The sequence below is a fragment of the Curtobacterium sp. Csp2 genome, from assembly GCF_013347165.1.
Window position 1 is genome coordinate 3,773,375 of record NZ_CP054593.1, and the last position, 43,505, is coordinate 3,816,879.

Below are 43,505 nucleotides of genomic sequence, written 5' to 3' on the forward strand. Positions count from 1 at the left end.
GCGGTCGGCGCGGTCATCGCCCGACGTCGCCCGGACCTGGTGCTCGTGCACGGGGACACCTCGGCCGCCGCGGTGACGGCGCTCGCCGCCCACTACGCGCACGTCGAGGTCGCGCACCTCGAGGCCGGGCTGCGGTCGGCTGACCTGTGGTCGCCGTGGCCGGAGGAGGCGAACCGCCGGGTCATCGGGCAACTCGCCTCGGTCCACTTCGCCCCGACGCAGCGTGCCGCCGACCGCAGCCCGGCCTCGAGGTGCGCGACCTCGACGTGCGCGTAGTGGGCGGCGAGCGCCGTCACCGCGGCGGCCGAGGTGTCCCCGTGCACGAGCACCAGGTCCGGGCGACGTCGGGCGATGACCGCGCCGACCGCCGTCATCGTCCGGGTGGCGAGGGCGGTGAGGTCCTGCCCGGGCACCGCGACGTCGAGCCGCTCGTCCGGGTCGAAGTCGAAGGTCGCGTACACGGGCTCGAGGAGTCCGGCGTGCTGGCCGGTGTCGACGACCGTCGTGTCGATCGAGCGGTCGGCGCGGAGTCGTCGCACGACGGGGGCGACCTTGATGGCCTCCGGACGCGTCCCGAAGACGACCATGACGTGCGGGTTCACCGGTGACCTCCCGGTCCGCTCGGTCGGAGCGACGAGACGTGCCGGGGCTCCTGGTGGGTGGTGCGCCGGACCGGGCCGGTCCGACGCCGTGCGCCGCGGGCGGAACCACTGCGCGGGGTGGCGATCCGCCGGGCGAGGAGCGCGGCGGACAGCGGGATGCTGACGAGGAGGAGCATGTTCAGCAGGTCGGTGACGAGCAGGTGCTTGTAGATCTCCGACGCCCCCTCCGAGAGCATCACGGCCCAGAACTGCGCCCAGGTCGCGACCGCGGTCACGACGACCGTCGCCCCGAAGGCCGCGGCACGGTCGCCGAGCTGCCGCCGCCGGAACGCGAGTCCGAGGCCGAGCGCGAGGGCGACGATCTGCAGCAGGACGATCGCGGACGGCACGGTCCCGAGGAGCGCCGACACGACCACGACGACGGGGAAGCGGTGCTCCTGCTGCCACGGCTCGGCACCGACGTCCGGCGGGTACGCACCGACGTAACCGAGCACCGGCTGCGTCATCGCCTCGAGCCCGCGGTCGGCCATCCCGACCAGTCGCGCCGGGTGCGTCGCGTAGAACAGGGCGATCCGGCCCTGGGAGACCTCCTCGGTGAACCGCGGGAAGTCCGGCCGGTGGACGGCCGCGTTCTCCGACGCCACCGTCGTGCCGCTGCTCGACGCCCAGTCGGCGGGCAGGCCGAACCAGCGGAGGTCGCCCTCGGGGTCCGGGCTGTGCGGGAGCATCTCGACGAAGACCGCGTTGTAGGTGTTGAGCAGTGTGAAGTGCCGCGGCTGGATCGCCGCGTACCCGACGGCGACCCCGGCGAGGGCGACCACGAGCGAAGCCCCGAGGAGACGGGGGACGACGCGGACGCGGGGACGCGGGCGCCCGGCGCGCGGGTCCGGGCGGCCCCGCCGGCGGCGCGCCTGCGCGACCGGGTTGCTCCGCTCCCGGCGCGCCCGCAGCGGACGCCAGAGCAGCGCGAGGGCCGCGGCGGGCAGGAGGGCGACCATCTGGGTCTTCGCGGTGATCGTGAACACCGTCGCGAGCGAGAAGAGCAGCATGCCCAGCCACGTCGGGTCGCCCCGCCGCCACATCGCCAGCAGGCAGACGACCATGGCCAGGACCCCGAGGAAGCACGCGGCCTCGGAGTACGGGGACACGAAGAACCGCGCGAAGACGCCGTCGCCGACGACCGCGACGACGAGGGCCGCGGCGATCAGCCGGAAGAGCGCACGTCCGGGCAGGAACGCCACGAAGAGCGCGACGAGCACCCCGAACACGAGCACGCAGACGATGCCGACGGCGCGGGTGTCGATGCCGGCGCCCCAGCCGAACAGCGGCGTCAGCACGACGGCCGGCCACACGAGCAGCATCTGGGACGACACGTAGGGTTCGCCGGACCCGCCTGCACCGCACGCCTCGCCCGCCCAGCGGTGCGGTACCCACTGCGTGAAGACGTACTGCGTGCTCGCGGCGTAGTCGTACGGGGCGGTGTTCGCGACCCCGAACGCGCACATCAGCCGCTGACCGTCCCCCTGGTCCCCCATCCCGACGACGGTCGGGACGAACAGGTGCAGGAGCAGCACCGCGACGGCGAGGCACCCCGCGACGACGGCCGTGGCCCAGCGGCCCCGCGGGTCCTCGGCCGGCCCACCCGGGGCGATCCACCGCCAGACGAGCAGCAGCCAGGCGCTCGCGGCCCGCCGGGAACCGCGGGTCGTCGGCGCCGACGGGGTGGCGACCGGGGCGGGGGCCGTGTCAACCACGGCTGGTCGGGAGGAACGCTCCCGTGGTGAGTCCGGCACGACTGTCTCCTCCGACGGCGCAGTGCAGTGAGTGGGTCCCGTTGGTCTGCTGCACGGCCACGCCGGTGACGAACGTGGTCGGGTAGTCCCCGACGAAGGGGGAGCACATCCGCTCGACGTCCTGCTGCGTCGGGTCCCCGGTCGTGACGTCGAGCCAGGCGTTCACGTCCTGGCTGCTGTGCGGTGCCGAGCAGGACACGGCCGTCCCGGTCGGCTCCCACGTGCCGTCCGGACGCGCCTGCTGCCGGTAGCACTGCCGGACGTCGGCGGACGAGCGGGTGGGGAGCACGCCCTCGAGCGAGCGGGTCACGGTGCGCGGTCCGCCACCGGTGCCGACGAGCCCGACGGCGCACGTGACCGCGCGGTCGCCGTCCGCCCACTCGGCGGCGGTCGGCCAGTACGCCCAGGTGGCGAGCGGGACGACCCCGTCGCGTTCCGCGGCCCCGACGAACGCCCGCGCCTGCTCGTACCCGCACAGCCGGCTCGTCAGCCGCTGCAGGACCTGCTGCGTCGGACGCTCCCGCTGGTCGGCCGGGGACCCGGTCAGCTCGGTGGTCGCGGACACCTGCAGCGTGTGCTCGTCGTCGCAGTCGACCGCAGGGGCACCCAGGCTGACCGCGGTGACCTCGGCGAGGTAGCGGAGGTCGAAGCACGTGCCGACCGGCGCCGGGGTCGAGGCGGCCGGCGGCTGACGGTCGAGCACCCCGCACCCGGCGGTGGCGCCGATGACCAGGACGGCGGCGGCCGCCCCGACGACGCGTCCGAGCGTGCGGGACGCCGACACTCCGAGCACCCGGCGCATCAGGCCCGCCGCCGTCCGGCGCGACGCACCCCGACGCCGGCGCCCACGCTGGCGCCAGCGCCCACGCCAGCGCTCGCGCCCGCCGCGTGTTCCGTGCCCGCGCGACGGCGCCCACCGTCGGCACGCCGTGCCCCGCCGGCAGCACGACGAACCCCGGGACCGCGCGTCCGGTCCGGCGCGGTCCCCCGGCGCCGACCCCGGACCGACACGACGACCTGCAGCAGCACCGCCCCGGCGAAGCCGAAGATCACGAACAGCGACCCGACGTACTCGTGCACGACGTCGAAGCCCGCCGTGCCCCAGCGCTGCAGCGCCACCGACGACCCGACGTACCGGATGACGTTGCAGGCCACGGCGATCGCCAGCGCCCCGAGGAGCGCGATGGCCGCTCGACGGAACGGCACCGAGCCGAGCAGCATGAGCACGCCGCCCAGCGCGAGCAGCGGCACGAGCAGCACCACGGTCGAGCACATCGGCGTGATCTGGATGCCGTGCACGTCCTGCGTGCCGATGCCGAAGTAGATGACGTCGACGGCCGCGTTCGACCGTCCGTCCGTGAACTGTCCGATCACCCAGGCCGTGACCTCGGCCTCGACCGTGCGGAAGGTCGGCTGGACGACGAGGAGCGCCGCGGCGAGCGCGAGGAGCAGCAGTCCGACGGCGCGGCGGGGGCCGGCGGACGGGACGACGGGGGCGGTCACGGCGTGCGACACGTCAGGCCTCCTTGGCGACGAACAGGTGGTCGGTCTCCGCGTTGCGACGGGTCTTCGCCCAGCCGTTGCGGGAGGTCAGGATGCGGGTGAAGGCCCGCGGCACGCAGACGTAGCTCTGGTACATGTAGATCCAGTAGCCGAGCGCCCACCCGAGCGTGGTGCCGAGCCCCGTCCGCTCCCCGATGTGCCGGCGGTAGATGAGCGGCCACAGCGCGAACGGCGCGATGCCGGTGATGACGACGAGCGGCAGGAGCCACCAGGCCTCGGCGAACCAGGCCCAGAACGAGCCCTCGGAGACCGATCCCTGCGCGACCATCGCGACGAACACGGTCGGCCAGAGCAGGACACCGGCCATCTGTAGGTACGGCTGGACCAGGAAGTAGCTCGCCTCGAGCGCCCCGGCGTTGGTCACGTGCGGCGAGGTGAAGATCCGCAGGAGGTACCGCGCGCACTGCATGCCGCCCTGGCACCACCGCGTGCGCTGCGTGAGCAGGCGCCGGGTGCCGGGGAGCGCCTCCTGCTCGACGTGGGTGTCGTGCAGGTACACGTTCCGGAACCCGGCGAGCATCACGTGCACGCCGAGCTCGTAGTCCTCGAGCAGCGATCCGTGCCACGGCGTCCGCTCCCCCTGGGCGATGGCGTCGAGGGCGCTGAGCCGGGTGAACTGCCCGTTGCCGCCGAGCCCGACGGAGAGCGTCCGGCCGCGCAGGCACTGCATGGCCGCGATGGTGGTGCGGAACTCGATGTCCTGCATCCGGATCAGGTACCGGGACCACCAGCGGCCGAGCCGACCGGGGGCCGCGCCGGCGGGGTCGCGGTCGTCGCGGTTCGACATCCACACCGCGGCCTGGCACGCGCCGGTCGCGGGGTTGCCGAACGCGTGGCGGCCGGCGGCCTGCCGGAGGGCGTTCTCGGCGAGGATCCCGTCCGCGTCGACGACCACGACGACGACCGCGGAACGGTCCGTCCCGGCCGGCAGCCACGCGTCGAGCTGGGCGTAGGCGGCGTTCAACGCGTCGCCCTTGCCGGTGCGCGCGGCCGGACGGCGGCGCTGCACGAGGTGCACGTGCGGATCGACCGCCGCCCGCTCGGCGATGATCGTCGCGGACCGGTCGTCGCTGTCGTCGTCGATGACCCAGACGTGCATCGCCGGGAACCGGGAGCGCATCCGTTCGATGGTCGCGCCGATCACGACCTCCTCGTCGCGGCAGGGCACGAACGCGTGCCACGTGAACGCGTCGGCGTCGCCCTCGCGGTCGGGACGGCGCCGGAGGAACGGCACGAGGATGGCGAGGACGTAGGCCAGGAAGACCACGAGCAGGACGAAGGCGAGGATCTGCGCGGACTCGGTTGCGGTCACGGTGGACGGCTCCAGGGGGTTCGAGGCCCGTGGCACCGCGTCGTGCTGTCGACGCGGTGCCACGGGAGGGGCCGACCGTGGTGAGGGGTCGACCGCAGGTGCCGGACGGGACCTGAGCCCGTCGGCGGGAGGCCGGTGGTCGCCCGAGGGAGGGCGACCACCGGCGGGGACCGCAGGGCACGCGATCGTGCGACGGTTCCCCGTGGGGTGCGACACCGTCCCGACACGGTGCCGCACCCCGAGCGGTGCGGCGGTGGATCCGGTGCGCTACCCGAGCGGGCCGGAACGCTGCTGGCGTCGTCGGTAGAGCGTCCGGATGCCGATGAAGGCCACGATCGCGATGCCCACCGCCAGCAGGAGGAACGGGCCGAAGGTGGTCTGCGACCCGGCGACGACCGCGCCGCCGGTCAGCACCGCGGGTCCGACGATCCCGCTGCCGCTGCCGGTGTACATCAGCGAGCGACCGCGAGGGCCTGACGACGACGGACCACCGTGAGGGCGAACGCCGCGGCGACGAGCAGACCGACACCGCCCGCGATCCCGGCCGAGGCGGGGTTCACGATCGGGACGGCCGCGCGACCGGCGTTCGGACCGACCGTCGCCGAGGCGATGTCGACCGTGGTGAGTGCACCGGCGTTCAGCAGTTCGACGCGGAGCGCCGTCTCCGTGAAGGCACCGTCGGCGCCGTTCGTCTTGACGTTGACGTTGAGCTGCGCGATGCCGTCGATCGCGGTGCCGAGAGCGGGCTGCACGGTGTTCGTGAGACCGGCGAGGAGCCCCGGGATCGCCGGGAGCGTCCCGATGAGCGGGATCGCGTTGACCGTGCTCGTCAGCTTGTTGACCACGGCGGCCGGCACGTACTGCAGCAGGTTGGTCCCGGCCGGCAGCTGGTTGAGGTCGCTCACCCCCGCCGCGGCGAGGATGTCGGCGAGCGTCACCTGGACGGTGCCGTCCGCACTGATCGGGTTCGTCCCGCCCAGGGCGAAGAGCGGCTGGACCGTCGAGCGGAGCGTGGCCAGGACCGGCGAGAGCACCGTCCCGCCGACCGTCAGGTCCAGGGTCGACAGGTTGTACTGCCCGGTCTGGGCGCCGCTGACGTCCTGCCTGGCCGACGCCGCGAGCGCACCGATGCGGGCGTCGAGACTGACCGGCGCGGTGGCCGAGCCGACCCGGATCTGCGCGTTGCTGTTCGCCGCCGGCGCGCCGAGCGTGGACGGCGTGACCGTCACACCGGCACCGAGCAGGCTCGGCGCCTGGCTCACCGCGCCGGAGAACGCCGACGACGACCCGTCCGCGTTCGCCACCGCGTACTGCCCGACCGCGCCGAGCTGGATGATGCCGTTGTTGCCGAACAGGTTCACGCCACCGCTCTGCAGCCCCACGGACTGCAGGGTCGTGGCGTCGAGCGGGGTGTTCGCGACGACGTCCGCCGAACCGTCCGCGTTGACGGCCGATGCACCGCGGAGCGACGCGATCGAGTCGAGGGTGCCGGTGGTGAGCAGCGTGGTCGACACGAGCCGGCCGTTCGCCTGGGAGACCACGGGCGCTGCCTGCGCCGCGGTGGGGATGAGGAGGGTGAGCGCGACTCCGAGAGCGGTCGCCGAGGCGACCCCTGCGGAGGTCGCGGCAAGGGTGTGCCGCGGCATAGGGGAAACTCCATCTGATCTCTGGGTGAGGACCCGCCTGGTGAGAGCGAGCCGTGCGGATCCGCCTGGTGAGGACGGGTCCCGACCCGCTTCCGCTGGTGAGACGGAGCTGAGCCGATCTCGACGCTAGCAGGATGCACAGGGAGAGCACGACCCCCGGTCCGTGCCCCTCTTCGGGGGTCGACGGTCGGGTCCGCTACAGCGCGGCCTGTCCGTCGGCCGCCGCGAGCGCGTTGTCGACCGCTGACCGCACCAACGCACCGAGTACCCGGCCCGGCCGCTCGACGCCGATCCCGGACAGCGTGCCGGCGGACTGGTCGACGATCGCTGTCGAGAACGACACCGCCGCACGCACGGCGTCGGCGTACGCGGGCCGGTCCTGCTCCGCGACGACGAAGGGCTCCGCCCCCATCTCGACGACCAGGGCCTGCGCGATCGGGAGCACGGGCGCCGGCGCGGTGACGGCGCAGTACGCGTCGCGGAGGCGCGTCAGGTCGACGCTCGTGCCCGTGAACGCCATCGCCGGGTGGATCGCGAGCGGGATCGCGCCGGCCGCGAGCGCCGGTGCGAGCACACCGACGCCGTGGTCCGGGCTGGTGTGCACGACGAGCTGCCCGGGCTGCCAGATCCCGGCGTCGGCGAGTCCTCGCACGAGTTCCGCCAGCTGGTCGTCGGGGACCGCGAGCAGGACGAGTTCGCTCCGCTCGACCAGGTCCGGGGTGGCCAGCACGGGGGCACCCGGGAGCATCGCCTCGGCGCGGTCGCGTCCCGCGTCCGACACGGCCGTCACCCCGACCACCGCGTGCTCCGCGTTCGCGAGCGCTGCGCCGAGGACCGGTCCCACCTTCCCCGCGCCGACGACGCCGACCCCGAGTCGTCCCGCCCTCACCGTGCGGCTCCCGGTGTCGGGACGTCGCCCCAGCCGGGAGGCGCGGTGCGGGTCGACGGGACCGTGTCGCCGGACGGGGTGGTCGCGCTGGTGCCCGACGTGGCGGGGCCGCGCCGTGCCTCCCGTTCGCGCCAGCGGTGTGAGGTGTCCGCCGCCGCCGCCTCGACCGCGCGGTGCGCGGTCTCCGACCACAGGCGCTGCGCGTCGCGCGCGTCGAGCGCACCGACGCGCGCCGAGACCGGCCCGTGCACGGTGTGCACGTGTGCCGAGGCGAGTCGCAGCCAGCGCTCGAGGGGCCCCTGCTCGACCTTGACGCTCTGCACGCGGGGCAGCGGCACGATCACGAGCGACCGCCACACCGCACCGAGCCGGAGCAGCACCGCGCCCGGCACGAACCGGTAGCCGTTGCGGCGGAAGGACAGCGGGCGGAGCCACGCGCCCCGTCGGGGCGAATGCACGAAGCCGCCGCGGTCGCCGGTCGTCGTGAGGCTCTCGTCGACGACGTCCACGGCCTCGGACGCGCCCTCGCGGAGTGCCGCGCGGGACGCCGACGGTCCGGCCACTGCCGTGCCGACGAGCCCGGGCAGGATGATGTCGAGGACCTGGCGGACGTCCTCGGCCCGGCCCACCGGCAGCACGATCGACGACGCCTGCTGGTTGTTCGACGCACCGTTCCCGGCGTTCGTCGCCCGGTTGATGCGCACGTCCCACCACCCGAACGGCCGCCACAGCAGGGGTTGCGCCACGCTGACGGCGTGGATGCGTCCCGGCGGGAGCGTCTCGTTCGACGTGGAGACGAGCCCGAAGCCGATCCGGATGCCGTCGCGGGTGTCCGCGATCGTGTACTGCAGCGACCGGGAGAACTTCCGGACGTAGTACCCGCCCGCACCGATGACGGCGGGGAACAGGCCGAACAGGATCCCGTACTCGCCGGTGAGCGCGACGCTGACGATCATCGCGGCGACCGCCAGCAGGATGAACACCGTCGTGCCGGACAGCAGCATCGAGGCGATCAGTCGACCGGGGTGCACCTTCACGACGCGGGTGGCGTGCACGGCGCCCGGGTCGAGCTCGGGCGAGAACAGCTCCTCGACGCGGTCCTGCAGCGGGCCGTACGAGGGGCGCTCCACCGCCGGGTCGTCGTCCTTCGCGCCGGATGCGAGCACGAGGATGCGGGAGCGGAGGTCGTCGGCCGCCCGGGCCCCGAGGTACGCGAGCTGCACGTTCGCGTCGTTGCCGGCCTGGGCGATCTCGAGCTTCGCCGTGCCGACGATCCGCGGGATGATCGGCCGCGAGATGTTGATGCCCTGGATCCGGTCGAGCCGGGCCCGGCGGTTCGTGCGGAAGAGCACGCCCGACCGCACCTCGACGATCTCGCCCGTGACGCGGAACTCGTGCATCCGCCACGACAGGTAGAAGAGCCCGATCAGCACGATCAGCAGCACCACGATCCCGAGCAGCACCCACCCGACGGCGCCGTGCTCCCACACGTAGCGGACCGGGTCGCCGTCGTCCTGGGGACCTGCGCCGGGGATGACGAACTCGAGCAGCTGGTCGCGGAGGTTGTTCAGCACGTACCCGAGCACGACGATGAGCACGATGCCGCCCTTGAGGAGCGGTGTCAGCGGGTGCAGGCGGTGCCACTCGCCGTCGGTCAGGGGCGCTGCGGCGGCGGCGTCGCCCTTCGTGGGCGGTGCCGGTGGCGGTGGTCCGGGTCGGAAGGTCACGGTGCCCCCTACAGCCCGGCGCGACGGGTCTCGGCGAGCTCGACGAGCCGGTCGCGCAGCGCGTCGGCGTCGGCAGCGGGGATGCCCGGGATGCGGACGTTCGTCGAGGCGGCCGCCGTCACGAACTTCAGCTCGCTCAGGCCGAGCACGCGGTCGAGCGGGCCGCGGTTCACGTCGACGAGCTGCATCCGGCCGTACGGCACCGCGGTGAAGCGCTGCCACATCAGGCCGCGGCGGAGCACCAGGTCGTCGTCGCGCAGGGCGTACCCGATCGCACGGACCCGACGGGGCGTGAGGACCGCGGTCACGAGTGCGACCACGGCCACGACGATCGCGATGAGGCTCCACACGGTGCCGGCGGTCTGGCCGAAGCCGTCGTTCAGCACCGCGAACAGCACGCAGCCGGCGGTGAGCACGAGCCCGACGAGCACCGTGCTGACGAGCTCGGTCCAGACGAGCTTCGGCGACACCCGCGTCCACGTGGTCCCGGTCAGGCCGAGGCCCGGCTCGTCGAGTCGTTCCAGCGGCATCACGGCCTCCTGCGGTCGTCGGTCAGTTCGCCGTCGTGCCGCCTCTGGGGAGGTCGTCGTCGTCGTCACCCGGGGGTGGCGCGATGCACATGCGCTCGGCGACGATCGCGCACACCACGAGCACGGCACCGCCCCCGACCGCCACGGCGTTCGGCAGGACCGAGCCTAGCGGCGGCAGCGCGGAACGGGTCAGGACGTACACCAGGAGCCCCGCGCCGAAGCCGCCGAAGAGCGCGCCCGCGATGCTCGACGCCTTCGCGAGGACCACGACGCGCGTCGCGTAGAGCGGGTCGACGGCGCGCTGCCGGGACGCCCCGTCGCGCGCGTGCCGCCGCACCGGGCGGGCCATCAGCACGACGGCGACGCCGATCAGGGCGAGGGTCGCACCGAGCGGGGTGGACAGGAACAGCGTGGGCGCCTGGCGCGAGGCCAGCACCGCGTCGAGCGCGAAGCCGGCGACGGCCGCCACGAGCGCGACGCTGACGAGGGTGGAGGCGCGGGTCGGCTTCACGCGGTCGGCTCCGGTGCGACCGGCTCCGACCGGGAGGCGCGGGCCGGACGGGAGGCGCGGGTGGGCTCGTCGAACAGGCGCGGCTCGTCGACACGCTCGGTGTCGTCCCCGACCGCCGCGAGCAGGTCGGCCACCGGGCCGGCACCCGGCAGCACGGCGTCCGGGTCGGCGTCGAGCCACGGCGCGAGCACGAACGCCCGTTCCCCGGCGCGCGGGTGCGGCACCGTCAGGGTGGTCGTGTCGAGCACGAGGTCGTCGATCGCCACGACGTCGAGGTCGAGCGTCCGGTCGCCCCAGCGCACCTCGCGGGTGCGGCCGTGCGCGTCCTCGATCCCGTGCAGCGCGTCGAGGAGTTCCTGCGGGCCGAGGTCCGTGTCGACCACGACGACGCCGTTCCGGTACCGCGGCTTCGTCGTGTCGAGGCCGTCCAGGGTCAGCGCGACCGACTCGACCTCGCGGCTCGACGCGACCGGGCGGACGCCGGGCAGGTCGGCGATGGCCCGGGCGGCTGCACGCAGGGTGCTCCCGCGGTCGCCGAGGTTCGCGCCGAGGGCGATGACCGCCCGGCTCACTCTTCTTCCTCGGACGGGACGGCACCGCCGCGGGTCCGCCGGATCGTGATCGACACGTCGCTGAACGGCACCGTGATCGGCGCCTGCGGCTTGTGCACGGTGACCTCGGTCGCCAGGGCCGCGCGGTGCGTCAGGACCGCGGCGGCGATGCGCTCGGCGACCGTCTCGATGAGGTCCACCGGGTCGCGTTCGATCTCGGCGACGACCTGCTCGGCGAGCACGCCGTAGTGCACAGTGTCGGCGAGGTCGTCGCTGCCGGAGGCCGTGCTCGCGTCGACCTCGACCGCGACGTCGACGACGAAGTCCTGGCCGTCCTGGCGCTCGTGGTCGAAGACGCCGTGGTGGCCCCGGGCGCGGACCCCGGTCAGTCGGATGGTGTCCCTCATGTACGTGCTGCCCTCCAGGCATCCCAGACGTCGAGCACGGCACGCGTCGGTGCCGGGTCGTGCACGCGGACCCCCCAGGCGCCGCGTTCGGCGGCGAGGAGGCTGATCGCGGCGGTGGCGAGGTCGCGGTCCCGCGGTGGGGCGCCGGCAGCGCTGCCGACCCCGTCGAGGAACCGCTTGCGGGAGGCGGCGACGAGCACCGGCAACCCGATCGAGGCGAAGCGTTCGTAGCCGGCCAGGATCTCCCAGTTCTGGACGCCCTGCTTGGCGAAGCCGAGGCCGGGGTCGATCACGACCTGCTCCTGCCGGACCCCGAGCACGATGAGCTCGGCGACGCGCAGCTCGACCTCGCGGCGGACCTCGTCGACGGCGTGCACGTACTCGGCGTTGCGGTACATGCGGTCGCTGTGCCCGCGCCAGTGCATCACGACGAAGCCGACGCCGGTGTCCCGGACGACCCGCACCATGTCCTCGTCGGCGAGCCCGCCCGAGACGTCGTTGACGATCACGGCGCCGGCCTCGACCGCGAGCTCGGCGGTCGCGGCGTTCATCGTGTCGACGCTCACCGCGATGCCCTCGGACACGAGCTGGCGGACGACGGGCAGCACGCGCTGCTGCTCGACGTCCACGGGGACCCGTTCGGCGCCGGGTCGGGTGGACTCCCCGCCGACGTCGACCAGGTCGGCGCCGTCCGCGACGAGCCGCCGGGCGTGCGCCGCGGCCGCGTCGTACGCCTGGTGCAGCCCGCCGTCGCTGAACGAGTCGGGCGTGACGTTGAGGATGCCCATCACGCGCGTGCCGTCGGCGACGGTCCGTCCGGCCGCGGTCCGGTCGGCGCGGGTCGACGCGGTGACGATCTCGGGCACCGGTGCCGGCGCCCGGAGGTCGATCGCGACCGTCGGGGGCTCGGCGGCTGCGGCGCGGGCGGCGAGCTCGACGTCGCGTGCCGAGCTCGCCTCGGCGAGCCGGCGCGCGCGCCTCGTCGGCAGGTCGGTCATGCCGGCCTAGGCGGGGGCGATACCGGGGTTGCCGAACGGCCGACGGCGGGGCTTCGACGGCGACTCGGTGTCGCCCTGCTCCGCCGCGGTCGAGGCGGCCTTGCCCGGGAACTCGATCGCCGGCAGGTTCGAGACCGGCCGCTTGTCGCTCGAGAGCCACTGCGGGCGCTCGGGCAGCTTGCGGACGTCCTTGAAGATCTCGACGAGCTCCGGCGCGTCCAGCGTCTCCTTGTCGAGGAGCTCGCCGGCCAGGCGGTCGAGGATGTCGCGGTTCGCGTTGAGCACCTGGTAGGCCTCGTCGTGCGCGGCCTCGAGCAGGGCGCGGGTCTCGGCGTCGACGGTCTCGGCGATGTTCTCCGAGTAGTCGCGACCGCCGTTGCCGCCCATGTCGCGACCGACGAACGGCTCGCTCGACCCGGAGCCGAGCTTGACCGACCCGACCGCACGGCTCATGCCGTACTCGGTGACCATCTTGCGCGCGGTCGACGTGGCCTTCTCGATGTCGTTCGAGGCGCCGGTCGTCGGGTCGTGGAAGACGATCTCCTCCGCCACGCGGCCACCCATGGCGTAGGTCAGCTGGTCGAGCAGCTCGTTGCGCGTCACGGAGTACTTGTCCTCGAGCGGGAGCACCATCGTGTAGCCGAGGGCACGGCCACGCGGCAGGATCGTGATCTTCGTGACCGGGTCGGTGTGCCGCATCGCCGCAGCCGCCAGGGCGTGCCCGCCCTCGTGGTAGGCGGTGATGAGCTTCTCCTGGTCGGACATGATCCGGGTGCGGCGCTGCGGGCCGGCCATCACGCGGTCGACGGCCTCGTCCAGCGCACGGTTGTCGATGAGCTGCGCGTTCGAGCGGGCGGTCAGGAGCGCGGCCTCGTTGAGGACGTTCGCCAGGTCGGCGCCGGTGAACCCGGGCGTCTTGCGGGCGAGGAGCTCCAGGTCGACGCTCGCGGCGAGCGGCTTGCCCTTCGCGTGCACCTCGAGGATCTGCTTGCGACCAGCGAGCGAGGGCGCGTCGACACCGATCTGGCGGTCGAAGCGGCCGGGGCGCAGGAGCGCGGGGTCGAGCACGTCGGGACGGTTCGTCGCGGCGATGAGGATGACGTTCGTCTTGCCGTCGAAGCCGTCCATCTCGACGAGCAGCTGGTTGAGCGTCTGCTCGCGCTCGTCGTTGCCGCCACCGATGCCGGCGCCGCGGTGGCGACCGACGGCGTCGATCTCGTCGATGAAGACGATCGCCGGGGCGTTCTGCTTCGCCTGGTCGAACAGGTCACGGACGCGGCTGGCACCGACACCGACGAACATCTCGACGAAGTCCGAACCGGAGATCGAGTAGAACGGCACACCGGCCTCACCCGCGACGGCGCGGGCGAGCAGCGTCTTGCCGGTCCCGGGAGGGCCGTACAGCAGCACGCCCTTCGGGATCTTCGCGCCGACCGCCTGGAACTTGGCCGGCTCCTGCAGGAACTCCTTGATCTCGTGGAGCTCCTCGATCGCCTCGTCCGAGCCGGCGACGTCCGCGAAGGAGACCTGCGGGTTCTCCTTGTTGTTCATCTTCGCGCGGGACTTGCCGAACTGCATGACCTTCGAGCCGCCGCCCTGGGCGCTCGAGAGCAGGAACCAGAACAGGGCACCGATGATGAGGAAGGGCAGGATGATGCCGAGGAGCGAGAGGAACCAGTTCCCCTGCTGCACGGTGTCGTTGTAGCCCTTGGGGAGGTTGGCGTCGTTGACGGCCTGGATGACCTCTTCGCCACGCGGCGTGGAGTAGTAGAACTGCTCCTTCGCGTTGCCGTCCTTGAGGGTGAGGTCCACGCGCTGCTCGGTGGAGTTCACCACCACGGAGGAGACCTTGCCGTCCGAGAGCTGCTCGAGACCCTTCTGGGTGTCGATCTGCTGGGTGCCGGACTGGCTGATCACGGCCCAGCCGATCCAGATCCCCACGATCGCGATCAGCACGTAGATGTACGGCCCGCGGAGGATGCGCTTGAAGTCCATGTGATCCGGGCACGGAGGCCCGACACCTTTCTCTGCCGGAGTTGCGTGGTCGTCAGCATACGGCCGCGACTCTGTGGCGGGGATGGGTGTCCTCTGCGGGCGAACTCCACACGCTCGACGAGTCGGCCGAGCAGGCCGACCGGACCGTCAGGAGTAGACGTGCGGCGCGAGCACGCCGATGCCGCGCAGGTTGCGGTAGCGCTCGTCGAAGTCCAGGCCGTACCCGACCACGAAGGCGTCCGGGATCTCGAAGCCGGCGTACTTCACGTCGACCTCGACCTTGGCGGCTTCGGGCTTGCGCAGCAGTGCGACGATCTCGACGCTCGCGGCCCCGCGGGACTCCAGGTTCTGCTTGAGCCACGAGAGCGTCAGGCCGGAGTCGATGATGTCCTCGACGATGATGACGTCGCGGCCGTGCAGGTCGGTGTCGAGGTCCTTGAGGATCCGCACCACACCGGACGACTTCGTGCCGGAGCCGTACGACGACACCGCCATCCAGTCCATGCGCGCCTGCATCTTGAGGTGCCGGGAGAAGTCGGCCATCACCATGACGGCGCCCTTCAGCACGCCGACGAGCAGCGGGTCCTTGCCCGCGTAGTCGCGGTCGACCGCCGCGGCGAGGTCGGCGAGCTTCGCGTCGATCTGCTCGGGGGTGAAGAGCACTTCGGACAGGTCTGCCTGGACGTCGGAGAGTTCCACCGGTCCAGGGTAACCGTCACGGCGCGGCGCTGAACGCCAGCCGGTCGCCCTCCCGAGCGGCCTGCACCCCGGGCAGGTCGATCGGTCCCTGTCCACGCCAGTCGGTGACGAGCCGGCAGACCTCGAGCGTCTGGGTGCGCGACAGCGTGACGCCGAACTCCCCCTCGACCGCCAGCCGGACGAGTCGCTGCCGGAGCGCGGGCGGGTTCGCGAGGAGCCCCGACACCGACAGCGAGATGCCCGCCTCGGCGTGCTCGGCGAGGTCCTCCGCGAGCTCCTCGGCGAAGTGGTCGAGCGCTGCCGCGTCCTCGCGGAGCTGGTCGGCCGTTCGGGCGAGCGCCTCGGGCACCCCCGCGCCGAGCTCCCGCTCGAGGGCCGGCAGGAGTGTGTTCCGCACCCGCACCCGGGTGAACGCGGGGTCGTCGTTCTGCGGGTCGTCCCACGGGGCCAGTCCGGCGGCGACGCAGGCCTGGCGGGTGGTGTGCCGCCGCACCGCGAGGAGCGGCCGGCCGTAGGCCGGTCCGTCCGCCCGCCGCACCAGCGGGGCCATGCCGGACAGCGCGTCCGGCCCGCTGCCGCGCAGCAGGCCGAGCAGCACCGTCTCGGCCTGGTCGTCGAGCGTGTGCCCGAACAGCACCAGGGGCGACCCGGTGGCGGTCGCGACGAGCGCGACGGCCGCGTGGCGCGCCTCCCGTGCGGCCGCCTCCGGACCACCGTCGGACCCGACCGCGACCCGACGGACGGTCACCGGCTCGAGTCCCAGCGACGACGCCTGCCGGGAGGCACGGGTCGCCACCGCCTCGCTGCCCGCCTGGAGCGCGTGGTCGACCACCACGGCGCCGGCCCGCAGGGCCTGCTTCGGCGCCTCGAACGCGGTCGCGGCGGCGAGGGCGAGGGAGTCCGCACCACCGCTCAGCGCGACGGTCACGAGGTCACCGTCGTGCACGATCCCGTCCTGCCGGGCCTGCGCGAGCAGGCCGCGGACGGGGCGACGGGTCTCGGCGACGGCGGGGTCGAGCCGGGGGCGCGGAGCGTTCACCCGGTAACGTTAGCCGCGCTTTCGGAACCACCGACAGCCCGATCGACAAACCAGGAGTGCAGACATGGCCGCGTACGACGTCGTCGTCGAGATCCCCAAGGGCAGCCGCAACAAGTACGAGGTCGACCACGAGACCGGTCGCGTGTACCTCGACCGCGTGCTCTTCACGTCGTTCGTCTACCCGACCGACTACGGCTTCTTCGAGAAGACCCTGGCCGACGACGGCGACCCGGTGGACGCGCTCCTCCTGCTCGAGTACCCGACCTTCCCGGGCGTGGGCGTCAAGGTCCGCCCCGTCGGCGTCTTCAAGATGAGCGACGAGGCCGGCAACGACGCGAAGGTGCTGGTCGTCCCGGCGAAGGACCCGCGCTGGGCCCACGTCCAGGACATCGCGGACGTCCCGGAGCAGACCAAGGCCGAGATCGCGCACTTCTTCGAGCGCTACAAGGACCTCGAGCCGAACAAGTGGGTCAAGGCCGAGGGCTGGGGCGACGCCGCCGAGGCCGAGGCGATCGTGCAGGCCGGCCAGGCCGCGTACGTGCCCGCCGGTCACTGACCGCCTGACACCGACGACGACGCCCGCCCTCCGATCAGGAGGGCGGGCGTCGTCGTTCGTCGCGGGGTCGCCGGGGTCTGCGCTCGGGGTCAGAGCGAGCCGGTCGGGCGGGCGACGTACGGCAGGAGCTGGCTCGGGGTCCAGATCGCCCGCTCGAGCACGCCGCGCTGCGGGTTCGCCGCCTCGACCATCATCCCGCCGCCGGTGTAGATCGAGTCGTGGTAGGCGCCGCTCACGGAACCGTTGCTCGAGTAGAACAGGATGTCGCCGGGCTGCCGCTGCGACAGCGGGACGAGCCGGCCGATCGACTGGAAGTGGTTGTACTGCCAGACGACGTTGTGGCCGCCGGTCGCGACGCCCTGGGAGCCGTAGGCCATCATCACGAGACCGGAGCAGTCCCAGACGTTCGGGCCGGCACCGCCGAAGACGTAGGCGTCGCCGATCTGCGCGCGGGCGTAGGCGATGGCGCCGGCGGCCTTGGACGGGCTGCTCTGCACCGGGGTCGGCGCGGGAGCGGGAGCCGGGGCGGGCTTCGGCGCGGGAGCGGGCTTGGGTGCCGGTGCCGGTGCCGGAGCGGGCGCCGGGTTGCTCGGCCGGCTCGTGCTCGGCTGGTTCGAGCTGGGCTGGTTGCTGCTCGGCTGGTTCGCGCTGGGCTGGTTGCTGCTGGGCTGGTTGGCGCTGGGGCTCGTGCCGCCGGACGGGGTGTTCGTCGACGGGCTGTTCGACGTGTTCGAGCCGCTCGACCGGCCACCGGTGGTCTCCGCCGCGAGCTGCGTCTCGGAGCGCTGCGCCTGCTGCGCGTTCCAGTACGCCGTCTCGACGTCGACGCTCGTGCCCTTGAGGAACGCGAGCTGGGCGAGCACCTCGGCCTGCTTCGACTGCTCCTGCTGCACGCGGGTCTGGGCGGAGCTGGCGGCGGAGTTCGCCGCGTCGAGGGCCCGCTCGGACGCGGCCGTCGCCTTCGCGAGCGCGGTCGTCGCCGAGGACTGCTGCGCGGCGAGGGCGTCGACCGTGTTCTGGTCCGCCTGGGCCTGCGCGAGCGCCGTCGCCGAGCGCTCGGACAGCTGCGACATGGTGCCGACGCGGTAGAGCAGGTCCTTCGAGTCCGACGAGTCGACGAGCATCGAGGTCGAGATGTTGCCGCCACCCGTGCGCGACAGCTCGACCATCAGCCCGGCGACCTGCCCGGCGGACTCCTTCGCCCGCTGCGCCGCGCGCTTCGACTGCGCCGTCAGGTCGTCGAGGGTGTCCTTCGCCTGCTGCTGCTCGGACGCCGCCACCGCGTACGCCTGCCCGGCCTGCATCTCGACCACCTGTGCCGCGTCCGCCGTGTCCTGCAGCGACTGCAGCCGACTCGACAGCTCGTCGACGGTCTGCTGCGCGTCGGCCGCGTCCGCCTTCGCCGCTCGGACGTCGTCCCAGCTCGGCGTGGAGGGCGCCGCGTGCGCGGGACCGACCACGACGATCGACAGACCGATGCCGAGTGCTGCGACCATCGCGGTGCAGCCGGTGCGGGTGGCGGACTTCATGGTCAGTGCCTCTCGACGGCGCGCTCGTTCATACCGAGATCCCCCGCGCGGCCATGAAGGGGACGGGGTCGACGGCGGAGCCGTTCACCCGGGTCTCGAAGTGCAGGTGGCACCCGGTCGACCAACCGGTGGAGCCGATCTTCGCGATCTGCTGGCCGGCGGAGACGTGCTGCCCGACGGACACCAGGATGCCGCCGTCGACGATGTGCCCGTACGCGGTGGAGATCCCGCCGCCGTTGTCGAGCACGACCTCGTTGCCGTAGCCGCCGCCGTTGGCCGCGAACGTCACCGTGCCGTCGTGTGCGGCGTAGATCGGCGAGTAGCAGCCGGGTGCCAGGTCGACCCCGGCGTGCAGGGCGTGGGCGTGCGTGTATGGGTCGACGCGCCAGCCGAACGGGCTGGTCTGGTAACCGCCGGCGGGACGGACCCAGCCGGACGAGGTCGGGGCACCGCCACCGGAGCCGCCGGACCCGTTGCCCGAGCCGCCGCCCTGGTTCGCCGCGGCCTGCGCGGCTGCCGCCTGTCGGGCCTGCTCGGCCGCGATCGCCGCGAGCCGGGCCTTCTCGGCCGCGACGCCCTTCTGGTAGTCCGCCTCGACGTTCTGCTCGTTCGTCGTCAGGAGCGTCAGCTGCGCCTCGAGCCGCGTCTTGTTGTCGTTCTGGGCGTCGACCGCGGTCTGTGCGTCGTCCGAGGCCTGCTGCGCCTGCTTCGCCTTCGCCTGCGCTGCCTCGGCCAGGGCGCCGAGGGCCTGCTTCGCCGACTGCGCCTTGTCCGCCAGGCCCTGGGCGACGCCGCGGTCCTGGGTCGCCTGGGCGTAGATGCCGTCGGCCTGCTCGGTGAGCTTCGACATCGCGCCGAGCTCGTAGAGCAGGTCGCTCGACGAGGACGGGTGCGTGAAGATGTCCGTCGTCACGTCGTCGCCGCTCGCCCGACCGAGCTGGGCGGCGAGCTGCCCGGCCTGCGCCTCGGACTGCTTCGCGGTGCGCTCGGCCTCGTCCGCCTGGGACTGCAGCGTCTGGTGGGTGAGCGTCGCCTCGTCGAACTTCGTCTGCGCCGTCTGGTAGGCGGTGCCGGCGGCCTCGGCCGCCTTCTGGGCGGCCGACGCCTTCGTGGTGAGGTCGGCGAGGAGTGCCTTGATCTCGGTGACCTTCGCCTGCTGGGCGGCCTGCGATGCCTTCGCGGCCTGCACGTCGTCCCAGCTGGGGTAGCTCGTCGCGGACGCCGAGGTCGCGGGCGCCAGGGCACCGAGCGCGCCGGCTGCGAGCGCGACGGCGACCGCGGCGGCGAGGACGCGGCGGCGGGGCAGACGGGAGAACAGGGGTGCAGTCGTCATGAGTCTCGATTTCGTAACAGCGCGGCATGGCTCACGCACGTAACACTGTCAACAGACGCAACAGTAACAACAGGGGTCGCAGCAGGGACACCCCCGTGCGAGGGTGCCTGGCCGTCGACGATGCTCGCACTCCCCCACCGATCGAACCCGTCTCCGCAGCGCGACACGCCGGGGATGCACGTTCCGGGGCGCTCGATTTGTGCATCGCCCGGGGCATCCGTATGCTTGTCCATCGGTAGCGCACGGCGCAGCTTGCGGCCCTATCGTTTAGTGGCCTAGGACACCGCCCTTTCACGGCGGCAGCACGGGTTCGAATCCCGTTGGGGTCACTCCACGTGAGTGAGCAAGCGACCGAGCAACACCGAGGAGTACACACAAATACACATGGCCCTGTAGCGCAGTTGGTTAGCGTGCCGCCCTGTCACGGCGGAGGTCGCGGGTTCAAGTCCCGTCAGGGTCGCCACGGCTGGATAGCTCAGTTGGTAGAGCGTTCGACTGAAAATCGAAAGGTCCACGGATCGATGCCGTGTCCAGCCACGGTGAAGAGCCCCTCACGAGAGTGAGGGGCTCTTTTGCGTTCCCGGGGGTGTGCTCGAGGCTCGGCCTCGCAGCTCGGCGTGCCGCCGCACAACCGGAAGCACGCCGCGCCGCGCAGTTCCGCGGTGTCGCGTGCTTCCGGTCGTGCTGAGCGACGGAGACCCGCCGCGGGCCTAGGCCTCGCGGGTCTTCGGGCTGCTGTCGTTCGTCTTCGCCGGGTCGCGTTCGACGACCGAACCGAGGGCGTCGTCGATCCGGGACATCAGCTCCGCGGGGATCGTGACCCCGGCAGCGCCCGCGTTGTCGTGCACCTGCTCCGGCCGCGAGGCGCCGATGATGGCCGACGCGACGTTCTGGTTCTGCAGCACCCAGGCGACCGCGAGCTGCGCCATCGACAGGCTGAGCTCGTCCGCGATCGGCTTGAGCTCCTGCACCGCGGTCAGGACCTCGTCGTTCATGAAGCGCTCGATCATCTTCGCGCCGCCCTTGTCGTCCGTGGCGCGCGAACCCTCCGGCAGCGGCTGCCCGGGCTGGTACTTGCCCGTCAGGACACCCTGGGCGATCGGGGACCAGACGATCTGCGAGATGCCGAGCTCCTCGGAGGTCGGGACGACCTCGCCCTCGATCACGCGCCAGAGCGCCGAGTACTGCGGCTGGTTCGAGATGAGCTGGAACCCGAGGTCCTTCGCGAGGGCGTGCCCGGCGCGCAGCTGCTCGGCCGTCCACTCCGAGACGCCGACGTACAGGACCTTGCCCTGCCGGACGACGTCCGCGAAGGCCTGCATGGTCTCCTCGAGCGGGGTCTCGTGGTCGAACCGGTGCGCCTGGTACAGGTCGACGTAGTCGGTCTGCAGCCGCTCGAGGGAGCCGTCGATCGATTCGAGGATGTGCTTCCGGCTCAGCCCGGTGTCGTTGTGGCCCTTCGGACCCGTCGGCCCGAAGACCTTCGTGGCGATCTCCAGGGACTGCCGGCGCTCCCCCTTCAGGGCTTCGCCGAGGACGGTCTCGGCGCCGGTGTTCGCGTAGACGTCCGCGGTGTCGAAGGTCGAGATGCCGACGTCCAGGGCGGCCCGGACGCAGGCGATCGCCGCGTCGTTCTCGACCTGGGAGGCGTGGGTGAGCCAGTTGCCGTACGTGATCTCGGACACCTTGAGGCCCGAGTCGCCGAGGTAGCGGTACTCCATGTGCGTGTCACTCCTGTCGTGGAGCGCGTCGGTGCGCCCCGACCCGTGACGGTAGTCCGCAGTCCTCGTACTGCGTCCCACCGACCACGTGACGACCGGTACGGTGAAGTATCAGTTCGCGCCTCGGGCAAGACGAAACCCCGGCGATGTGGCACAGGGCCAGGGATCGTTCCGGGGTCTTCGAGCCCAAGGGTACACGGAGGGTCGACGGTGGGGGAAGGACCGATGTCGAGCGGTGACGACGAAGCGCTGCTCGACTTGTTGACGACCGGCCGAATGTCCTCGTACTCCAGCGCGACCGGCTCGCCGTCGGCAGCGCTGCGGCTGTACGAGTGGAACATGCACGCGTCGGCCAGCGCGATGGAGCTGACCGGCATCGTCGAGATCGTCGCTCGGAACGCGCTGGACCGGGAACTCGCGGCGTGGGCTCGGAGGCGCCTCGACACTCCGGAGTGGTTCGGCCGTGCGCCCCTCGACCAGAGGGGCACTCGTGACGTCTCCAAGGCTGAGGATCGATCGCGACGGGCGGGGGCGCCGGGCGAGCACGGTCGGGTGGTCGCCGAGTTGTCCTTCGGTTTCTGGCGATACCTCGTCGGATCGCGTTACCACGCATCGCTCTGGGTGCCCGATCTGCATCGTGCGTTCCCGTACGGACCGCGAGACCTGCGCGCACGGCGGAGAGAGGTCGAACGCCGCATGCGCGAGCTGCACTTCGTGCGCAACCGGGCCGCTCACCACGAACCGATCCACCAGCGCGACCTCGGCCGGGACCTCACGTTCGCGCTCGAACTCCTCGGGTGGGTCCACCCCGTCGCGGCCGAGTGGGCCGCACGGGTGACGACCCTCCGCGCGGTCGTCGATGCTCGACCCGTGACGGTACGCGGCGGCTGAGGGGCAGGATCGCAGGAGCGCGGTGCACAGCGGCACCGCCGGGAGCGAAGGAGCATCCATGTCGGGACCGAGCGTGCTGTTCATCGGCGGCAGCGGCATCATCAGCGCCGCCTGTGTGCGTGAAGCCGTCGAGCAGGGGTTCGACGTGACCGTGCTGAACCGGGGCGAGACGGACAAGCGGCCGATCCCGGAGCGCGTGACGCGCCTCCAGGCCGACGTGTCGGACCGCACCGCGCTGGAAGCCGCGATCGGCGACCAGCGGTGGGACGTCGTCATCGACTTCGTGGCGTTCAGGCCGGACCAGGTGCAGCGCGACGTCGAGGTCTTCACGGGGCGGACGCGGCAGTACGTCTTCATCTCGTCGGCCTCGGCGTACCAGACGCCCGCCACACACCTGCCGATCACCGAGTCGACACCGCTGAAGAACCCGTTCTGGCAGTACTCGCGGGACAAGATCGCGTGCGAGGACCTGCTCGTCGAGGCGTACCGCGAGAACGACTTCCCGATGACGATCATCCGCCCGTCGCACACCTACGACGAGACCCTCGTGCCGTTCTCGGGCGGGTGGACGGTCCTCGGGCGGATGCGTGCGGGCAAGCCGGTCGTGGTGTGCGGCGACGGCAGCTCGCTGTGGACGATCACGCACGCGCGGGACTTCGCCGTCGGGTTCGTCGGGCTGCTCGACCGCGCCGAGGCGATCGGCGAGGCGTTCCACATCACGGGCGACGAGGCACCGACCTGGGACCGGATCGCGCACGAGCTCGCGGCCGCTGCAGGGGTCGAGGACCTGGAGATCGTGCACGTGCCGTCCGATGCGATCGACGCGCTCGACGCGGACTGGGGTGCGAGCCTGCTCGGCGACAAGGCGAACACCTCGGTGTTCGACAACACGAAGGTGCAGACGCTGGTGCCGGAGTTCGCGCAGACCACGTCGATCCGGCAGGGTGCGCGCGAGATCGTCGCGTGGTTCGACGCGGACCCGTCGCGGCAGGTGACGGACGAGCGGCTGGACGGGCTGATGGACCAGCTCGTGGAGCGCTGGCGGGTGCGCTGACGCCGGAACAGCCGGAACGACGGACGGGCGCGCCCCGCTCAGCGGCGACGCGGAGCGTTGCGCGGGGCGCGCCGACCGAGCCCGCGAGGGAGGACGTGGCGGATCCGCCTCGTGCCTCCCGTCCGTCGGGTGGTCGCGTCGCGTCAGCGCGCGGCCAGCACCTCGCCGAGGGTCCCGATCGCGAGCCGGACCTCGTCGTCGGTGACGACGAGCGGCGGCGCGAAGCGGATGGTCGACCCGTGGGTGTCCTTCACGAGCACACCGCGGTCGGCCAGGTCGTGCGCGACCTCCTTGCCGGTGCCGAGCGCGGGGTCGATGTCGATCCCCGCCCAGAGCCCGGCCACGCGGTGCGCCACGACCCCGCGTCCGACGAGGTCGTCGAGCAGACCGCGCAGCAGCGGTTCGCCGGCGAGCGCCCGCTCCTGGAACGTGCCCTCGCCGAGCATCGCCACGACCTCGGTGCCGACGGCGGCCGCGAGCGGGTTGCCGCCGAACGTCGAGCCGTGCTCGCCCGGACGGAGGACGCCCAGGACGTCCCGGGAGCCGACGACCGCGGACACCGGGACGATGCCGCCGCCGAGCGCCTTGCCGAGGGTCACCAGGTCCGGCCGCACCCCGACGCGCTCGACGGCGAGGGTGTGCCCGGTGCGTCCGAGACCCGACTGGATCTCGTCGGCGACGAACAGGGCGCCGAAGTCGTCGCAGACCGCGCGCACGGCCGGCAGGTAGTCGGCGGGCGGGATGACGACCCCGCCCTCGCCCTGGATCGGCTCGAGCAGCACGGCGACGACGGTCTCGTCCATCGCCGCGCGGAGGGCGGCCGCGTCGCCGTACGGCACCGTGCGGAAGCCCGGCGTGTACGGGCCGAAGTCGTTGCGGGCGTCGGGGTCGTCCGAGAACGACACGATCGTGGTGGTGCGGCCGTGGAAGTTCCCGGACGCGACGACGATCGTGGCCTGTCCGGCCGGGACGCCCTTGACGCGGTAGCCCCAGGCGCGCGAGACCTTGATCGCCGACTCGACCGCCTCGGCCCCGGTGTTCATCGGGAGCACGAGCTCGGTACCGGTCAGTTCGGCGAGCGCCGACGCGAACGGGCCGAGCCGGTCGTTCACGAAGGCACGGCTCGTCAGGGTCACCCGGTCGAGCTGGGCCCGGGCGGCGTCGAGCAGCCGCGGGTTGCCGTGGCCGAAGTTCACCGCGGAGTACGCGGCGAGCCCGTCCAGGTAGCGCTTGCCGTCGACGTCCGTCACCCACGCACCGTCGCCGGACGCGATGACGACCGGGAGCGGGCTGTAGTTGTGGGCGAGGGAGCGGTCCTCGACGGCGAGCGCGGCCGAGGTGTTGGTCCCCGTCGCGGTGTGCATCAGGACCGCGCGACGGAGGTGTCGGTGCCGACGGGGTGCAGGTCGAGCGTGCAGCACTTCACGCCGCCGCCGCCGAGCAGGAGCTCGGACAGGTCGACGCCGATCGGGTTGTAGCCCTTCTCGCGGAGCTGCTCGGCGAAGGTCGTGGCGCGCGAGGCGATCACGACGTTGTAGCCGTCGGAGTACGAGTTCAGCCCGAGGATCGCGGCGTCCTCCTCGGTCGCGATGATCGCGTCGGGGAAGCGCTCGCGCAGGATCGCCAGCGAGGGCTCGTCGAACGCGCTCTCGAGGTACGCGATGTTCGAGCGGCCGGAGGCGTCCGGCACCGGGTCGAGGATCGCGATCGCGGTGTCCAGGTGGTAGAAGTTCGGGTTCACGAGCTGCAGCGTGATGACCTGTCGGCCGTAGACCTTCGCGATCTCCTCGTGCGAGCTGCTGTCCGACCGGAAGCCCGTGCCGGCGAGGATGACGTCGTCGATGAGCAGGAAGTCCCCCTCGCCCTCGTTCGTCTCGACGGGCTCGGCGACGCGCAGGCCGGCGTCGCGGAACCAGTCCATGTACGCGGGGCCCTCGGGCTGGCGCTCGGGGTACTGGAACTTCGCGCCGTACGCGACGCCGTCGAGCACGAAGCCGCCGTTCGCCGCGTAGACCATGTCCGGCAGGCCCTCGATCGGCTCGATGTACGAGATGTCGAAGCCGAGCTGCTCGTAGACGTCCACGAGGGACTGCCACTGCTCGACGGCCTTCGACGTGTCGGTCGGCTCCTCCGGGTGCATCCACGGGTTGATCCGGTAGCTGACCGTGTAGTGCGTCGGCTTGCACATCAGGATCGTGCGCTTCGTGGCGACACGGGCCGGTGCTGCCTGCGGTTCGGTTGCGGTGTTCGACATCAGTCCTCCTGGGACCGGGGCCCGAGCCTGCCAGGAACCACCACGGGTGAAGCACTCCGGCGAGACGCAGGCTCACTCACCGCAGCGGACCAGGTCGACGCCGGCTCGATCCTTGCACGACTGACCGCAGCGGAACAGCACCAACACGAGAACCGACGCCGGATACCGGGCACGAACCGTCCGATCGGTGCAGCAACGGTTCGATCACGCCCTGGCACCCGTTCGGGTGACGCACGATTCCTGCGTCGGACCCACCGGACTCGCAAGAACCGCGCGTACGATTGACGAACATGGATACGCTCGACCACCGCATCCTGGACCAGCTCCGGGAGAACGCCCGCGCCGGGTACGGCGACATCGGGTCGGTGGTCGGACTCTCGGCCTCCGCCGTGAAGCGCCGGGTGGATCGGCTCGTCGCGGACGGGGTGATCCAGGGCTTCACGATCAAGGTCGACCCCGCGGTGGAGGACCGCGGGACCGAGGCCTGGGTCGAGCTCTACTGCCGCGGCACGGTCTCCCCCGACGAGCTCCGCACGCTGCTCGACACCGTGCCCGAGGTCGTCGACGCCGGGACCGTCACGGGCAGCGCCGACGCCGTGGTGCACATGCGGTCGCGGGACCTGTCGGCCCTCGAGCTGGCGCTCGACCGCGTCCGCCTCGCACCGCAGGTCGACCACACCCGCAGTGCGATCGTCCTCTCGAAGCTCGTCAGCCGCGAGTCCGCGTAGGGTCGCGTCCGTGGGACGCGGGACGACGGCCGGGAGGCACGGGGCTGCGTCCGGCACGTCGACGGCGGCCCGCCACCTGGTCACCGCTGCGTCGGTCGCCTACCTCGCCAACTTCCTGTGGGGCACGGCGGTCGCCGTCCGCGTCATCCGGACGAAGAAGCTCCGCGTCGTCCACCACGGCCTGTTCGTCGTCACCGCGACCCTGACCGGCGTCGCCGCGACGACCCCGGTGTGGACGCGGGACCGCTCGGCGCTGTTCCTGCTCCCCGCACTCGTCCCGCTCGGCGTCGCCCCGCGCACGAACCCCCGCTCGCGAGCACACTGGAGAGTCGCGGTCGCCGCGGCACCGTCCTACCTGGGGGCGCTGCTCGCACGCGGGCGACCAGGAGGGTGATCCGTGGAGCTGTTCGAGGCGATCCGCCGCCGGCGCACGACGAACGGGGCGTTCCTGCCCGACCCGGTGTCCGAGGAGCACCAGCGGCTGCTCATGGAGCTCGCCGGACGGGCCCCCTCGCAGCTGAACAGTCAGCCGTGGCGGTTCGTCCTGGTCGAGGAGCGCCCGACGATCGAGCGCATCGCCGAGATCAGCGGCCGCTCGATGACCCGCACGATGGCCGAGGGGACGTTCTTCGAGCGGTACCGGCCGTACTTCCGGTTCTCGCAGGCCGAGATGGACGAGCGCCGCGACGGCATGCTCTTCGACAAGCTCCCCGGACCGCTCAAGCCCTTCACGAAGCAGGTGTTCACGAAGCGCGGGCAACTGCTCATGAACACCCTGCGGGTGCCGCACACCCTGGGTGAGGAGAACCGCCGGCTCGTCGCGGGGTCGCCGCTGCTGCTCGGCGTGCTGCTCGACCGCCACGAGTACCGGAAGGAGGAGCTGTCCGGCTTCTACTCGGTGTTCAGCATGGGCGCGGCGATGGAGAACGTCTGGCTCGCGACGACGGAGCTCGGCCTCGGGATCCAGTTCGTGTCGTTCCCGATGGAGACCCCCGGCGCGTGGGCGGAGATCGAGGGGCTCCTGCACGTGCCGGACTCGCTCGAGCTGATGGCCGTCTACCGGATCGGGTACCTGCCTCCCGAACGCCGTCGCCCCGCCATCGACTGGACGTCGAGCGAACGGAAGCGCGCCTCGCAGTACGTGTTCCGCGGGACCTGCGACACCCCGCAGCAGGGGTGGGACGACGCTCCCGTGGCGACCACCGCCGTGGACGGGAGCGACTCGTGACCGGCGGCCGGTCCGCCGGGGCCGAGCCGGGCCTCCAGGCCGTCGCCTCGGTCGCACCGGCCCTGCGGGGGCGACCGTGGATCTCACAGGACTGGCTCGACGTCGTGTTCGTGCACTGGCGGGTCGACGTGTCCGCGGTCGCGCCGCTGCTGCCGGCGGGTGCGCGGCCGGACACGATGGCGCTCGACGGTACCGACGACGGCGCGACCACGTGGGTGGGTCTGATCGGCTTCCGGTTCACCGACACCCGCTTCCCGCCGCTCGGACCGCTCGGGCGGGCCGGCAGCGTCGGTGACTTCGTCGAGGTGAACGTCCGCGTCTACACGCGCGACGACCAGGGCCGACGCGGGGTCGCGTTCCTGTCGCTCGACGCCGGGAAGCTCCTGCCGACGGTCGGCGCGCGCGTCGCGACGGCGCTGCCGTACTGGTGGGCGCGCGCCGAGGTGCGGACCGGTGGCGGACGCGTCGGCTACGCGATGCGGCGGCACGGGACGCACCTGCGGTCGCTGTTCGAGGTCGAGGTCGGCGAGGCCGTGGCGGAGCCGTCCGCCCTCGAGACCTTCCTGACCGCGCGCTGGGGCATGCACGTGCCTCGGGCGGGGGCGACCCGGTACTGGCCGAACGAGCACGAGCCGTGGCCGCTGCACCGGGCGACGCTCCGGACGCTCCGGGACGACCTGGTCGCCGCGGCGGGGCTGCCGTTCGGACTCACCGGGCTCGAGCCGGACTCGGTGCTGTACTCCCCCGGCGTGACGACCCGGTTCGGCCGGGGCCGCTGACGGGCCGCGCCGCACCGAGCGGACCGCGCAGCGGGGTGCCGCGCGCTGAGCGGGCCGCCCGGTCAGCGCAGCGGGGTGCCGCGCGCTGAGCGGGCCGCCCGGTGGGCATGAGTAGCGTCCGACCGGTGAACGACAGCGTGCACCAGCAGGACGTCCGACGCCGGGCGGGGTGGCTCCCGCAGGACCAGTCCGGGCTCGAGGGGTGGCTCCGCGGCCGCCGCGATCGGCTGGACGAACGCGACCCCGACCGGGTCCTGCACCCGGCCGTCGCCGCGCTGCGGGACCTGGTCGAGGGCGACCCGCTGCTGCGCATGCAGGCGTCCGAGATGATCGCGCAGGTGCCGCAGGGCCGCGCGTACCGGGAACGGCACCTGCGCAGCTTCGACGAGTTGCTCATGCTCGTCGACGACGTCGTGACGACGGCTCCGGAGTACAGCGACGAGCAGATGGTGATGACGCCCCTCGACGGCGTCCTCGACTGGACGAAGGCCACGCCGGCCGGCTTCGCCTTCTACCGTGACCCGCGGGTCAACGCGGCGATCCGCGACATCCTGCAGGGCTGGTGCACGTTCCTGGACAGCGAGAACTCGCTCCTCGTCCTGGTCGACGAGCCCTCCGGGTGGTTGAACGACTCAGCTCGGCGGGCCCTCGGGATGGACCAGTTCGTGCACGACCCCGACGCCGAGCACTGGGGCTTCCCGTCGTGGAACGCGTTCTTCACGCGGGAGTTCAAGGAGGGCGCGCGTCCCGTCGCGGCGCCGGACGACGACGCCGTCGTGGTCAGCCCGTGCGAGGCGACGCCGTACCGGATCGCGAGCGGTGTCCACCGCCGTGACGACTTCTGGATCAAGGCCGAGCCGTACTCCGTCGAGGAGCTGCTCGCCGGCGACGAGTCCGTCGACCTGTTCGTCGACGGCACCGTGTGGCAGGCGTTCCTCAGCGCGCTCGAGTACCACCGCTGGCACAGCCCGGTGGCGGGGACGATCGTGCGCGCCTGGGTCGAGCCGGGCACCTACTACTCCGAGGCCGACTCGCAGGGCGCCGACGCCGCGGAGCCGCAGCGGTCGCAGGGGTACCTCGCGCACGTGGCGACCCGGGCGATCGTGCTCGTCGAGGCGGACGACCCGGCGATCGGGACCGTCGCGGTGGTGTTCGTCGGGATGTCCGACGTGTCCTCGTGCGTGATCGGCGAGGGCGTCGAGGAGGGCGCGCACGTGGGCAAGGGCGACGAGCTCGGGTGGTTCCGGTTCGGCGGGTCGAGCGTCTGCGTGCTCTTCGGCCCCGGCGTCGTCGAGTCGTTCTCGCTCGGCGCGGTCCCGCAGGCCCCCGACGAGGAGCCCGCCCTGCTGCACGTGCGATCCCACCTGGCGACTGCCACGCGGCGCACGGACGAGCAGTAGCGTCCGGCCCGGCGCCGGCGCCCACCGGTCGCCGCCGGGGTACGGCCCCTGGGTGGTCGCCCGTCGCGCGGTGCGTACAAGGGGAGCATGACGCGTGTGGCTGTGGTGACCGGAGGATCGGCGGGACTGGGACGGGCGACCGTCCGGGAACTCGCGGCACGTGAGTGGGACGTCGCCGTCCTGGCCCGTGGACGCGACGGGGTCGAGGCCGCGGTCGCCGAGGTCGAGGCCGCCGGGCGTCGGGGCCTGGCGCTCGTCGCCGACGTGTCCGACCGGCAGGCCGTCGAGGACGCCGCGGACCGGGTCGAGCAGGAGCTCGGGCCGATCGACCTGTGGGTGAACGGCGTCATGGTCGGGGTGTTCGGGAAGTTCCTGGACACCGCGGCGGAGGACTTCGAGCGCGCCCTGCACGTCACCTACCTCGGGTTCGTGAACGGCACCCGCGCAGCGCTGCGCCGGATGGTGCCCCGCGACCGCGGCCACGTCGTGCAGGTCGGCTCGGCGCTGGGCTTCCGGGGCATCCCGCTGCAGGCCGCCTACTGCGGGGCGAAGCACGCGATCGTCGGGTTCACCGAATCGGTGGTGTCCGAGCTCGAGCAGCAGGGCAGCAAGGTGGCGGTGTCCCGCGTGGACATGCCGGCGCTCAACACGATCCAGTTCCAGTGGGTGCAGTCGACGCTGCCGCACCTGGCGCAGCCGGTCGCACCGATCTACCAGCCGGAGGTCGGCGCCCGAGCGATCGCCACGGTCGCCGAGCGGCCTCGCCGTCGGACCTGGGTGGGCGAGTCGACGGTCTACACGATCCTCGGCAACCGCATCAGCGGGCGCTTCGCCGACTGGTACGCGGCGAAGACCCTCGTCGCCGGGCAGCAGGCGCCGCAGAAGGACGGGAACCAGATCGGCGTCAACCTGTACGAGCCGGTCCCGGGTGACCACGGCGCGCACGGGGTCTTCGACGACTCCGCGCACGCCTGGTCGCCGCAGACCTGGTGGGTGGAGCACCGTCGGCTCGGCAACGGCCTGCTCGGTGCCGCGCTCGGGATCGCCGGCGCGGTCGCACTCGCCGCCGGACGTCGTCGATGAGCCGGTCGCCGCGGGATCGGTCGGCACGGAGCCGCTCGGCGCGGGACGGTCGATTCGTCGAGGCCGCGCGCGCGGTCGTCGGCGTCGCGCACCTGGTGCTCGCGGGACGACGCGGTGCGCCGCACCGGGTCCTGCACGGGGTGCTCGCCGTCCGACAGACCGGGCAGGCGGCGATCACCGCACGGATCGGCACGGCCGACGCCCACACCGCCGGTGCCGTCGTGGACGTCCTGCACGGCGCCACGATGCTCCCGCTGCTCCTGCTCCCCCGGTTCCGCCGGTTCGCACTCGGTCAGGCCGTGCTCGCGGTCCTGCTCGCGGTCGCCGAGGTCGCGTCGGTCGGGCGCGGACGCCGCTGACGGCAGCGCGCCTTCCGCACAGGGCCACACTCGCGCACGAGGGCACGGCGTAGCGTCCGGGGCATGAGCAACCACGACGAGGGCGTCCAGACCGAACCGGTGATGGACGGCGCGAACGAGGCCACGAACCACGAGAAGCTGCGCGGGCTGATCGAGCAGGTCGACCACGACCACCACGGCGAGGGCGCCGGCGCGATGGCCGACCACCTCCGCGACCGGATGGACGAGACCGGCGTCGAGCACGAGGACGGCGCAGCCACCGAGGACTGACCTCGCGTCCGACGGCGCACGTCCGGCGTGCTCCGGCCGCCTGTTCCGGACCGGAGGCGCGGCTCACGTGACGCGCGCGCGGAACGTGCGCAGGGCCTCCAGTCGGGCGTCGTCGAGTCCCGACGACGCGACGAACCCGTCGACGTCGAACGCCGCCAGCGCTGCGCGGAACGCGTCGGCGACCGTCGTGCCGTGCTCCGCGCAGAGCGCGTCGATGCGAACCTGCTGGTCCGGGACACCGAGCGCCGCCCACAGGGCGGCGAGGTCCGTGGCGCTGACCAGGTGGTCGGCGACGATCGCCTCGGGCTCGACGTCGGCGATCGTCAGGAGGGCGAGCGCGACCATGCCCGTGCGGTCCCGGCCGGCGGCGCAGTGGAACAGCACGCCACCCGGGCCCGCATCTGCGATCGCGGCGAGGGCGGCCCCGGTGCGCTCGGGCAGCTCGCGGAGGTGCGCGCCGTAGTACAGCGGCGTCGCGACGAGACCGTTCTCCCAGTAGCGGTCCCAGAACGCCGGGGCGTCGTCGCGACCGTCGTGGTCGACCGCGACCGTCGTGACCCAGGACGGCCGCGGGTGCTCGTCACGGGCACGCTCGTCGGGCGCCCGGAGGTCGACGATCGTCCGGATCCCGGCGTCGTGCACCGCGCGCCAGCCCTCCGCCGTCAGCCGGTCGACGTTCTCGGACCGGAACACGCGGCCGGTCGGGGTCGTCGTGCCGTCGCGCCGCGGCAGGCCGCCGAGGTCGCGGGCGTTCACGAGACCGTCGGCGACGAGCCGGCGCAGGCTCCCGGACCGGGCGGATCCGGACACGCTAGACACGGAGCGCCGCGAAGGCCGGGTCGACGTCACCGAAGCGGTGCGCGGTGATCGCGATCGACTGCTCCCGCAGGTAGTGGAACATCTCGACGACGCCGGACTCGACGACCGGGGCGTCCACCACGTCGACGTCCACGCTCGCGCCGAGGGCTTCCTCGAGCGCGAGGGGGTCGCCTCCGACGATCCGGATCCGGGCGCCCGGGCCGCCGAACGCGGCGGTCGGCGGGCGGTCCTGGCCCTCGGTCTGGGCGAGCACGGCCTCGAGCGCGTCCTGCGGCTCGTCGCCCGTGCTCCAGTCGCTGCGGAAGACGGCGCCGGACGCCGCTCGGCCCAGGAAGTCCTCGTCGGACTCGACCAGGTGGTCGACGACGTCGAGCGGTGACCGGGGTCCGGCGAGCAGCTGGGTGAGGGGGCCGGGCAGGGGGCGTGCCGTGCTCAGCAGGACGTGGGCGCGCGCCGAGGTCGCGGCGACGAGCGTCCGGACCAGGGCACCCGTCGGAGCGCCCTCGGCGTGCCGGACGACGACCGACCGGGGACGCCAGCGGTGCACGTTCCGCTCGATGCCCAGCCCGGTCGGGTCCTGCGAGCGGCCGTACAGCGACTGACGGGCGCGGACGTCGCTCAGGGCGCCGGCGCGGACCTGGTCGAACTCCTCGAACGACAGGCCGCTGCGGGCCGCCTCGATGAGGGCCGTCACGCGCGACGGCAGCCCGGTGAGCTGGATGCTCTTGTGCACGCTGCGCGGGACGGGCTCCCATCGGCCGAGCGTCGCGACGTCCAGCGGACCGCCGGTCTGGGCGCCGGGACCGACCGACGAGGCCTTCCAGCCGCCGGTCGGACGCCGACCCACGACGGCGCCGGTGGTCCGACGGTTGACGATGAGCTCGCCGGCCTGGACCGACGCGACCCAGGTGCCGACCTCGTCGACGTCCAGCGAGTGGAGCCCGGCGACGAGCCCGGAGTCGGGGCCGTTCTGCACCGCGATCGCCTGCTCGAGGGTCTCGACGTGCACGATCCCCAGAACGGGCGCCGCGGCCACGTCGTGGTGGAAGGCGCTGCCCGGACGGACCCCGTCGCGGATGCCCGGCGACCAGAGCCGCCCGGTGTCGTCGAGCGGGGCGGGCTGCACGAGCCACGACTCGCCCGGTCCGAGCTCGGTGAGCGCACGGAGCACCGCACCGCTCGGCTCCGAGACGAGCGGACCGATCTGGGCGGTGGGGTCCTGCGGCCACGCGACCCGGAGCGTCCGGGTGGCGTCGACGAGCTGTCGGCGGAACCGCTCGCTCTCACCGACGGAGCCGACGAGCACGACGAGGGGCGCGGTGGCGCGGTCCTGACCCGCCTGGCCGAACGCGGAGTGCACGACGTCCTGCGCGGCCTGGTCGAGGTCGGCGCTCGGCGTCACGACGACCGTGTTCCGGCTGCTCGTCGCCGCGGTGAGCGGCAGCCCCGCGCGCCACCAGCGGAACGAGCGTGCGGTGTCGGTCGTCCCCGTGAGGAGCACGCGGTCGACGGTCGGGTGCGCCACGAGGTCACGGCCGAGCTGGTCGACGTCGAGGTCGACGAGCTGCAGCAGCGAGTGCGGGACCCCGGCGTCCCAGAGCACGTCGGCGAGCACCGCGCCGGAGCGTCCCGCTCGGGGCGAGGGCTTGAGGACGACACCGCTGCCCGCGGCCAGCGCGGCCGTGATGCCTGCTGCGGCGATCGCGACGGGCGCGGTCCAGCTCGGGACGACGACGGTCAGGCGCGGGGGCACGAAGCGGGCGCCGTCGCCGTCGAGCCCGGCGAGGTGCCGTGCCCGGTCCGCCGCGTGGTGCGCGAGGTCGACCGCCCGGGTGACCTCGGTGTCCGCCTCGGTCAGGGTCTTGCCGGTCTCGGCGACGAGCACCTCGACCAGGTCCGCACGACGGGCCGCGAGCTCGTGGCCGATCAGGTCGAGGAGTTCGGCGCGGTCGCCCGGGTCCTGGCGACCCCAGTTCACGCCGGCCTGCGCGGTGCGCGCGACGATCCGCTCGAGCTTCGACCGGTCGGCGGTCCGGGCGCCGCGCAGGGTCTGCACCCCGAGCCGCGACGACGGCACCCGGCCCAGGACGTCGGCGGCCCACGCGCGGTTGCCCGGGGTCGAGGGATCGGTGTCGGCAGCGTTCTCGAAGGCTGTCCGGATCGTCGGGCTGCCCACGGGCTGTCGGCGGTCCTGGGTGCGGTGGGTCGCGGGCACCGGCTCGTCGAGGGCGTCGAGGGCCTCGCGGTGCCGCGCGGCCTGCTGCTCCAGCGCGTCGGGGTCGACCGGTCCGGCGCCGATCGCGGCGACGAAGTGCTCGGGGCCGGCGTTCTCCTGCAGGCGTCGGGCCAGGTAACCGATGGCCGCGTCGAAGTGGTCCGGCTGCACGACCGGCACGCCGAGCACGATCGGCCCGACGTCCTGGCGCACGGCGTCGGTCGTGCCCGTGCCCATCCCGAGCAGCATCGCGACCCGGACCCCGTCGGCCACCCCGCGCCGGCCGGCGAGCAGCCACGCGGTCGCGAGGTCGAACAGGTTGTGACTGCCGACCTCGACCCGAACGGCGTCGATCCGCTCCGGCGTCAGTGCGGCGTCGAGCAGCCGGAGGTACGCGGTGTCGGTCTCGCGCTTGGACCCCCACGTGGCGAGCGGCCAACCGCGCAGGACGGACTCGACCCGTTCGGCGGGGAGTTCGGCGCCCTTGACGAGCCGCACCGTGACGGGAGCCCCGCCGCGCGCCCGACGCTCCTGCGCCCACGTCGTCAGGTCGTCGAGAGCCGCCGCGGTGTCCGGCAGGGCGGCCTGGAGCGTGATCCCGGCCTGCAGACCGGTGAACTCGTCGCGGTCGAGCAGTGCCTGGAACACCGCGATCGTCAGGGCCTGGTCGGCGTGCAGACCGGCCTGCAGGGTGACCGTGCCGGCGGGACGGCCGAGGGCGATCGGGGCGGCAGCCGCCCGGAACAGCGGCACGAGCCGGTCGACCGCGCGCTCGACGGTCCGGTCGGGGGCCCACGGCGCGAGCTGCGGCACGACACTGCGCAGCGAGACCGCCACGCGGTCGACGTCCGGTCGTTCGAGCAGCTCCACGGTCGCCTGCAGCCGTCGGTCGCTCTCGGCGCTGCCGAGGACGGCGTCGCCGAGCAGGTCGACCTCGACCAGGGTGCCCGGGCCGCCGACCTTCGCCAGGGCGGACCCGAGCTTGGCGGGGGTCGCGTCGACGACGAGGTGCCCGGCGACGCGGCGCAGGATCCGGCGCGCGGTCGGCACCACGGCCCACGGCGCCATGGTCGCGAAGCCGCCACCGAGGGTCACCGCGCCGCGGAGGTACCAGGCCAGGTCCTCCGGCACGTCCTGGCTGACCTGCTCGAGCGTCCGTGCCGCGACCCGCGGGTCCTCCGGTCGGACCACCCGGTCGAGGAAGCCGCGCGTGAAGGCGAGGCCCTGCTCGTCCCGGAGCACCTGGGCCAGTCGGGCTGCGCCGGCGTCGGGCTTGCGTCCCGCGGACGCCGCCGTCCACCGTCGCACGAGGGCGACGGCGTCGTCGGTGCAGTCCTGCAGTCGCGCGCTCGGCATGCCCCTGATCGTATGCCGAGCCGCCGACGCCACCTCGGAGCGTGCTGGACGTGCCGTGGAGGTCGTCCGGACGGATGATCCTGGTGGACGGCGACGCGCCGGTGGATACGCTGAGCGGCATGTCGACGGAGGGCAGCGGTGACCACGACTGGGCCACCTGGGACGCGTACCACGACGCCTGGCGACGGCTCGACCGGGCCCTCGACCGGGCGGTGCAGGAGGGGGCGGGGATCTCCGTCCCCGAGTTCGAGATCCTGATCGGCCTGCACCGCGACCCCGAGCACCGCCTGCGGGTCCGTGACATCTCGACGGGCATCGGCTGGGAGAAGTCGCGCGTCAGCCACCAGGTGACGCGCATGGTCGCGCGCGGTCTGGTCGTCCGCGCCGACTGCCCGCAGGACGGGCGCGGCAGCTGGGTGGAGATGACGCCGGACGGGCGGCGCGCGGTCCTCGCCGGGATCCGCGCGCACACGGGCGCGCTCGAGGAACTGTTCTGGAGGCCCGTGGGGACGGACGCCGACACGCTGCGGTCGGTCAGTGCGCGCCTGGACGAGGCCGTCGGCCCCGACGACCACGAGGGCTCCGCCGCCGATTGAAAGGCACGACGGACGCCCCGGCGTCTTGTACATCAGTACTGCAGTTCTACGATTCAGCCTCTACCGTCGTGATCGCGGAGTCCAGCGGACTCCGGTTCACCAACGAAGGAGTTGCCCGTGTCGTTCCGTTCCACCCCCGAGGGTCGACTGTCCGCTGGATCTGACAGCTACGGCGGCACGTACGTGGCGTTCAACGCCTTCGACCAGAACCTCATCATCGGTGGCGCCATGAGCGCGATCGGGGACGGCGGGGGAATCCGGTGTGGGACCAAGGCACTCCGCGTGTGCCCGGTCTCGCACAGGGCGCCGCGCTGCGCGTGAGGGCCGAGCAGCAGTGAAGATCCTGACCAATCTCACGTTCTCGATCACGGTCGCGGGCCTCCTCCTCGCCTCGAGCTCAGCGATGTTCGCTGCCACGCTCGACACCCCTGCCCGCCCACTCGGTGTCCTCGCCTCCGGGGTCGCTGTCGGACTGAGCGGGATCTACGTCGGCACGGTCGCGCGACTGCGTCACGCGCGCCGACACGGAGATCGGGCCCGCTAGCAACGACGACCCGCTCGATCGCGGGCCTCCCGGGCGCAGCCGGGGAGGCCCGCGATCCGTCAGAGGTGCACGTCGGCCAGGACGCCGGACTCGCCGCGGAGGCGGACCTCGACGGTCGTGATCTCGTCGCGGGGGATGTCGGTCGAGGCGGAGAGCCCTCGGGCTTCGGCGCCGGCGGCCGACCACGACGCCACGGTCTGCACGGTGCCGTCGGTGCGGACCACCACGAGGTCGTACATCACGGAGCCGTCCGACGACCACTGCTTGCCGCCGTAGGAGCACCCCCAGTCGAAGCGCGTGCCCCACTGCTCCCCGCTGACCGCGAGGTCGACGTCGAGACCCTGCGAGCCGGACATCGTGTAGCGGTCCCCCGGGGCGGCGGCGGTCGGTGACGCACCGGCCTGGACGGTACCGCGCTCCCCCGCCGTCCCGACGGCGAGCCCGCCGAGCACGGCGGCGACGACTGCGAGCCCCGCCGTGGCCGCGACCCAGACCCGGCGACGACGACGACGGTGCCGGACGCGGTGCGCGACGGAGGCGAGGGTGCCCGCGGAACCGGTGTCGTGCCTCCCGTCCGGTTCGGCGATCTCGATCGCCTGGTCGGCGGGCAGCTTGCCCAGCAGGCCGGGCAGACCGACCAACTCGGCGACCGCTGCGGTGCAGCGGGGGCACGACTCCAGGTGCCGCTCGTACTCCAGGCGCTCGTCGGCGGGCAGGGAGCCCAGCACGTAGGCGGCGTCCCACTCGGCGTAGCGGTCGTGCGCGGTCGGGTCCACGCTCATCGGGTCACTCCTCGTTCCTGCAGGGCGAGCCGGAGGGCTCGCAGCCCGTAGTGCAGCCGCGACTTCGCGGTGCCCTCGGGGATGTCGTGTCGTCGGGCGATCTCGGGGACCGTGTGCCCCAACCAGTAGGCGTCGACCACCACGCGGCGGTGCTCGGCACTCAGCGACGCCAGTGCGTCGGCGACCACGATGCGGTCGAGGACGGCGTCGGTGCGGTCGGCCTCGGCACGGTCGACCGGGTGCTCGGAGCCCTGCTCGCGTCGGTTGCGGGCGGAGCGGGCGTCGTCGACGACCAGGTTGCGGGCGACCGTGAAGAGCCAGGCGCGTGCGCTGTCCGGCGCGAGCTCGAGGACGGCCGGACGCTGCCACGCGCGGACCATGGTCTCCTGGACGACGTCCTCGACGATCGAGCCGTCCCGCGTCAGGTGCCGGACGTACCGCGTGAGCGCGTCACCGTGCTCGCGGTGCAGCGTCGCCAGCAGTTCGTCGGCGGGACGGCCCGTCATCGTCACTTCCCCAGGTCGAGGGAGAACTCGACGGAACCCTTGTCGTCGACGGTGACGAACCCGAGCGACGGGGCCTGGACGCCGTAGTCGGCGAAGGTGATCGGCACGCTGCCGACGACCTGGACGGTGCCGCCCTGGCCGACGGCGACCTGTGCGTCGGCGGTGACGGGCTTCTCGACGCCGTGCAGGTCCATCGTGCCGGTGAGGGTCACGTCCTGGGCGGTGCCGTCGAGCGCCTTCGAGACGTCGACGGGCTGGGTGAGCGTGAACGTCGCGGTGGGGAACTTGGCGGTCTCCAGCGCCTTGTCACGGAAGTACGCGTCGCGGGCGGCCTCCGGCGTGCTGATCTTGCCGACCTGCACGGTGACCTCGGCCTTCGTGAGGGAACCGCCGGCGACCTCCGCCGTGCCCTCGACGTCCTTCGTGCGACCGACCACGTTCACATCATTCCCCTGCAGGACCTCGTGCACGCGGTAGCCCGCGTACGACGTGCCCTTGCTCGTCCAGGTGCCGTTCGCCTCGCTCGCGGTGAGCGACCCGGCGGCGCCGGACGCACTCGCGCTGAGGGAGGGTGCGGCGGCGGCCTGGCCGTTGACCGTGTTCGCGTAGATGACCGGGCCGGCGATCGCGGCGGCGGCCCCGATGACGACGACGCCCGAGGCGATGCCGATGATGACCTTCGTACGTGTGCGGAGTCCCATACCCGGACGACGAGACGGGGCGCCGGATCGTTCAGATCTCGTCCGGTCGTACTGGGGACGTGCGACGACGGCCGGTCCCTTCCGGGGCCGGCCGTCGTTCGTGTGGCGCGGGGGTGTTACTTGATCTGTGCGGTGATGGTCGCGGTCCCGACGAGGAGACCACCCTTGACCGCGTCGGTCTTGAAGGTGCTGTTGAGCAGCTTCGCGGCGTCATCGGAGACGTGGACCGTGGTGCCGGTCAGGATCGCGTTGTCACCCTCGAGCTGCAGCGGCTTGAGCGTGCCACCGTGCAGCGAGAACAGGTACGCGTTCGACGCTGCGACCTGGCCGTTGACCAGCACGTCGCCGTAGAGCTTGGACGAACCCGGGTTCACCACGAAGTTCTCCAGCGTCACCGTCGTGTCACCGGCCTTGAGGGTCAGGCCCGAGTCGTCGTGGTTCAGCAGCCCCTGCACGTACGGGCGGTAGTTGCCGTCCGGCGACCAATACGTCACCGAACCGGCCGTGATCGGGAACGACACCGACCCGTTCTCGAGCTTCGCGTTGCCCGACACGCCCGGGGTCAGGCCCAGCGAGGTCAGCGCGTCGGTGAAGCCCTTGTCCAGCGCGACGGCGGTGTTGCCGCCCTTGACCTCCGGCACCGACGCGACCGGGCCGGGGATCTTCGACGAGGACGAGGAGACGGTGTGGACGGTGCCGTCGGCCTGCGCGGCGGACACACCGAACGCAGCACCGCCCAGCACGAGGGCGCCCGTGGTGGCGAGGGTGATCGAGGTCTTCAGGCTCTTACGCATGGGTTCGTTCCTTTCGTGGTCGCGCTCGGCGCGATTTCCCTGTATGCGCGCCGAACACACCCCACATGGGGGTGGAGAACCAGCTGACTGCGGCTGGTGAGCGCTCCGGGTGTCTCCCGGCTGTTGCATCTGATTCGGGAGCCTACGGAGATCGGTTTGGCCGTATTCAGCGACGTTATCGTTCTGTTACCAAACCGGGGGACGAGGGCTCGTGACAGCCCGCGGCAGGGTGTCCGTGGCAGGGTCGATCTGTGCAGCACACGAAGACCGCCGTCATCGCCGGGTGTGGGGACCTCGGGACCGAAGCCGGACTCCGCTTCGCGGAGCAGGGGTACAGGGTGGTCGGCCTCCGACGCCGGGCGGAGCGCATCCCGGAGCCGATCATCGGCCGGAGCGTCGACCTGCGTCGTGCCGTGCCGACCATCGACCCGGACACCGCGGTCGTCGTGGTGGCGTTCGCCGCGGGTTCCCGTGACGTCGACGAGTACCGCGCGACCTACGTGGACGGCCTGCGGAACGTGCTCGACGGCGTCGAGGCGTCCGGGGCCTCGCCTCGGGTGGTCGTGGTGTCCTCGACCGCGGTGTACGACGAGTCCGACGGCGGCGAGGTGTCCGAGGAGACCCCGGCACGTGCGGGGACACCGACCGCGGGCGTACTGCTCGAGGCCGAGGACTTGCTGCGCGCCCGACGCCAGGACGCCGTGCTCGTGCGGCTCTCCGGGATCTACGGACCCGGGCGGGAACGGTTGATCGACCAGGTGCGGGACGGCTCCGCACGACTGGCCCCCGTCGCGGGCGGCTCACCGCACACGAACCGGATCCACCGGGATGACGCCGCCGCGGCGCTCGTGCACCTGGCGGCCGTCCCGGACCCGGCGCCGACGTACCTGGGGACCGACGACGAGCCGGTCCGGCTCGACGACGTCCTCGTGTTCCTGGCCGGCGAGCTCGGCGTGCCGGAGCCGCCGCGTGCCGAGGCGTCCGGGCGGCAGGCGGGCGGCGACAAGCGGCTGTCGAACGTGCTGCTGCGGTCGACGGGCTGGGAACCGCGGTACCCGACGTTCCGCGAGGGGTACCGCGCGGTGCTCGCGGGCGAGGGCGTCCGGCACCCGTAGCGCTCGGGGCACCGCGCCGCGCCGGCGGGGGCGGCGAGGGTGCCACATCTGGGACGCTCGATGGCCTGCGGCGACGTGTCGTGCCCACTCGGCGGAACGTATGCGGCGTGTCGTGCACGCTCGACGAGACGCACGAGCACCCGCCCAGCACCCCCGGCCGCGCTCCGCCCGCCCGCGCACCGACCGGCTCCTCAGTGGAACCGGTGGTCCTGGATCGTCATGCGCGGCCCGAACGCCGGCTTCCGGAAACCCGAGCCCCCGATCAGCCGCACGACCCGCTCCCGGTGCCCACGCCAGGGTTCGAGGAGTTCGAGCATCCCGTCGTCGTCCACCGGTGCCCCGGCGAGCGCCCACCCGACGAGGGCCGGCACGTGGTAGTCCCCGACGCTCGGCGAGTCCGGGTCGCCGTGCGCACGCTGCGCGGTCTCGGCAGCGGTCCACCGGCCGATCCCGGGCACCGACTGCAGCCGCTCGGCCACCACCGCTCCCCCGCGGCCGAGCCCGAGGGTCCGCTCGAGCGCCGGAGCGACCCGCATCGCCCGCATCACGGTCGCCGACCGGCCGGGTTCGATGCCGGCCCGGTGCCACTCCCAGCTCGGGATCCGTGCCCACTGCTCCGCGGTCGGCTGCACGAACATCCCGCCAGGCGCCGGCCCGGGCGCGGGCTCACCGAACCGACGGAGCAGGTACCGCCAGGCGCGCCAGGCCTGCCGCGAGGTCACCTTCTGCTCCATGACCGCGGGCACGAGCATCGCGACGACCGTGTTCGTCCGGAGCAGGCGGAGCCCCGGTTGGCGGTGGCGCGCCTCGGCCAGGAACGGGTGCGCCCGCACGTCCAGGTCGGACCAGTCGTCGCCGCGGCCGAGCAGGTCGGGGGCGTGCTCGACCGCCCACCCGGCGCCGTCGCCCCACGCCGACACCGCGACGGCGTCCGCGCCCGCCCGGCGGACGAGCACCGAGGCCGCGCCGGTCGGCGTGCGCAGGGCGAGCCACGTGTCGGCGCCGACCACCTGGAAGGCGGGGTCGCCGGAGCCGCGCTGCAGCGGCCGGAGGGTCGCGCGGACGTCCAACGCGCCTCCAGGCCGGTAGACCGTGTCCACGCGACCGGCCGCGGCCGACGGGGCGGCGGCGACGGGAGACGGGACGGACACACGGGGATGGTAATGCCACACCACCGTCGGACATGATGGGACCGTCCCCGCACCACCCGACAAGGGAGTCTCCATGCGCATCGGCATCCTCACCTCCGGAGGCGACTGCCCCGGCCTGAACGCGGTCATCCGCGGCATCGTGCTCAAGGGCATCGCGATCCACGGACACGAGTTCGTGGGGTTCCGCGACGGCTGGCGGGGCGTCGTCGACGGCGACATCGTGCCGCTCGGGCGCAAGGACATCCAGGGCATCGCGAAGCAGGGCGGGACCATCCTCGGCACGAGCCGGACGAACCCGTTCGAGGGGCCGAACGGCGGCGTGGAGAACATCACGGCCACGCTCGAGCGGCACGGCATCGACGCGATCGTCGCGATCGGTGGCGAGGGCACCCTCGCCGCCGCGAAGCGCCTGACCGACGCGGGGCTCAAGATCGTGGGCGTCCCGAAGACCGTCGACAACGACCTCGGTGCGACCGACTACACGTTCGGCTTCGACACGGCCGTCGCGATCGCGACCGAGGCGATGGACCGCCTGCGCACCACCGGTGAGTCGCACTCCCGCTGCATGGTCGCCGAGGTGATGGGCCGCCACGTCGGCTGGATCGCGCTGCACTCCGGGATGGCCGCGGGCGCGCACGCGATCCTCATCCCGGAGCAGAAGACGAGCATGGAACAGATCGCCGAGTGGGTGCGGTCGGCCTACGACCGTGGCCGCGCCCCGCTCGTCGTGGTCGCCGAGGGCTTCGTTCCCGACCACGAGGACAACGCGCACACCGAGCGCGGGCTCGACGCGTTCGGGCGGCCGCGGCTCGGCGGCATCGGGGAGCGCCTGGCGCCGATGATCGAGGAGCTGACGGGCATCGAGACGCGGGCGACGACGCTCGGGCACATCCAGCGCGGGGGCACGCCGACCGCGTACGACCGGGTGCTGTCGACCCGGCTCGGGCTCGCGGCGATCGACTCCGTCGTCGAGGGTCGCTGGGGCCGGATGGTCGCGCTGCAGGGGACGGACATCGTGCACGTCTCGTTCGAGGACGCGCTCGGGGAGCTCAAGACGGTGCCGCAGGACCGCTACGACGAGGCCGCGATCCTGTTCGGGTGAGCGGCGGGTGCCGTTCCGCGCGTGGGGTGCCGATCTGCGCATCGGAGGCCGTTCCGCGCATGGTGGGTCGTTCCTTCCGGCCCACCATGCGCGGATCGTCCTCCCATCGCGGACGCGATGGGTCGGAACGACGGACTGGAGGATCGGGGTAGCGTCCGACGCATGACGCGCGCAGTCCTCGTCTCCCGTTCCACCCCGCCCGCCGTCACGCAGGTCGACGTGCCCGAGCCCGACGAGGGCGAGGCCCTCGTCGACGTCACGTACTCGAGCGTCAACTACAAGGACGGCCTCGCCCTCGCCGGCAACCCCGGCGTCGCCCGGGTCGACCCGCTCGTCCCGGGCATCGACGTCGTCGGCACGGTGTCCGCGCTCGGCCC

Annotated in this window: 45 protein-coding genes, 3 tRNA genes and 1 pseudogene; 20 read left to right on the top strand and 29 right to left on the bottom strand. The window is 72.9% G+C overall.

Annotation, left to right across the window (positions count from 1 at the left end):
* Positions 1 to 45 precede the first annotated feature (45 nt).
* Complete coding sequence (locus tag HUN59_RS18320) at positions 46 to 276, top strand: UDP-N-acetylglucosamine 2-epimerase (protein WP_254630084.1); 231 nt, start codon at positions 46 to 48, stop codon at positions 274 to 276.
* On the opposite strand, the pseudogene HUN59_RS19885 reads toward HUN59_RS18320, so the two are convergent.
* The 17 genes and pseudogenes from HUN59_RS19885 to tilS form a co-directional block, all read right to left on the bottom strand.
* Positions 240 to 587 (bottom strand): annotated as a pseudogene (locus tag HUN59_RS19885) (UDP-N-acetylglucosamine 2-epimerase); the annotation flags it as partial. The gene HUN59_RS18320 and the pseudogene HUN59_RS19885 sit on opposite strands and share 37 nt — an antisense overlap.
* An 11-nt stretch (positions 588 to 598) precedes the next feature.
* Positions 599 to 2,356, bottom strand: coding sequence for a glycan biosynthesis hexose transferase WsfD (gene wsfD / locus HUN59_RS18325; RefSeq protein WP_174779198.1), 1,758 nt, complete (start codon positions 2,354 to 2,356; stop codon positions 599 to 601).
* The gene (locus tag HUN59_RS18330) at positions 2,349 to 3,197 is read right to left on the bottom strand and encodes a septum formation family protein (protein WP_174779199.1); all 849 of its coding nucleotides are present in this window, start codon (positions 3,195 to 3,197) and stop codon (positions 2,349 to 2,351) included. Before HUN59_RS18330 ends, wsfD begins: the two co-directional genes overlap by 8 nt.
* Positions 3,197 to 3,910, bottom strand: coding sequence for an exosortase S (gene xrtS / locus HUN59_RS18335; RefSeq protein ID WP_174779200.1), 714 nt, complete (start codon positions 3,908 to 3,910; stop codon positions 3,197 to 3,199). The genes HUN59_RS18330 and xrtS overlap by 1 nt, the downstream gene beginning before the upstream one ends.
* Before the next feature lies 1 nt (position 3,911).
* Entirely contained in the window at positions 3,912 to 5,270 is a 1,359-nt protein-coding gene (locus HUN59_RS18340) for a glycosyltransferase family 2 protein (protein ID WP_058742263.1), read from the bottom strand.
* A gap of 267 nt (positions 5,271 to 5,537) precedes the next feature.
* Positions 5,538 to 5,723 (bottom strand): hypothetical protein, encoded by a 186-nt coding sequence (locus HUN59_RS18345; RefSeq protein ID WP_058742264.1) that lies wholly within the window; start codon positions 5,721 to 5,723, stop codon positions 5,538 to 5,540.
* Positions 5,723 to 6,916: a PVV-CTERM domain-containing choice-of-anchor G protein gene (locus tag HUN59_RS18350; RefSeq protein ID WP_174779201.1), complete on the bottom strand. Its 1,194-nt coding sequence runs from the start codon at positions 6,914 to 6,916 to the stop codon at positions 5,723 to 5,725. Before HUN59_RS18350 ends, HUN59_RS18345 begins: the two co-directional genes overlap by 1 nt.
* 196 nt (positions 6,917 to 7,112) lie before the next feature.
* On the bottom strand, positions 7,113 to 7,805 hold the full coding sequence (locus tag HUN59_RS18355; RefSeq protein WP_241490200.1) for a Rossmann-like and DUF2520 domain-containing protein: 693 nt from the start codon (positions 7,803 to 7,805) through the stop codon (positions 7,113 to 7,115).
* Positions 7,802 to 9,532 carry a PH domain-containing protein gene (locus HUN59_RS18360; RefSeq protein ID WP_174779202.1) on the bottom strand — a complete coding sequence of 577 codons (1,731 nt, stop codon included), beginning with the start codon at positions 9,530 to 9,532 and terminating at the stop codon, positions 7,802 to 7,804. Before HUN59_RS18360 ends, HUN59_RS18355 begins: the two co-directional genes overlap by 4 nt.
* An 8-nt stretch (positions 9,533 to 9,540) precedes the next feature.
* Complete coding sequence (locus tag HUN59_RS18365; RefSeq protein ID WP_058742270.1) at positions 9,541 to 10,062, bottom strand: PH domain-containing protein; 522 nt, start codon at positions 10,060 to 10,062, stop codon at positions 9,541 to 9,543.
* A 22-nt stretch (positions 10,063 to 10,084) separates the two neighbouring features.
* Complete coding sequence (locus HUN59_RS18370; protein ID WP_144805168.1) at positions 10,085 to 10,573, bottom strand: DUF3180 domain-containing protein; 489 nt, start codon at positions 10,571 to 10,573, stop codon at positions 10,085 to 10,087.
* On the bottom strand, positions 10,570 to 11,145 hold the full coding sequence (folK, locus tag HUN59_RS18375) for a 2-amino-4-hydroxy-6-hydroxymethyldihydropteridine diphosphokinase (protein WP_174779203.1): 576 nt from the start codon (positions 11,143 to 11,145) through the stop codon (positions 10,570 to 10,572). The genes HUN59_RS18370 and folK overlap by 4 nt, the downstream gene beginning before the upstream one ends.
* A complete protein-coding gene (gene folB / locus HUN59_RS18380; protein ID WP_141859758.1) occupies positions 11,142 to 11,531 on the bottom strand; it encodes a dihydroneopterin aldolase in 390 nt (129 codons plus the stop codon). Before folB ends, folK begins: the two co-directional genes overlap by 4 nt.
* On the bottom strand, positions 11,528 to 12,529 hold the full coding sequence (folP, locus tag HUN59_RS18385) for a dihydropteroate synthase (protein WP_254629942.1): 1,002 nt from the start codon (positions 12,527 to 12,529) through the stop codon (positions 11,528 to 11,530). The genes folB and folP overlap by 4 nt, the downstream gene beginning before the upstream one ends.
* 6 nt (positions 12,530 to 12,535) lie before the next feature.
* On the bottom strand, positions 12,536 to 14,524 hold the full coding sequence (gene ftsH / locus HUN59_RS18390; protein ID WP_058742467.1) for an ATP-dependent zinc metalloprotease FtsH: 1,989 nt from the start codon (positions 14,522 to 14,524) through the stop codon (positions 12,536 to 12,538).
* Positions 14,525 to 14,671: 147 nt separating this feature from the next.
* Positions 14,672 to 15,223 carry a hypoxanthine phosphoribosyltransferase gene (hpt, locus tag HUN59_RS18395; RefSeq protein WP_058742466.1) on the bottom strand — a complete coding sequence of 184 codons (552 nt, stop codon included), beginning with the start codon at positions 15,221 to 15,223 and terminating at the stop codon, positions 14,672 to 14,674.
* 16 nt (positions 15,224 to 15,239) lie between these two features.
* Positions 15,240 to 16,262: a tRNA lysidine(34) synthetase TilS gene (gene tilS, locus HUN59_RS18400; protein ID WP_174779204.1), complete on the bottom strand. Its 1,023-nt coding sequence runs from the start codon at positions 16,260 to 16,262 to the stop codon at positions 15,240 to 15,242.
* A gap of 64 nt (positions 16,263 to 16,326) precedes the next feature.
* Here tilS and HUN59_RS18405 point away from each other — a divergent pair, with 64 nt between their 5' ends.
* Entirely contained in the window at positions 16,327 to 16,818 is a 492-nt protein-coding gene (locus HUN59_RS18405) for an inorganic diphosphatase (protein WP_058742464.1), read from the top strand.
* Positions 16,819 to 16,907: 89 nt separating this feature from the next.
* On the opposite strand, the gene HUN59_RS19890 is transcribed toward HUN59_RS18405, so the two are convergent.
* Together HUN59_RS19890 and HUN59_RS18415 are read right to left on the bottom strand one after the other, a co-directional pair.
* Positions 16,908 to 18,347, bottom strand: a complete 1,440-nt coding sequence (locus tag HUN59_RS19890) for a C40 family peptidase (protein WP_174779205.1) — start codon at positions 18,345 to 18,347, stop codon at positions 16,908 to 16,910.
* A 28-nt stretch (positions 18,348 to 18,375) separates the two neighbouring features.
* A complete protein-coding gene (locus tag HUN59_RS18415) occupies positions 18,376 to 19,680 on the bottom strand; it encodes a M23 family metallopeptidase (protein WP_058741622.1) in 1,305 nt (434 codons plus the stop codon).
* A 256-nt stretch (positions 19,681 to 19,936) separates the two neighbouring features.
* Here HUN59_RS18415 and HUN59_RS18420 point away from each other — a divergent pair.
* The 3 genes from HUN59_RS18420 (at position 19,937) to HUN59_RS18430 (ending at position 20,217) form a co-directional block, all read left to right on the top strand.
* Positions 19,937 to 20,009, top strand: a tRNA-Glu gene (locus HUN59_RS18420).
* A 57-nt stretch (positions 20,010 to 20,066) separates the two neighbouring features.
* A tRNA-Asp gene (locus HUN59_RS18425) sits at positions 20,067 to 20,143 on the top strand.
* 1 nt (position 20,144) lies between these two features.
* A tRNA-Phe gene (locus HUN59_RS18430) sits at positions 20,145 to 20,217 on the top strand.
* 173 nt (positions 20,218 to 20,390) lie between these two features.
* On the opposite strand, the gene HUN59_RS18435 is transcribed toward HUN59_RS18430, so the two are convergent.
* Positions 20,391 to 21,401, bottom strand: coding sequence for an aldo/keto reductase family protein (locus HUN59_RS18435; protein WP_174779206.1), 1,011 nt, complete (start codon positions 21,399 to 21,401; stop codon positions 20,391 to 20,393).
* Positions 21,402 to 21,626: 225 nt separating this feature from the next.
* Here HUN59_RS18435 and HUN59_RS18440 point away from each other — a divergent pair, with 225 nt between their 5' ends.
* Both HUN59_RS18440 and HUN59_RS18445 read left to right on the top strand, forming a co-directional pair.
* The gene (locus HUN59_RS18440) at positions 21,627 to 22,292 is read left to right on the top strand and encodes a hypothetical protein (RefSeq protein WP_174779563.1); all 666 of its coding nucleotides are present in this window, start codon (positions 21,627 to 21,629) and stop codon (positions 22,290 to 22,292) included.
* A gap of 58 nt (positions 22,293 to 22,350) precedes the next feature.
* A complete protein-coding gene (locus HUN59_RS18445) occupies positions 22,351 to 23,346 on the top strand; it encodes an SDR family oxidoreductase (RefSeq protein ID WP_174779207.1) in 996 nt (331 codons plus the stop codon).
* Positions 23,347 to 23,489: 143 nt separating this feature from the next.
* On the opposite strand, the gene rocD is transcribed toward HUN59_RS18445, so the two are convergent.
* Positions 23,490 to 24,710, bottom strand: coding sequence for an ornithine--oxo-acid transaminase (gene rocD, locus HUN59_RS18450; RefSeq protein ID WP_174779208.1), 1,221 nt, complete (start codon positions 24,708 to 24,710; stop codon positions 23,490 to 23,492).
* Positions 24,710 to 25,600, bottom strand: a complete 891-nt coding sequence (gene ddaH, locus HUN59_RS18455; RefSeq protein WP_058741616.1) for a dimethylargininase — start codon at positions 25,598 to 25,600, stop codon at positions 24,710 to 24,712. Before ddaH ends, rocD begins: the two co-directional genes overlap by 1 nt.
* Before the next feature lie 290 nt (positions 25,601 to 25,890).
* On the opposite strand from ddaH, the gene HUN59_RS18460 reads away from it, so the two are divergent.
* The 8 genes from HUN59_RS18460 (at position 25,891) to HUN59_RS18495 (ending at position 31,447) form a co-directional block, all read left to right on the top strand.
* Positions 25,891 to 26,328 (top strand): Lrp/AsnC family transcriptional regulator, encoded by a 438-nt coding sequence (locus tag HUN59_RS18460; protein WP_058741615.1) that lies wholly within the window; start codon positions 25,891 to 25,893, stop codon positions 26,326 to 26,328.
* A gap of 10 nt (positions 26,329 to 26,338) precedes the next feature.
* Entirely contained in the window at positions 26,339 to 26,722 is a 384-nt protein-coding gene (locus tag HUN59_RS18465) for a hypothetical protein (RefSeq protein ID WP_174779209.1), read from the top strand.
* Positions 26,723 to 26,725: 3 nt separating this feature from the next.
* Entirely contained in the window at positions 26,726 to 27,556 is an 831-nt protein-coding gene (locus tag HUN59_RS18470) for a nitroreductase family protein (RefSeq protein WP_174779210.1), read from the top strand.
* Complete coding sequence (locus tag HUN59_RS18475; RefSeq protein WP_174779211.1) at positions 27,553 to 28,335, top strand: YqjF family protein; 783 nt, start codon at positions 27,553 to 27,555, stop codon at positions 28,333 to 28,335. Before HUN59_RS18470 ends, HUN59_RS18475 begins: the two co-directional genes overlap by 4 nt.
* A 125-nt stretch (positions 28,336 to 28,460) precedes the next feature.
* Positions 28,461 to 29,735, top strand: a complete 1,275-nt coding sequence (locus HUN59_RS18480) for a phosphatidylserine decarboxylase family protein (protein ID WP_174779212.1) — start codon at positions 28,461 to 28,463, stop codon at positions 29,733 to 29,735.
* A gap of 87 nt (positions 29,736 to 29,822) precedes the next feature.
* Entirely contained in the window at positions 29,823 to 30,818 is a 996-nt protein-coding gene (locus HUN59_RS18485) for an SDR family oxidoreductase (RefSeq protein ID WP_174779213.1), read from the top strand.
* Entirely contained in the window at positions 30,815 to 31,177 is a 363-nt protein-coding gene (locus HUN59_RS18490; protein WP_174779214.1) for a hypothetical protein, read from the top strand. Before HUN59_RS18485 ends, HUN59_RS18490 begins: the two co-directional genes overlap by 4 nt.
* Before the next feature lie 63 nt (positions 31,178 to 31,240).
* Positions 31,241 to 31,447 (top strand): hypothetical protein, encoded by a 207-nt coding sequence (locus tag HUN59_RS18495; protein ID WP_058741608.1) that lies wholly within the window; start codon positions 31,241 to 31,243, stop codon positions 31,445 to 31,447.
* Between the two features lie 63 nt (positions 31,448 to 31,510).
* On the opposite strand, the gene HUN59_RS18500 is transcribed toward HUN59_RS18495, so the two are convergent.
* On the bottom strand, positions 31,511 to 32,257 hold the full coding sequence (locus tag HUN59_RS18500) for a tyrosine-protein phosphatase (RefSeq protein ID WP_254629943.1): 747 nt from the start codon (positions 32,255 to 32,257) through the stop codon (positions 31,511 to 31,513).
* A gap of 1 nt (position 32,258) precedes the next feature.
* Complete coding sequence (locus HUN59_RS18505) at positions 32,259 to 35,837, bottom strand: bifunctional proline dehydrogenase/L-glutamate gamma-semialdehyde dehydrogenase (RefSeq protein ID WP_174779215.1); 3,579 nt, start codon at positions 35,835 to 35,837, stop codon at positions 32,259 to 32,261.
* 119 nt (positions 35,838 to 35,956) lie between these two features.
* Here HUN59_RS18505 and HUN59_RS18510 point away from each other — a divergent pair, with 119 nt between their 5' ends.
* Together HUN59_RS18510 and HUN59_RS19550 are read left to right on the top strand one after the other, a co-directional pair.
* Complete coding sequence (locus HUN59_RS18510; RefSeq protein ID WP_167509964.1) at positions 35,957 to 36,433, top strand: MarR family winged helix-turn-helix transcriptional regulator; 477 nt, start codon at positions 35,957 to 35,959, stop codon at positions 36,431 to 36,433.
* Between the two features lie 117 nt (positions 36,434 to 36,550).
* Positions 36,551 to 36,754 carry a hypothetical protein gene (locus HUN59_RS19550; protein ID WP_217483588.1) on the top strand — a complete coding sequence of 68 codons (204 nt, stop codon included), beginning with the start codon at positions 36,551 to 36,553 and terminating at the stop codon, positions 36,752 to 36,754.
* A gap of 282 nt (positions 36,755 to 37,036) precedes the next feature.
* Here the strand turns inward: HUN59_RS19550 and HUN59_RS18515 are convergent, their stop codons facing one another.
* From HUN59_RS18515 to HUN59_RS18530, 4 genes are all read right to left on the bottom strand, one after another.
* Positions 37,037 to 37,759: an anti-sigma factor family protein gene (locus tag HUN59_RS18515; protein WP_174779216.1), complete on the bottom strand. Its 723-nt coding sequence runs from the start codon at positions 37,757 to 37,759 to the stop codon at positions 37,037 to 37,039.
* Complete coding sequence (locus tag HUN59_RS18520) at positions 37,756 to 38,265, bottom strand: sigma-70 family RNA polymerase sigma factor (RefSeq protein WP_114850614.1); 510 nt, start codon at positions 38,263 to 38,265, stop codon at positions 37,756 to 37,758. The genes HUN59_RS18515 and HUN59_RS18520 overlap by 4 nt, the downstream gene beginning before the upstream one ends.
* Positions 38,266 to 38,267: 2 nt before the next feature.
* Entirely contained in the window at positions 38,268 to 38,966 is a 699-nt protein-coding gene (locus HUN59_RS18525) for a YceI family protein (protein ID WP_058741601.1), read from the bottom strand.
* A gap of 116 nt (positions 38,967 to 39,082) precedes the next feature.
* Complete coding sequence (locus HUN59_RS18530) at positions 39,083 to 39,760, bottom strand: hypothetical protein (protein WP_058741600.1); 678 nt, start codon at positions 39,758 to 39,760, stop codon at positions 39,083 to 39,085.
* A gap of 251 nt (positions 39,761 to 40,011) precedes the next feature.
* Between HUN59_RS18530 and HUN59_RS18535 the strand changes: the two genes are divergently transcribed.
* A complete protein-coding gene (locus HUN59_RS18535; protein WP_174779217.1) occupies positions 40,012 to 40,875 on the top strand; it encodes an NAD-dependent epimerase/dehydratase family protein in 864 nt (287 codons plus the stop codon).
* Positions 40,876 to 41,066: 191 nt separating this feature from the next.
* On the opposite strand, the gene HUN59_RS18540 is transcribed toward HUN59_RS18535, so the two are convergent.
* Positions 41,067 to 42,026, bottom strand: coding sequence for a DNA-3-methyladenine glycosylase family protein (locus tag HUN59_RS18540; protein WP_174779218.1), 960 nt, complete (start codon positions 42,024 to 42,026; stop codon positions 41,067 to 41,069).
* A 73-nt stretch (positions 42,027 to 42,099) separates the two neighbouring features.
* Between HUN59_RS18540 and HUN59_RS18545 the strand changes: the two genes are divergently transcribed.
* Both HUN59_RS18545 and HUN59_RS18550 read left to right on the top strand, forming a co-directional pair.
* Entirely contained in the window at positions 42,100 to 43,128 is a 1,029-nt protein-coding gene (locus tag HUN59_RS18545; protein WP_058741596.1) for a 6-phosphofructokinase, read from the top strand.
* 162 nt (positions 43,129 to 43,290) lie between these two features.
* Positions 43,291 to 43,505: alcohol dehydrogenase catalytic domain-containing protein (locus tag HUN59_RS18550; protein ID WP_441307023.1), on the top strand; the 215-nt coding region annotated here is incomplete at its 3' end.

Coding starts and splice junctions, on each gene's coding strand:
- HUN59_RS18330 (WP_174779199.1), bottom strand. CDS start 3,197: ATGCGCCGGGTGCTCGGAGTGTCGGCGTCCCGCACGCTCGGACGCGTC.
- HUN59_RS18345 (WP_058742264.1), bottom strand. CDS start 5,723: ATGTACACCGGCAGCGGCAGCGGGATCGTCGGACCCGCGGTGCTGACC.
- HUN59_RS18350 (WP_174779201.1), bottom strand. CDS start 6,916: ATGCCGCGGCACACCCTTGCCGCGACCTCCGCAGGGGTCGCCTCGGCG.
- HUN59_RS18365 (WP_058742270.1), bottom strand. CDS start 10,062: ATGCCGCTGGAACGACTCGACGAGCCGGGCCTCGGCCTGACCGGGACC.
- folB (WP_141859758.1), bottom strand. CDS start 11,531: ATGAGGGACACCATCCGACTGACCGGGGTCCGCGCCCGGGGCCACCAC.
- folP (WP_254629942.1), bottom strand. CDS start 12,529: ATGACCGACCTGCCGACGAGGCGCGCGCGCCGGCTCGCCGAGGCGAGC.
- ftsH (WP_058742467.1), bottom strand. CDS start 14,524: ATGGACTTCAAGCGCATCCTCCGCGGGCCGTACATCTACGTGCTGATC.
- HUN59_RS18405 (WP_058742464.1), top strand. CDS start 16,327: ATGGCCGCGTACGACGTCGTCGTCGAGATCCCCAAGGGCAGCCGCAAC.
- HUN59_RS19890 (WP_174779205.1), bottom strand. CDS start 18,347: ATGAAGTCCGCCACCCGCACCGGCTGCACCGCGATGGTCGCAGCACTC.
- HUN59_RS18415 (WP_058741622.1), bottom strand. CDS start 19,680: ATGACGACTGCACCCCTGTTCTCCCGTCTGCCCCGCCGCCGCGTCCTC.
- HUN59_RS18435 (WP_174779206.1), bottom strand. CDS start 21,401: ATGGAGTACCGCTACCTCGGCGACTCGGGCCTCAAGGTGTCCGAGATC.
- HUN59_RS18440 (WP_174779563.1), top strand. CDS start 21,627: ATGTCGAGCGGTGACGACGAAGCGCTGCTCGACTTGTTGACGACCGGC.
- HUN59_RS18445 (WP_174779207.1), top strand. CDS start 22,351: ATGTCGGGACCGAGCGTGCTGTTCATCGGCGGCAGCGGCATCATCAGC.
- rocD (WP_174779208.1), bottom strand. CDS start 24,710: ATGCACACCGCGACGGGGACCAACACCTCGGCCGCGCTCGCCGTCGAG.
- ddaH (WP_058741616.1), bottom strand. CDS start 25,600: ATGTCGAACACCGCAACCGAACCGCAGGCAGCACCGGCCCGTGTCGCC.
- HUN59_RS18460 (WP_058741615.1), top strand. CDS start 25,891: ATGGATACGCTCGACCACCGCATCCTGGACCAGCTCCGGGAGAACGCC.
- HUN59_RS18485 (WP_174779213.1), top strand. CDS start 29,823: ATGACGCGTGTGGCTGTGGTGACCGGAGGATCGGCGGGACTGGGACGG.
- HUN59_RS18490 (WP_174779214.1), top strand. CDS start 30,815: ATGAGCCGGTCGCCGCGGGATCGGTCGGCACGGAGCCGCTCGGCGCGG.
- HUN59_RS18495 (WP_058741608.1), top strand. CDS start 31,241: ATGAGCAACCACGACGAGGGCGTCCAGACCGAACCGGTGATGGACGGC.
- HUN59_RS18505 (WP_174779215.1), bottom strand. CDS start 35,837: ATGCCGAGCGCGCGACTGCAGGACTGCACCGACGACGCCGTCGCCCTC.
- HUN59_RS18510 (WP_167509964.1), top strand. CDS start 35,957: ATGTCGACGGAGGGCAGCGGTGACCACGACTGGGCCACCTGGGACGCG.
- HUN59_RS18515 (WP_174779216.1), bottom strand. CDS start 37,759: ATGAGCGTGGACCCGACCGCGCACGACCGCTACGCCGAGTGGGACGCC.
- HUN59_RS18520 (WP_114850614.1), bottom strand. CDS start 38,265: ATGACGGGCCGTCCCGCCGACGAACTGCTGGCGACGCTGCACCGCGAG.
- HUN59_RS18525 (WP_058741601.1), bottom strand. CDS start 38,966: ATGGGACTCCGCACACGTACGAAGGTCATCATCGGCATCGCCTCGGGC.
- HUN59_RS18530 (WP_058741600.1), bottom strand. CDS start 39,760: ATGCGTAAGAGCCTGAAGACCTCGATCACCCTCGCCACCACGGGCGCC.
- HUN59_RS18545 (WP_058741596.1), top strand. CDS start 42,100: ATGCGCATCGGCATCCTCACCTCCGGAGGCGACTGCCCCGGCCTGAAC.